A 40,736-nucleotide genomic window follows, 5' to 3' on the forward strand; every position below is an offset into this window, starting at 1 on the left:
CGCAAGAAGACAAGTTCCCCAAGAGCCACAAAGAAGGTAGGACACCGTGAACCCGGTTATCAAAAAATTCCAGTTCGGTCAGTCGACCGTTACCCTCGAGACAGGCCGTATCGCCCGTCAAGCCTCCGGCGCAGTGCTGGTCACCGTTGACGACGACGTCACCGTATTGGTGACCGTTGTAGGTGCCAAGCACGCGGACCCAAGCAAGGGCTTCTTCCCTCTTTCTGTTCACTACCAGGAAAAGACTTACGCTGCCGGTAAGATCCCTGGTGGTTTTTTCAAGCGTGAAGGCCGTCCTTCCGAGAAAGAAACCCTGACTTCCCGACTGATCGACCGTCCGATCCGTCCTCTGTTCCCAGAAGGTTTCATGAACGAAGTGCAGGTTGTCTGCACCGTCGTTTCCACCAGCAAGAAGACCGATCCGGACATCGCTGCGATGATCGGCACCTCGGCTGCCCTGGCTATCTCCGGTATTCCTTTCGATGGCCCGATCGGCGCAGCTCGCGTTGCATTCCACGAAAGCACTGGCTACTTGCTGAACCCTACTTACGAACAACAGAAAGCTTCGAGCCTGGACATGGTCGTTGCGGGTACTTCGGAAGCCGTGTTGATGGTTGAATCGGAAGCCAAAGAGCTGACCGAAGACCAGATGTTGGGTGCCGTACTGTTTGCTCACGACGAGTTCCAGGTTGTGATCAACGCCGTTAAAGAACTGGCCGCCGAAGCTGCCAAGCCAACCTGGACCTGGGCTCCACAGCCTGAAGCCACTGCTCTGCTGGGCGCTATCCGTGCCGAGTTCGGCGACGCGATCTCCCAGGCTTACACCATCACCATCAAGGCTGACCGTTACGCTCGCCTGGGTGAGTTGAAAGACCAGGTTGTTGCCAAACTGTCCGGTGAAGAAGGCCAGCCTTCGTCCAGCGAAGTCAAAGCAGCTTTCGGCGAAATCGAATACCGCACCGTTCGCGAAAACATCGTAAACGGCAAGCCACGTATCGACGGCCGCGACACCAAGACCGTACGTCCTCTGAACATCGAAGTCGGTGTTCTGCCTAAGACTCACGGTTCGGCTCTGTTCACCCGTGGCGAAACTCAGGCTCTGGTAGTCGCGACGCTGGGCACCGCCCGTGACGCACAACTGCTGGACACCCTGGAAGGCGAGAAAAAAGACCCGTTCATGCTGCACTACAACTTCCCTCCGTTCTCGGTAGGTGAGTGTGGTCGCATGGGTGGCGCTGGTCGTCGCGAAATCGGTCACGGCCGTCTGGCTCGTCGTTCGATTGCAGCCATGCTGCCTGCCGCTGACGTGTTCCCGTACACCATTCGTGTTGTGTCGGAAATCACCGAGTCCAACGGCTCCAGCTCCATGGCTTCGGTCTGCGGTGCTTCCCTGGCTCTGATGGACGCCGGTGTACCGATGAAGGCGCCGGTTGCCGGTATCGCCATGGGTCTGGTTAAAGAAGGCGAGAAGTTCGCCATCCTGACCGACATCCTGGGTGACGAAGACCACCTGGGCGACATGGACTTCAAGGTAGCCGGTACCGCCAAAGGTGTTACCGCGCTGCAGATGGACATCAAGATCAAAGGCATCACCGAAGAAATCATGGAGATCGCTCTGGGCCAAGCCCTGGACGCTCGCCTGAACATCCTCGGTCAGATGAACCAGATCATTGGTCAGTCCCGTACCGAACTGTCGGAAAATGCTCCGACCATGATCGCGATGAAAATCGACACCGATAAAATCCGTGATGTTATCGGTAAAGGCGGTGCGACCATTCGTGCGATCTGTGAAGAGACCAAGGCTTCGATCGATATCGAAGACGACGGTTCGATCAAGATCTTCGGCGAAACCAAGGAAGCAGCAGAAGCCGCACGTCAGCGCGTTCTGGGCATCACCGCTGAAGCCGAGATCGGCAAGATCTACGTCGGTAAAGTTGAGCGCATCGTCGACTTCGGCGCATTCGTCAACATCCTGCCGGGCAAAGACGGTCTGGTTCACATCTCCATGCTGAGCGACGCTCGCGTTGAGAAAGTGACCGACATTCTGAAAGAAGGCCAGGAAGTGGAAGTGTTGGTACTGGACGTGGACAACCGCGGCCGTATCAAGCTGTCCATCAAGGACGTAGCAGCAGCCAAGGCTTCGGGCGTTTAATTACCCCATCGCTTCACGCTGAAAAAAGGACTCTTCGGAGTCCTTTTTTTATGCGCGCTGGAAAGTGTCCTGAAATCAGCTGTTTAGCCGGGCGAAAAAGCCGCAACTTGCATGCAGGCACGATCAGCTTCATGCAAGTTGCACGATTCCGAAAATTGACTATTTTGTTAAAGTATTGATTTATAAATGTTTTTTATAATTCCAAAACTTGGCACAGCGTCTGCACTAGTACTGGTACCCCTGCAGCATCAACGTTTACGCGCTGCAGACTTTCGATAAAACAGGAGTTACTCGTATGAAGAAGTTCGCTATCGCTGCTGCAACTGCCACCGCTCTGACCCTGACCATGGCCAACGTGGCCTTTGCACAAACTTCCCAGGCGCCAATGGTTGTAGCGGCCGGTGAAGTGACCAAAGCCAAAGAAGCGACCTCCGACACCTGGATCACCACCAAAGTGAAAAGTGACCTGGTGACCGAGAAAGGCATTCCTGGCACTGATATCAAAGTCGAAACCAACAAGGGCGTAGTTTCCCTGTCTTCGACCGTTGCTATCACTGAGGCGCAGAAAGCTACGGCTGTCGCCATCACCCAGAAAATCAAAGGCGTTAAAGCTGTTTCGGCCGATGGCCTGAAAGCAGAGTAACGCTGAGAGGTTCATGCGACCGATCACACGGATGTGATCATTACAGGCCCCGGCACTTGTGTCGGGGCCTGTTCTATTGGGGGAAGGGAAAACTGCAGGAGCAAGCAAGCTCGCTCCTGCAAGAGGCTGTCAGGGTTTGAGTTATTCGGCTTCCAGATGCATGGGTGTCACCACCCGACCATCGTTCTCCGCCTGGCCCAAGTTAGCATCAATGAAGTAAACCCGGTCATCCTCCATCTGCGCCTTGTCTACCAGGTAATCCTTGATAGCGCTGGCGCGGTCCTGGCCCAGTTGCCGCAACAGCACGTCGCTGGAGCTCCAGAACGTGATCACGCCGTCCCGTAGCTTCGCTGTGCGGTCGGCGGTGCCCAGGTCCTTCCATTCGGCCGGTGGTTGTTGCTTCAGTCGGGTGCGGTAGATGCCTTCGAGCAGCGGGCCCTTTGCGCTTTCCGGTACGTCCAATAGCGAAGCCTGGGCCGGAACCTTGTCGCCTCGGCGCTGGAGCATTTTGTAGTAGTTGTACTGATACTCACGCTCCAGCCGCTGGCCGGCCAGGAGCGGGCCGTCACTGCTGGCGGCGGCGGTCCCTTCAATCTCCAGACGCAGGGCAGGACGCTCCTTGAGCGCCTTGGAGAGGCTGTTCAGTGCCGACTCGGCATCCTTGCTCAACTCGCTGGAGCCTGCCGCAAATGACACGCTACCAAGGTCTTCCGGACCGCCACTAACCAGCCCGCCAATAAACTTGAAGGGCGCCGTGGCTGCACGCACGACCAGGTTGCGCAGGGTCTGCCAGACAATCGGCATCACGCTGAACTGCGGGTTGTTCAAGTCGCCGCTCACAGGCAGTTCAATGGAGATCTTGCCGTCGGAGTCCTTGAGCAGGGCAATCGCCAGGCGAATCGGCAGGTCCACGGCGTCGGCACTGTCGACCTTCTCACCCAGTTGCAGTTGTTCGACCACCACTTTGTTCTCGGCTTTCAACTGGCCCTTGGTGATGACGTAGTGCAGGTCCAGGTTTAGCCGGCCCTTGCGGATACGGAACCCGGCAAACTTGCCGGAGTAAGGGGTCATGTTGGTAAGTTCGACGCGCTTGAAGCTGGTGGCGATGTCCAGGGCTGCCATCGGATCAAACGGATTCACGCTGCCCTTGATGGTCACTGGCGCGTAGCGGTCGACCTTGCCCTTGATGTCGACGCTGGCCGGTTTGGCGGCGCGACTGTCAATGGTGCCGATCTGTCCGTTGAGTTGTTGGATAGCCGTGGCAAAGTTTGGAGTCAGGCTGAAGTCGGCAAAGTTGGCCGAGCCATCATTGATCGCAATTTGACCAATATGGATACCCAAGGGCTTCTCCTTGCTGGCCGCAGGCTTAGCCGCCGATTTGGCGCCGCCGTCGGCAGGCTGAGGAATCAGCAGGTCGTCGATGTTGGTAGTGCGATCATCATTGATCATGAAGCGTGCGTAGGGCTGCAACAGGTTGACCTTGTCGATGGACAGGCTGTTGCCGTGTTGATAGTTCACCCCCTCCAGCACCAGACGCTGCCATTTCAGGAAGTCGCGGGTCTTGAGGGTGTCCAGGGTATGCAGCTGGTCAACCTGAGCACGGCCGGTGACCTGGAAGGCCAGGGGCTCGGTGCTCTTGAGGTTCACGTCCAGGTTACTGCCGAGCATGCCGCTGCGCAGTTCCAGGCGGATGAACGGGCTGATATAGGACTGGGCGACCCGCAGGTCGATGTCCTTGGTATCGACTTTCAGCTTGGCACTGACGGGGTTCAGGTTGACCTCGCCGGTTGCCTGGATCTTGCCCTGTTTGCCCAGGCCGGTGTCGAGCTTGAGGGTGAAGGGGCTCTGGTTGAGGCTGTCGAAATTCTGCAGGTCGAGATTCAGCGGGCCCAACTCCAGGGCTACTGCAGGTTTTACCTGGCGGTCAGCCAGATGCACCTGGTAGTTGCGCAACTGGACGTCCTTGATCAGCACTTGCCAGGGTTTGTCAGGGGCTGCCGGCGCAGGTTTTGGTGAGTCAGCGGTGGCCGGCGCGGTAGCGGGTTCAGGCGCTGCGGCAGGCTTGCTCGGCTGGCTGGCGAACAGCTTCTGCCAGTCCAGTTGGCCGTCGGCTTCACGGGCGGCCCAGGTTTCGAGCTTGTTGCTACGGATCTTGCCGACGATGACTTGCTGCTTGGCCAGGTCTACAGTGGTTTCACTGACGTCCAGTCGCTCCAGGCGGGCCAGTGGCCGGCCATCTGGCGCCTTGATGGCAAACGGCGCGATGCTCGCGGAGACGTTGGTCAGGTTCAGTTCGGTTTCTTTGGCCAGGTTCAGCTTGTAGTCGGTGCTGAAGTTGAGGATGCCGTCCTCCAGAACCAACGGCAGCGCGTCACGGACATAAGGCCACCAGACTTTCATCTTGCCATCAGTCACCTTCAGTTTGCCCTCGGAGGCAATCGGCACCAGGCTGAAGTTACCGCTCCAGTCGATCTGGCCGCCTTCGGGGCCGGCCGCGACCAGGGTCATATCGGCGTTGTCGTCGGGCAGGGTGCTGAGGTTTTTCAGCTCGAAGTCGAGTTTGTCGTAGAGAAACTCAATCGGTTCGCTGGGGCGCAAGTCTTCGAAATGCACGTAGCCACCGGCCAGCTTGATGCTTTCGATGCGCAACGGAAACGGCTTGCTGTTGGGATCAGCCGGTGTCGGCTCGCTGGGCGGCAGCTTGAACAATTGCGCCAGATTGAGCGTACCGGACTTATCGAACAGGATCTCGGTCTTGGGCTTGTCCAGTTGCACGTCGGCCAGGTGCAGGGCGCGAGTCCAGAGGCTGTCGATCTGCAGGTTGGCGTACAGACGTTCAAAACCCACTTGTTCCTTGCCAGGTTCGCCGATTTTCAGGCCCCACAAGGTCAGTTCAAGGCTGAACGGGTTGAGCTCAATGCGCTCAATGTGCGCCGGCACCGTAGCGTAATTGGCCAACTGTTGGTTGGCCACGCGAAGGGCTATGCCGGGGAGAATCAGGAAGCCCAGCAAGCTATACAGTGCAAGGGCGGTCAGCAAGGCGCCAGCGGCGCGTATCAATCCTTTGGGCATGTGAGGCGCCATCTTTGTCGATCAGAAGTGCCTTGGAGTATGGCACGGGTTTACGGTTCCGAAGAACAGTGCCTTTATTCCTGTGAGTCGACTCTTTCAGGACAAGTCTTACAGTTGCAGTATCAGCGTCTTCAGTGGTGGTTGCTGGTCCTGGGATGGAAAGTCCGCACCAGGCGTCATGATTTTCCAGTCGCGGACCGGCCGCCCGGCCTTTTCGGCGCAACGCAGCACTTGGTCGCGCCAGTCATCCATGCTGACTTTTGCCAGGTTGTTGCAGCAGATCAGCACGCCGTTATCGGCGGTGGTCAGCAGCGCCGGCTTGAGCAGGCTTTGGTAGTCGCGCAACAGGTCGACCGTGCCGAAGGCGCTTTTGGCCCAGGCTGGGGGGTCGAGCAGTACCAAATCATATTGGCGTTGTTCCAGGCGCGGGTAACTCGGCAGTTTCTGTCCGCGACGCTGGGTGATCGGTAAACCGGCCAACTGGCGAATCGCCGGAAAGTAGTCGGATTGCACAAACCCCATTTCCGGCAACTGTGGGTTGAGATGGCCATTTTCCCGGCCAACCGCCAGATTGCCCTCGGCGAAATCCAGGTTGCACACTTCACGGGCACCGCCGGCGGCGGCACTCAAGCCTACGCCACCGGTATAGGCAAACAGGTTCAGCACGCTTTTGCCGGCGCTGTGGTCTTTGACCCACCCGCGGGTGTTGCGCAGGTCGAGGAACAGCAGCGGGTCTTGCCCGGCATGGCGGCCGCGCACCCGGTAATTGAGGCCCCATTCGTGGCCGATCAGGTCTTCCAGGGCGGCGGGTTCGGCACGGTAGACTGTGTCTTCGCGGTCGATACGCGAGTTGCCGCGGGAGCGGTCGTTGTAGACCAGCAACAATTCCAGGCCCAGGTACTGATTGATGATTTGATGCAGTTCCAGCAAGGTCTCGCTGTCCAGCGATTGGTGGAAGCTTTGCACCAGCAATTGCGGGCCATAACGGTCGACCGTCAGGCCGCCGGCGCCTTCCTGGCTGCCATGGAACAGCCGATAGCAGTCGGTGCCTTGCTGATGCAGCTCGGCAAGCAAGTCTTGGCGATGATCGAGGGCGGCGCGCAGCGCCTGATTCAAGGAAGACATGGAGCGCGCCTTGCTGGGTGATTGGGGCGCGGGAGTTTAACAGTTATGGCTACAGGAGGCCCATTCGCCTGTGGGCCCGCTGCACCGAACCGTTGCGCATTGCCCAGCGCAACATGGGTGCGCTGCGCTTGACGCCGACCCGGATCAGTTGGCGCTGCAACGGGCTCTGTTTTTGTCCAAGCATGTCGCTGGCCCAGTCCGGCAGCAGGTCGATACCCGCCTGCATCATCAGCGAGCCGAATGGTTTGGCCAGGGCGCTGGGGGAGGGCGCATTGAGCAGCAGGCGCAACACCTCGTGGCTACGTTCGTCACACAGCAATTGCGGGCGAATGTGCTCAAGGTAGTCGGTGATTTCCTGGCGCGAGCGCGGTACGTGACGGGCGCCAAGCTGTTCGGCCACCAAGGCGATTTCGGTGTAGTACCGGTCCTGATCCCTTGGGGATAAATCCGGGTTGCAATAACGCAGGTGGGCGGCAAGGAAGTTGCTGACCTCTGCCACATGCACCCAGGTCAGCAACTCCGGGTCGCTGGCGGCGTAGGGGCGACCATCTGGGGCGTGCCCGACCACTTGCAAGTGAATGGTGCGCACTTTCTCGATCAACCATTCGGCATCGCGACGGCAGCCGAAGGTGGTGCCGGAGATGAACTGCGAGGTACGCCGCAAGCGCCCGAGCATGTCCTCGCGAAAGTTCGAATGGTCCCAGACGCCCGCCAGCGCCAGCGGGTGCAATGCCTGCAGCATCAGGGCGCTGATGCCGCCGATCAGCATACTGCTGAAGTCACCGTGGACTTTCCAGCTCACCGAGTCTGGTCCAAACAGGCCTGGGTCGCCTTTGGGGTTTTCCAGGTCGAACTGGCCCAGGGACAGGCCGGTCAGGCTCATGAGCTGGGTTTCGATGCGGCTGCGAATAAATTCCATGATGACGCGGGGTTTCCTATCGGTTCAGGCGTTTGTCGATCAAGCCATCGACGACGCTGGGGTCCGCCAGGGTCGAGGTATCTCCCAGGCTGTCCAGCTCGTTGCAGGCGATCTTGCGCAGAATGCGCCGCATGATCTTGCCGGAGCGGGTTTTCGGCAAGGCCGGCGCCCATTGGATCAGTTCCGGCTTGGCGAAGCTGCCGATTTCCTTGCTCACCAGCTCCAGCAGGTGTTTTTTCAAGTCATCGCTCGGCTCCACGCCGTTCATGGGGGTGACGAAGGCGTAAATGCCCTGGCCTTTGACGTCATGGGGGTAACCGACCACGGCGGCCTCTGCCACGCTGTCGTGCAACACCAGAGCGCTCTCCACCTCTGCGGTGCCAATACGATGGCCGGAGACGTTGATCACATCATCGATGCGCCCGGTGATCCAGTAGTCACCGTCCTCGTCCCGCCGCGCACCGTCGCCGGTGAAGTAATAGCCGGGATAGGGTTTGAAGTAGGTGTCGATCATCCGTTGCGGATCGCCATAGATACTGCGGATCTGTCCCGGCCAGCTGGACTTGATGGCCAGCACGCCACTGCCGGCGCCGCTGATTTCCTTGCCTTGCTCATCGAGCAGCACCGGCTGCACACCAAACATCGGCTGGGTGGCACAGCCCGGTTTAATGCGCTGAGCGCTGACCAGCGGGCTGAGCATGATGCCGCCGGTTTCGGTCTGCCACCAGGTGTCGACAATCGGGCAGCGTTGCTCACCCACTGCATTGAAGTACCAATCCCAGGCTTCCGGATTGATCGGTTCACCGACACTGCCCAGCAGCCTCAGGCTGGCGCGGGAAGTATTCTCCAGCGGGCCTGGCCCCTCACGCATCAAGGCGCGCAAGGCGGTCGGTGCGGTGTAGAAGATATTGACCTGATGTTTGTCGATCACTTGCCAGAACCGCGAACTGTCCGGGTAGCTCGGCACGCCCTCAAACATCAGTGAGGTGGCGCCATTCGCCAGCGGCCCGTAGACGATATAGCTGTGGCCTGTGACCCAGCCGACATCGGCGGTACACCAGAATACTTCGCCGTCGCGGTAGTCGAGCACGTACTTGAAGGTCATCGCCGCTTGCAGCAGGTAACCGCCCGTGGTGTGCAGCACGCCTTTGGGTTTGCCGGTGCTGCCGGATGTGTAGAGGATAAACAGCGGGTCTTCGGCATCCACGGGCTCGGGCGGGCAGTCATCGCTCACCGCCTCCAACGCCAGTTGATACTTCAGGTCGCGCCCTTCAACCCAGTCGATTGCCGCCCCAGTGCGTTGCACCACCAGTACGGTGCTGACATCCGGGCAACTGGCCAAGGCCTTGTCGACATTCTTTTTCAATGCCACGGCCTTGCCACCGCGCATGCCTTCGTCGGCGGTAATCACCGTGCGGCAGTCAGCGTCGAGAATTCGATCACGCAGGGCATCCGGTGAGAAACCACCAAACACCACCGAATGCACGGCGCCAATGCGCGTACAAGCCAGCATCGCGTAGGCCGCTTCGGGGATCATTGGCATATAGATACACACGCGGTCGCCTTTTTTAACGCCACGGCTTTTCAGCACATTGGCTAGGCGGCAAACGTTTTGATGCAGTTGGCGGTAGGTGATTTTGGAGGATTTTGTAGGATCATCACCTTCCCAGATGAAAGCCGGCTGCTCGGCGCGCGTGGCCAAGTGGCGGTCGATGCAGTTGTAACTGACGTTCAGTTGAGCGCCGGCAAACCATTGAGCGGCACCGGTCTTGATGTCTGATTGCTGGACGCTGTGCCAGGGCGTAATCCAGTCGAGAAAACGCCTGGCCTGTTCGGCCCAGAACGTGTCGGGTTGCTCGATGGATTGGCGATAGAGGCGCTGGTAGTCCTCTTGGCTGAGTTGCGCAGCCCGGCGGACGGCATCGGCGGTGGGAAACGTGCTGATATCGAACATGGGGGATCCTTATTCTTGTTTTTGCGACAAGCAATAAAGATGCACCCAGTGGCGGGTGGGTTCAAGGCCAACGTCCAAACGGACGTTGGCCTCTCGGGATCAGATCAACCGCGGTGACGACCGCGGAAGTAGTTGATCAAACCCTGGGTCGAGGCATCGTCGGCCGGCTCTTCTTCAGTGCCGGTCAAGCGGTTGTAGACACCCTTGCCCAGTTCCTTGCCCAGCTCCACGCCCCATTGGTCGAAGGCGTTGATGCCCCAGATGACGCTCTGTACGAACACTTTGTGTTCATACATGGCTACCAGTGCGCCCAAACGACGGGGGCTGATGCGTTCCACCACAATGGTGTTACTCGGACGGTTGCCCGGGATCACCTTATGTGGCGCCAGTTTCTCTACCTCAGCCTCTGGCAGGCCCTTTTCACGCAGCTCGGCTTCGGCTTCGCTGAGGGTCTTGCCGAGCATCAGTGCCTGGCTCTGGGACAGGCAGTTGGCGTACAGCCACTGATGGTGATCGGATACAGGGTTGAAGCTGACGATCGGCACGATGAAGTCGGCCGGGATCAGTTGGGTGCCCTGGTGCAGCAACTGGTGGTAAGCATGCTGGCCGTTGCAACCTACGCCACCCCAGATAACCGGGCCGGTATCGGTGGAAACCGGCGTACCGTCCTGGCGCACGCTTTTGCCGTTGGATTCCATGTCCAACTGCTGCAAATGCTTGGTGATGTTACGCAGATAGTGGTCATACGGCAGGATCGCGTGGCTTTGCGCACCCCAGAAATTGCCGTACCACACCCCCAGCAAGGCCAGCAGCACGGGCATGTTCTGTTCGAACGGCGCGTTCTGGAAATGCTGGTCCATGGTGTAGGCACCGGACAACAGTTCCTTGAAGTTGGACATGCCGATGGCCAGCGCGATAGGCAAGCCGATGGCGGACCACAACGAGTAACGACCACCAACCCAGTCCCACATCGGGAAGATGTTTTCTTCGCGGATCCCGAAAGCCACAGCTGCCGCGTTATTGCTCGAAACAGCAATGAAGTGACGATACAGCTCGGCTTCCGAGCCACCCTGGGCCAGGTACCAGGCGCGGGCGGCCTGGGCGTTTTTCAGTGTTTCGAGGGTGTTGAAGGATTTCGACGAGACGATGAATAGCGTGGTCTCGGCGCGCAGCTTCATGGTCAGTTCGTGGAACTCACTGCCGTCGATGTTCGCCAGGTAATGGCAGCGAACGCCTTTATGGGCGTAGGACAGCAGTGCTTCAGACACCAGCTCGGGGCCGAGGAACGAACCACCAATACCAATGTTCACCACGTCAGTGATCGGCTTTTCGGTGTAACCGCGCCACAGACCGTCGTGGATGCGGCCCACCAGGTCGGTGATCTGATTCAGCACCTTGTGCACGTCGGGCATGATGCTCACGCCGTTGACCGACAGCTTGTCGCCCACCGGGCGGCGCAAGGCGGTGTGCAGTGCCGGGCGACCTTCAGAAGAGTTGACCGGTTCGCCGTTGAACAGCGCCTTGATCGCGCCTTGAAGATCGACTTCGTTGGCCAGGCCCACCAGCAGGTCGCGGGTTTCGCGGGTGATCAGGTTTTTCGAGTAGTCGAGGAACAGCCCGCAGCTGCTCAGGGTGAACTGGTTAAAGCGCTGAGGATCGGCATTAAAGGCTTCGCGCATGCTGAAATCCTGCATGGCTTGGCGATGTTGATTGAGCGCTTGCCAGGCGGGCAGAGCGGTAACGTCATGAGGGGTGCGGTAATACGCCATCGCTGCGGGTTTCCTTTCTATTACGGGGACTGCCTTTAGGACACTGGAAAGTCCGGAACGTCCTGTTTTTATCGGATGACAGGGGTCGGACGGGGTGCCAACGCCAACAAATAGCGTAGGGCGATTACATTAAACCTAGCGTGTCGATCTGTCTTGGCTTTGTCTGCGCTGTGGCCGGTACTTTTTTATACCGGCGCATCAGACAGTGCAACAGGCGGGGGCTTACGGGTTCAAACTCAGATGTAGATTGTCGATCAATCGGGTGGCGCCCAGATAGGCTGCTACCAGGATCACCACGTCGCGATCCTCGGCCGTGGCGGGGCGCAAATGCTGGCCCTGACGGACCTCCAAGTAATCCATGCGCATTCCAGTCGCTTCGATCTGTTGGATCTGTTCGGCGCGCAGCTTGTCGAAATCCCGGTCTCCGGCTTCGATGGCTGCTGCGATCTGGCTCAGGCTGCGGTAGAGCACTGGCGCGATCGCCCGCTGTTCCTCGGTGAGGTAGCCGTTGCGGGATGACAGTGCGAGCCCGTCATCAGCGCGCACGGTAGGCTCGCCGATAATCTGGATCGGCATGTTCAGGTCATGGGCCATGGCGCGAATGACGGCCAGTTGCTGGTAGTCCTTCTGGCCAAACACGGCCAGGTCTGGTTGAACCATGTTGAACAGTTTGCTGACCACGGTCGCCACACCTTCGAAATGCCCCGGACGGCTGGCGCCGCACAGTCCTTCGGACAGGTGTGGGACGCTGACGCGCGTTTGGCCGGCCATACCGTCGGGATACATTTCTTCGACGGTGGGCGTGAATAGCAGGTTGCAGCCGGCCTGGAGCAGTTTTTCCTGATCAGCCGCCAGGGTGCGTGGGTATTTGTCGAGGTCTTCTCCGGCGCCAAATTGCAGCGGATTGACAAAAATGCTCGCCACCACGAAGTCCACCCGCTGCGTTGCCTTGCTTACCAGGGCGGCGTGACCGCTGTGCAGGTTGCCCATGGTCGGCACAAAACCAATGCGTTTGCCCTCGCTGCGCGCGCGGGCGACGGCGGCCCGCAGTTCGCGTACGGTTTTAACAGTGTTCATGCAGAGAACCCGTGTTCGATGCCCGGAAAGGTGACGGCTTTGACTTCGGTGACGTAGGCGCTCAGCGCGGCCTGAACGCTGTCATGGCCGGCCATGAAGTTTTTCACGAACTTCGGTACGTGGCCGGTAATGGAGAGGCCCAACATGTCGTGCAGCACCAGGACCTGGCCGTCGGTGGCGGAGCCAGCGCCAATGCCGATCACCGGTACCTTGACGGCCTGGGTAATTTCCTCCGCCAGTTCGCTGGGCACGCACTCCAACAGGATCATGGCCGCGCCCGCCTGCTCCAGGGCGATGGCATCGGCGCGCATCTGGCGTGCCTGGGCCTCATTGCGGCCTTGTACCTTATAGCCGCCGAGGATGTTCACCGACTGAGGTGTCAGGCCCATGTGCGCGCATACGGGAACGCCACGTTCGGCTAGCAGGCGAATCGATTCGGCGAGCCAGGCCGCCCCTTCCACTTTGATCATGTGCGCACCGGCTTGCATCAGTTTTCCGGCGTTGTGCAGGGTCTGTTCGACGGTGGCGTAACCCATGAACGGCAGGTCGGCGATGATAAATGCCCCGTCGTTACCGCGTTTGACGCTGGCCGTGTGGTAGGCGAGTTCATCGGTGGTGACGGGCAAGGTGCTGTCATTCCCTTGAAGAACCATGCCCAGGGAATCTCCCACCAGTAACACCTCAACTCCAGCCTGGCAGCTAGCCTGGGCGAAGGTGGCGTCATAGCAGGTCAGCATGGTGATTTTTTCACCTTTGAGTTTGAGGCTCTGCAAGGTGGTCAGGGTAATGTTTGGCATGAAAAGGGTCCTCGTTCAGGCGCTTGGAAACAGCGAGTAACGCGCGTGAGTCTTCGTTTATACAGGCGCACTTTCTTAAGAATCAGTGCTTATAAGGCCTGGATTGCGCCCTTTAGCGCCGGGTTGGCGGCAGCGGGACGCCTATAGTCGTGAGGAGAACTCTGGAAGTCAATTGGATGTGTTACCGCATTGTTACGGTGGGGGTGTTACCCCTGTTACTGATGCGATTCAGCAGGAAGTCTCAGGCTTCAGGCTGGCGCTCGAGACCGACAAACGGGCAGGCGGCGAGCAGTTCACTGAGGCGGCGGCCATCGGCCAATTGCAGGCTGGCTGGGGCCAGTTCGGCGAGGGGGTAGAGTACGAATGCCCGTAGATGGATCTGGTAGTGCGGCACCTTGAGTCGGGGCTCGTCAATCAGTCGATCACCGAACAGTAGGATGTCCAGGTCCAGCGTTCGTGGGCCCCAGCGTTCGAGGCGTTCACGGCCCTGATCGTGTTCGATGGCTTGCAGCGCATCCAGCAATGCCAGCGGCGCGAGGTCGCTGTCCAAGGCCGCAACCGCGTTGGTGTAACGCGGTTGGCCAGGGGACAAGGAATCACTTTGATAAAAGGCAGAGACGCCCGCCAGCGTGGTGTTCGGCAATTGCGCCAAGGCCTCGATAGCGCTGCGCAATTGTTGTTCCGGGGCAGCCAGGTTGCTGCCCATACCGATATAGATGCGCTCCATCGTGCTTACTCGCCAGACGCGCTCGGCGCATCAGCAGCGCTACGTTTGCGCTTGCTACCGCTGCTGCGTCGACGTTTTTTCGGCGCATCACCGGTGCCATCGCCTTTGCCGCTCAGGTCACGAATCATCTCGCGACGTTCGCTGTCGTTGGCGTCCTGATAATCCGTCCACCATTCACCCAGCCCGTCGGTCTGCTCGCCAGCGCTTTCACGCAGCAGCAGGAAGTCGTAGCCGGCGCGAAAGCGCGGGTTGTCCAGCAGCATATCGGCGCGTTTGCCGCTGCGACGTGGCAGGCGCTCCTGCATATCCCAGATCTCGCGGATCGGCATGGTGAAACGCTTAGGGATGGCGATGCGCTGGCACTGTTCGGCGATCAGTTCGTGAGCAGCCTCCTGCATGGCCGGAATCGGCGGCATGCCACGGTCCTGCAAGCGCAATACCCGTGCAGGCAGCGCAGGCCACAGCAGGGCGGCAAACAGGAAGGCCGGGGTCACCGGCTTGTTCTGCTTGATTCGCAGGTCGGTGTTGATCAGGGCTTCGCTGATCAGGGTGTGGGTATACGTCGGGTTGTGCTCCAGTGCTTCGGCGCTGGCCGGGAACAATGGATCGAACAACTGTAGGTCCACGAGCATTTCAAAGGTGTCGGCGGCGTAGCCGGAGAGGAACAGCTTGAGCACCTCTTCGAACAGGCGAGCCGAGGGGATTTCCCGCAGCATCGGTGCCAGTTCGCGAATCGGCGCGGCGGTGTGTTTCTCGATACCGAAGTTCAGCTTCGCGGCAAAACGCACAGCCCGCAGCATCCGCACCGGGTCTTCCTGGTAGCGTTGCGTCGGGTCGCCGATCAGGCGCAGCAGGTTGTTGCGGATATCGTGTACGCCATTGGCGTAATCGAGGATGCGCTCGCTGACCGGGTCGTAGTACAGAGCGTTGATGGTGAAGTCGCGGCGCTGCGCGTCTTCTTCCAGGGTGCCGTAGACATTGTCCCGCAGGATGCGCCCGCTTTCGTTGCGGGAAGACTGGTTACTGTCTTCCTCTTCATCGTTTTGCGGGTGATTGGCGCGGAAGGTCGCTACTTCGATGATTTCGCGACCGAAGTGGATATGCACCAATTTGAAGCGCCGACCGATGATTCGCGCATTGCGAAATTCGGCCCGCACTTGTTCCGGCGTGGCGCTGGTGGCGACGTCGAAATCCTTGGGCGTGATATTGAGCAGCATGTCGCGCACGCAACCACCGACCAGGTAAGCCTGGTAGCCGGCGTTCTGCAGGCGTTCGACGATGTTCACCGCATAACGGCTGAACTGGGCGCGTTGCAGCGAATGCTGGCTGCTGTTGAGCACTTCAGGCGTGCTGCGTTTGTGTTGCGTACGACGCAAAGGCGAACGGAATGACTGGAACAACTTCTTCAGCATGGGATGCACTGTTTGAAGGAATGTTCGGCCATAACGAAGAATGACCGCATGATGGGCCGGGATTCTAGCATTTAGTCAGGGGATGGTGTAGGAACTAGCTGCAAGCCTTGAGCCAGAAGCTTAAAGAAGGGGGAAACGGTCACATTCCAGAAGCCAAATTGTAGAAACTACAAGGGGAGCCGAAGCTCCCCCAGAAGTAGTTGCGTGCTCTATTTTTATTATTGATTTCGGGCTTCTTGTTTTTGTTGATCGCCCTTGCCATGAAGCTTCACCTTCATGACCCTCCCAATCGGGAGCCAAGAGCAAACGGATTGCTTTGGTCGCTGTGTTGCTGATCTACGATCCAACCAGTTCAGGCTCTGCCTTAGGGCAGTTTTTGTTGTTCTCGGCCTGGTTGCGGGGCAAGCCCCAAATGCAACGCCTCTCCAAAAGAATCAGTTAGCTGCGCCTCCGCCGTGTTGTTTTTATTATGCGTGAGTCGATACGTCTTATTTTTATTGTCTTGTACATTTGCTTGTTATTGTTTTTGTACTAAGCATATAGCAGGGTGCGTGCCAACTTTTACGAGGCCCAGCAAAATAAGGGGTCAAAGGCGGTTTCTGGTTTTTTGAGGGTCAAAAAAAGCCGGGGCTTCGTTACCGTAAGCCCCGGCTTTTGTTACGTGAATTGTCTGCGGTAACAGTTTTTTCACATCTGAGGGTGTTACCTGTGGGGGAACCCCTCTCAGCTTTCGCTGGCTACCCCGGTCTTGCGCCGTGGAATGCCCAGGCGCTGGCGCCGTTCCCACAGGCATTTGCGGCTGACGCCTAACTTGCGGGCCAGTTCGGTCTCGGTCATATGGTCCTGATGCTCCAGGACGAAATGCTGGAAGTAATCTTCCAGTGACAAATCTTCGGTAGGTTCGTGGCTGGTGTTGCTGCCTGCGCCCTGTTGTGGGGCCAAGCCAATGAAGTCGTCATCGTCCAGGTCGCTGAGCTCGATATCGATGCCCAGCAGCTCAGCGGAGATTTCCGGGCTCTCCGAGAGAATCACCGCGCGTTCTACCGCGTTCTCCAGTTCCCGCACGTTACCCGGCCAGGAGTAATGCCGAATCGCCTGCTCGGCGTCGGTGGCGAACTTCAGGTCGGTCCGGTTGACCCGGGCACTCTGGCGCACCAGGAACGCATTGGCGATTTCGTTGACGTCGGCGCCACGCTCACGCAGAGCTGGCAGTTTGAGGGCGATCACGTGCAGGCGGTAATAAAGGTCTTCACGGAACTGGCCGATCTTCGCCAGGCTTTTCAGGTCCCGGTGAGTGGCCGCGATCAGTCGTACGTCGACCTTCTGCGATTGCACCGAGCCTACGCGGCGAATTTCGCCTTCTTGCAGTACCCGCAGCAGTCGTGCCTGGGCTTCCAGCGGCAACTCACCGATTTCATCAAGAAACAAGGTGCCACCATCGGCTGCTTCAACCAGGCCAGCACGCCCAGCGCTGGCGCCAGTAAAGGCGCCTTTTTCATGGCCGAACAGTTCGGATTCGATCAGAGATTCGGGAATCGCCGCGCAGTTCACCGAAATCATCGGCGCCTTGGCGCGCTTGGACAGGTTGTGCAGGGCGCGTGCTACCAGTTCTTTACCGGTACCCGACTCGCCCTGAATCAATACATTGGAGTCCGTGGGCGCCACTTTGCGGATCTTGCTGTACAGGTCCTGCATCGGTGGGCAGGAACCAATAATGCCGATTTCGCCATTGCTGTTGTCGATGCCGGGCTTTTCAGCACCGTTGGCCGCTTTGCCGGCAGGGCGTTCGGCCGGTGCATTACTGCCCGACTGTCGGTCGCGCAGGATCCGGGCCACAGCCTGGAGCATTTCGTCGTGGTCGAAAGGCTTGGCGATATAGTCCACCGCGCCCATCTTCATCGAGTCCACCGCAGAGCGCAGACTGGCGTAGCTGGTCATGATCAGCACCGGCGTGCCTTGGCCGAGCTTGATCAGCTCGGTACCAGGCGCGCCCGGAAGGCGCAGGTCACTGACGATCAGGTCGAACGTGGGAATGCTGAAACGCTCTTGGGCTTCCTGCACCGAGCCGGCTTCGCTGACCTGGTACTGATTACGTTCAAGCAGGCGACGCAAGGCAGAGCGGATAATGGTTTCGTCTTCGACGATCAAAATGTGCGGCATTGATTCAATTCTCTCGACGGTCTCAGTTCACAGCGGACGTCGCTTCGACATGACGCGGCAAGGTCACCCGAATACGGGTGCCGCGTTGGCTTTCGGTGTCAGCCGGGCTGTCGATGGTGATTTGTCCATAATGCTCTTCAACGATGGAATAGACCAGTGCAAGGCCCAGACCGGTGCCTTCACCCGGATCCTTGGTGGTGAAGAAGGGTTCGAACAATCGGTCCATGATGTTCTGTGGAATGCCGCTGCCTTCGTCCTCGACGATCAGGTCGATGGTGTGCTCGAAAGCCTCGCTCTTGACGCGTACCGCACTGCCGGCCGGTGACGCGTCGCGGGCGTTGGACAGCAAATTGATCAGTACCTGCGCCAAACGCTGGGAGTCGCCGTCGACCCAGTGTTCCGGGTCGCACAGGTTGAAGAACTGTACTTCGAAATTGCGTCGGTTCAAGGCCAGCAGCCCAATAGCGTCCTGGGCGACTTGGGCAATGCACACCGCCTCGTCGTGATTCTGATGGGCGCCAGCGTGGGCGAAGCTCATTAGCGACTGCACGATGCGCGAAACGCGTTTGGTCTGTTCGAGGATTTGCCCGCTGATTTCGGTGATTTCACCGTCCTCTTCACGCTCTTCCCGCAGGTTTTGCGCCAGGCAGGCGATGCCGGTGATCGGATTGCCGATTTCATGGGCGACACCGGCGGCCAGGCGACCGATGCTGGCCAGCCGCTCGGAGTGCACCAGTTTGTCTTCGAGCATCTGGGTTTCGGTCAAGTCTTCCACCAGCAGCACTAAACCGCTGTTGCCGGGTGCCAGGGGCTCATCGATGGCCGCTTTGTGTAGATTGAGCCAGCGAGTCTGGCCGTCGAGGGCCAGGTGCTGTTTGTGCAAGTGCTCATCCGGCAGGTTGATAAAGCCCTGGAGCAGTTCTTTCCATGGATCGCCGATGGTGTTCAGGCGTGAGCCCACCACACGCTGGGCAGCAATGCCGGTGAGCTCTTCCATGGCCTTGTTCCACATCAGGATCTCTTGATCCTTGGCCAGTGAGCACACGCCCATGGGCAGCTCCTGCAGGGTCTGGCGGTGATAGCGGCGCAGGGCGTCGAGTTCGGCGGCAAGGCCGGTGAGGCGTGAGTGATAATCCTCCAGCCGGCTTTCGATGAAGTGGATGTCCTCAGTCACGTAGTTCTCGCCACCCGCTTTGTAGGGCAGGAAGGTCTCGACCATATCCTGCGACACGCTGGGGCCCATCAGCCCGGACAGGTTGGCTTCGATACGATCGCGCAGGCGACGCAAGGCATAAGGGCGGCGTTCGTCGAAGGGCAGGTAGAGGTCGCGCAATGCCTGCTCGACCTCCTTTTGCGCAGCCTTGGCGCCCAGAGGCTTGGCCAGTTGTGTCGCGAACTCCTGAGGAGACGCCGCGTGCAATTCCCGGCGCTGCGGACGACGCACGTTGTCCACCGCGCACGCCTCGGCGGCGCTGGTTTCTTCAGGGCTGGCGTTGGTGAACAGCGAGATCAGGGTGAACATCAGTACGTTGGCCGCCAGCGAGGCAATGGCCGCCATGTGCCAACTGGTGTCGTCCAGCACGTAGATCATGTTCAACAACGGAATGTAGAAGCCCTGCAGATTGCCGACCAGCGGCAACAGCATGGTCACCAGCCACACCAGGATCCCTGCCAGAAGCCCGGCGATAAAGCCACGGCGGTTGGCGGTCGGCCAATACAGGACCGAAAGCACGCCCGGCAGGAACTGCAAGGTGGCCACGAAAGCGACGATGCCGAGGTTGGCAAGGTCTTGCTCGGCGCCCAGCAACAGGTAGAAGCCGTAACCGGCCATGATGATCGCGACGATCAGCGCTCGTCGTGTCCATTTCAGCCAGCGGTAGATATTGCCCTCTGCGGGCGGCTGATACAGCGGCAGCACCAAGTGATTGAGCGCCATGCCCGACAACGCCAGGGTCGTGACGATGATCAGCCCGCTGGCAGCCGACAAGCCGCCAACATAGGCCAGCAGTGCCAGTGACTTGCTGTTGGCGGCAATCCCGACACCCAGGGTGAAATATTCCGGATTGGTGGTTGCGCCCAGTTTCAGGCCGGCCCAGAGGATCAGCGGCACCGCCAGGCTCATCAACAGCAAAAACAGCGGCAGCCCCCAGCTCGCGCTGACCAGCGAGCGCGGGTTGAGGTTTTCGGTGAAAGTCATGTGATACATGTGCGGCATGACGATGGCTGAGGCAAAGAACACCAGCAGCAGCGTGCGCCATGGGCCTTCTTGTAGCGGTGTGTGCAGCGCGGCGAGCGCGGTCTGGTTTTGCAGCAGCCACAACTCCAGCTGTTGCGGGCCATCAAACACGCCGTACAGCGCATAGAGGCCGACGCCACCGATGGCGATGAGCTTGATCACCGACTCAAAAGCAATCGCGAACACCAGGCCTTCGTGTTTTTCCCGGGTTGCGATATGCCGTGAGCCGAAGAAAATCGTGAACAGGGTAATCAGCGCGCAGAAGCTCAGGGCAACCCGGTGCTGTACTGGCTCGCGGGTGAGGATGCCGATGGAGTCGGCGACCGCCTGGATCTGCAATGCCAGTAGCGGCAGAACGCCGATCAACATGAAAATCGTGGTCAGTGCCCCCGCCCAGGTGCTGCGAAAGCGGAAGGCAAACAGGTCTGCGAGGGATGACAGTTGATAGGTGCGGGTGATTTTCAGGATCGGGTATAGCAGCACTGGGGCGAGCAAAAATGCCCCGGACACCCCGAGATAACTGGAGAGAAAGCCATAACCGTACTGGTAGGCCAGGCCCACCGTGCCATAAAACGCCCAGGCGCTGGCATAGACGCCCAGCGACAAGGTGTAGGTCAACGGATGGCGAATGATCGCCCGCGGAATCATTCCACGCTCACTGATCCAGGCCACCCCGAACAGCGCGGCCAGGTAGGCGGCGCTGATCAGCAGCATTTGGGTCAGGCTAAAGCTCATCGGCATCTTTTTGGCTCTGCAGGATGAAAGTCACAACGATCAGAATCAGCCAAAGCAGATAAGGCCGGTACCACGCGCCTGTGGCGTCGATCCACCAATCCATGATGGCGGGAGAAAACAGATAGATCCCGACGACCAGCAGAAGGACCAATCGATAGATATACATACTGGCCTCTGAGTAAAAAACTGCGGCGATGGTAACGGATGGGCGCCAAGCTGCAAGAGCCCTTAATGCAATTGCGCTTCCGCCAGGGTCAGTGTGCGCGGGATCTGCATGGCATCCCAGTGGCGAATGCCCCAATCCAGCAGTTCCCTCGGGCTGGCGTGATGCAATTCGTCTTTCGGCTGCTGGCCAAGGGCGCGCAGTGCCCTGAGCAGCAAAGGTGTGGCCTGGTCCGTGGTCAAGGGCGGTGAGCGGTAGGATTTACCCAGTTTGTTGCCGTCCGGCTGGATGATCAGTGGTACATGCAAATAGCGCGGTTGGGACAGGCCCAGCAGTTCCTGCAGGTACAACTGACGAGGGGTTGAGTCGAGCAAGTCGGCGCCGCGCACGATATCGGTAACACCTTGCCAGGCATCGTCGAGCACCACGGCCAGTTGATAAGCGTAGAGACCGTCACGGCGACGAATCACGAAGTCGCCGACATCGCGACCCAAGTGCTGTCGGAATTGGCCCTGCACCCGGTCAGTAAAGTGGTATTCCAGCTCCGGAACCCGTAGGCGGATGGCAGAATCTTGCTGGCCATGGCCTGCGTTGCGACAAAGGCCGGGATAAATCCCGTTATAGGGCTCCAGTTGCTTGCGCGAGCATGTGCAGGCGTAGGCCAACCCATGGTTGAACAGGCCATTGAGCACTTCGGCATAGGCCTCGTGCCGCTCACTTTGTAGGACCAGTTCGCCGTCCCACTCAAAACCGTAGCTTTCCAGGGCATTGAGGATGGCTGTCTGGGCGCCCGGCTCTTCCCGTGGCGGGTCAAGGTCTTCCATGCGCATCAGCCAGCGGCCACTGTTTGCGCGGGCGTCGAGGTACGAGGCGAGGGCTGCGACCAGGGAACCGAAGTGCAAGTGTCCGCTGGGAGTAGGGGCGAAGCGCCCGATGTAAGAAGAGGCTGTCATGGGCCAGATATTACTGGAAAAGACACAAATGACAGAAACAAAAATGGGGCGTTCGCACGCCCCATTTGTTCAGCTCGGCGGTAATTACTTGCCGACCTGTTTTTCCTTGATTTCCGCCAAGGTCTTGCAGTCCACGCACATGTCAGCGGTAGGACGCGCTTCCAGACGACGAATACCAATCTCGACGCCGCAGGATTCGCACCAGCCATACTCTTCGTCTTCGATGAGTTGCAGAGTCTTGTCGATTTTCTTGATCAGCTTGCGCTCGCGATCACGGGCACGCAGTTCAAGGCTGAACTCTTCTTCCTGGCTGGCACGATCTGCCGGGTCAGGAAAGTTGGCCGCTTCGTCCTTCATATGGTCAACGGTACGGTCGACCTCCTGCATCAAGTCTTGTTTCCACTTTTGCAGGATCTTTGTGAAGTGCTTGCGCATGGGCTCGCCCATGTACTCCTCGCCCTTCTTTTCCACGTAGGGTTCGAAGCCACTGAGGCCTTGAGTTTGCTGTTGCTTTGCTTGGGTGGGCATGAATGGACCGCCTCTCACTCTTCTAATCCATTGCGCAGGATTGCAACATCACCGACACCTGCCGGCCCTGCGGCTGCAAGCGGGCGAACTTACCAGATAGATTCGGGGTGCGCCACTCCCGGTTGTCGAGGCCCTGCTTTGTGGGGCTTGCAAACAGCCGCAGGCCGTAGCAGGGCGGGGCTTGTACTGTCTGGAAGGTTAATTTTAGCCGGTTTGCTGGCACTTGCCCGAAACGTCTGGCGCGGGCGTCAGGGCAATAGAGCGTGTTTTGCGCCGCCGGTTGGGTAGAATCGAAGTTTGTCCTCATCAGTAAGGAAGGCTAATGGCTCAGCCCTACAGTGCGCGCAGTCGCGCTATCGAACCTTTTCATGTCATGGCGTTACTGGCGCGGGCCAACGAATTGCAGGCCGTCGGCCATGATGTGATCCACCTGGAGATCGGCGAGCCGGATTTCACGACGGCCGCGCCCATCATCCAGGCCGGACAAGAGGCGCTGGCCAATGGCAAGACCCGCTACACCGCGGCCCGTGGCCTGCCGGAGTTGCGCGAAGCCATCAGTGGTTTCTACCAGCAGCGTTATGCCCTGGACATCGACCCCGAGCGTATTCTGATCACCCCGGGCGGCTCGGGCGCCTTGCTCCTGGCCAGCAGCCTGCTGGTTGATCCAGGCAAGCATTGGTTGCTGGCAGACCCGGGTTACCCGTGCAACCGGCATTTCCTGCGGCTGGTAGAAGGGGCGGCGCAACTGGTTCCGGTGGGCCCCGAAGTGCGTTATCAATTGACCGCCGACCTAGTGGCCCGTCACTGGGATCAGGACAGCGTGGGCGCGCTGGTCGCCTCACCTGCCAACCCTACCGGCACCCTTCTGACGCGTGACGAGCTGGCCGGGCTGTCGAGCGCGATCAAGGCGCGTAATGGGCATTTGGTGGTGGACGAGATCTATCACGGGCTGACGTACGGCACCGATGCCGCCAGCGTGTTGGAAGTGGACGATGAAGCCCTCGTCTTAAATAGCTTTTCTAAGTATTTCGGAATGACCGGCTGGCGCCTGGGATGGTTGGTGGCGCCGCCTGAGGCGGTCGGTGAATTGGAGAAGTTGGCGCAGAACCTCTACATCAGCGCGCCGAGCATGGCGCAGCACGCGGCTTTGGCCTGCTTTACCCCGCAAACGTTGAGCATTCTTGAAGAGCGTCGCGCTGAGTTTGGCCGTCGGCGGGACTTCCTGCTGCCGGCGCTGCGAGAACTGGGGTTCGGCATCGCCGTCGAGCCGGAAGGTGCGTTCTACCTGTATGCCGATATCAGCGCATTTGGCGGCGATGCCTTCGCGTTCTGCCGGCATTTCCTGGAAACAGAGTATGTGGCTTTCACGCCGGGGCTGGATTTCGGTCGTTATCAGGCCGGTCACCATGTGCGATTTGCCTACACGCAAAACCTTGATCGGCTACAGGAAGCCGTGGAGCGGATTGCCCGTGGCTTGCGGAGTTGGCAAGGCTGATGCGCTTTCATCCTCCTCTCGAAGAAGGGCGGTTGATTCGCCGCTATAAGCGCTTTCTTGCCGATATCGAAACCGTTACCGGCGAATTGCTGACCATTCACTGCCCAAACACCGGTTCGATGTTCAACTGCATGGTCGAAGGCGGTCAAGTCTGGTTCAGCCGGTCCAACGACCCCAAGCGCAAGTTGCCCGGTACCTGGGAAATCAGCGAGACCCCCCAGGGGCGCCTGGCCTGCGTTAACACGGCGCGTGCCAATCAGTTGGTCGAAGAAGCGCTACGGGCCGGCGTGATCGCTGAACTCAGTGGCTTTACCGGGCTGAAGCGTGAAGTGGCCTACGGTCAGGAGAACAGCCGAATCGACTTTCGCCTGGATTACCCGGCAGGTGCGGCCTATGTCGAAGTCAAAAGCGTCACCCTCGGCTTTGACGGCTCCTCGATAGCGGCGTTTCCCGATGCGGTGACTCAGCGTGGGGCCAAGCATTTGCGAGAACTGGCACACCTGGCCCGTAATGGCGTGCGGGCGGTGCAGCTATATTGCGTCAACCTGTCCGGTATCGACGCGGTGCGTCCGGCTGAAGAGATTGATGCGGGTTACGCTGCGGCGTTGCGGGAAGCCAAGGTTGCTGGCGTAGAAGTGTTGGCGTATGGCGTGCGAGTGACTTCAGAGGAAATCTGTATCGACCGGCGCCTGGGTGTGATTCTGGACGACTAGAGCTGCACCCACAGGCCCTGCTCGTCTTCGCGGCCGGGCAGGGCCGTCAGGCTTTGGCCGGCACACGGGCCTGCGACGCACTCACCGCTTTCGATCAGGAACAGTGCGCCGTGGGTCGCGCACTGGATCAAGCTGGCGCTGGGATCGAGGAATTGGTCTGGCTGCCATTCCAGCGGTACGCCGCGATGGGGGCATCGGTTGACATAAAAGTAGGCCATGCCCTCCCTGCGAACGGCAAACAGCTTGCGGCCATCGACATCGAAGCCACGGCTGCTGTCTTGGGCAAGTGCCTGGGAAGGGCAAAGAAACTTCATATCTATCCTCAAGGACCGTCGTTTGCGGGCTGCAGGGCTATCCTGATTTTACGGATGAGCCCGGTGCTTGACGTGCAAATGCAAACAATTATCAAATGCCCGCTTCGCCCGTTAGGTAACTGCTCGCTCAGTACGATGCCAGACAGTGTTGATCTGTCACATGGCCGAGTGATTCAGTGGGTCAACCCCTTGGAAGGAAACCCTTTTATGCGCCTGAGTGCCAGCGCTATTGCGCTTGTTGTCGGACTGCTGGTCAATCATGGGGCTCAGGCCTCTGAACCGCCGCAACGTTGGGTCAGCGCTGGCGGGGCGTTGTCGGAGTGGGTGACAGCTTTGGGCGCGGAATCGAAATTGGTGGGTGTCGACACCACCAGCCAGCACCCTGCATCGCTCAAGGCATTGCCGAGCATCGGTTACCAACGCCAGCTTTCGGCCGAAGGCATTCTCAGTTTGCGTCCGCAAATCCTGGTAGGCACCGAAGAAATGGGGCCACCACCGGTATTGGCGCAGATTCGCAGCGCGGGCGTGCAGGTCGAGATGTTTTCGGCCCAGCCTGACCTGCCGACCTTGAAGGGCAATCTTCAGCATTTGGGCCAGTTGCTGGGCAACGAAGCAAAGGCCGCTGAGTTGTTTACCGATTATCAGCAGCAGCTTGAGCAGCAAAAGAGCTGGCTCACCAAGGCCCAAACCACGCAAAAGGCGCCAGGAGTCCTGTTACTGCTGGGGCATGCCGGTGGCAAACCACTGATTGCCGGTAAAGATACCGCTGCCGATTGGATATTGCGGCAGGCGGGCGGGCATAACCTGGCGACTCACAGTGGTTATAAGCCGTTTTCCGTCGAGTCCCTGGCGGGCTTGAGTCCTGACGTATTGGTGTTCGCTGATCGCGCTCTGACGGGGGAGGCTGCGCGTGCCGCGTTGTTCAAGGAGAATCCGATCCTGGCTTCAACGCCAGCAGCCAAAAATGATCGCGTCTTTGAGCTGGATCCCACGCTGCTGGTGGGCGGCCTGGGACCGCGCCTTCCACAAAGCCTGGTGAAGCTGTCCGCCGGCTTCTATCCGTCTCAGGCTAAAACTGCCCCATGACCCCTCTGGTTAAACCACGAACGCTATTTATTGGCTTGAGTCTGCTGTGTGTATTGGCTATCTGGCTGTCGTTGGCCCTTGGGCCAGTCAGCCTGCCGCTGCTGGATACGTTGCGGGCGGCCTTGCGCTTGCTCGGCGTGCCGATTGAAGCCCGCGGGCTGGAGCAGGCGGAGTTGATCCTGGGGCAGATTCGCCTGCCGCGTACCTTGCTGGGGCTGGCGGTTGGCGGTGTGCTGGCGCTGTCGGGCGTCGCCATGCAGGGACTGTTTCGCAACCCGTTGGCTGACCCAGGCCTGGTGGGTGTTTCCAGCGGTGCGGCATTGGGGGCTGCGATTGCGATTGTCGGCGGCGCGTTCTTTGGCGGGCTGCCGGATGCCCTTGGGCCGTATTTGCTTTCATTGTGTGCGTTTCTCGGGGGCTTGGGTGTGACGGCGCTGGTCTACCGCCTGGGACGGCGCAACGGCCAGACGAATGTCGCCACCATGCTGCTTGCCGGGATCGCGCTGACAGCCCTGGCCAGCTCTGCGGTCGGGCTGTTTACCTACCTGGCGGATGACGCCACCTTGCGCACCCTGACCTTCTGGAACCTGGGCAGTCTCAACGGCGCCAGCTACTCACGGTTGTGGCCGCTGCTGTTGGTGAGTGGGGGTGTTGCGCTATGGCTGCCGCGCCGGGCCAAGGCGTTGAATGCGCTGTTGCTGGGAGAGTCGGAAGCCAGTCACTTGGGGATCGATGTCGAAGGGCTGAAGCGTGAGTTGGTGTTTTGCACAGCACTGGGGGTGGGTGCTGCGGTGGCCGCTGCCGGGATGATTGGCTTTGTCGGTCTGGTGGTGCCTCATTTGGTACGCCTGCTGGCCGGACCCGATCATCGAGTGTTGCTGCCCGCCTCGGTGCTGGCGGGGGCGAGCTTGCTGCTGTTTGCCGATCTGGTGGCCCGCCTGGCCCTGGCGCCGGCGGAACTGCCGATCGGCATAGTCACGGCGTTTATCGGCGCACCATTTTTTCTCTACTTGTTGTTACGAGGACGCGCCTGATGCTGCGAGTGCAAGAACTGCAGATCCGTCGCGGCAAGAAAACCGTGTTGACGGACATCACCCTCGATTTGCGTCCAGGCGAAGTGCTCGGTGTTTTGGGGCCTAATGGCGCGGGCAAAAGTACTTTGTTGGGTGCCTTGTGCGGTGAGTTGCAACCGGACCACGGGCAGGTCTGGCTGGATCAGCGGGAGTTGAAGGATTGGAGTGACGCGCAACGGGCCCAGCGCCTGGCGGTGTTGCCGCAGACGTCGACCCTGGATTTCGCCTTCCGTGTTGAAGAAGTTGTCGGCATGGGCCGCTTGCCTCATCAGACCGGTCGGGTGCGCGACGACGAGATTATCAGCGCCGCCTTGCACGCCGCCGACGTCGGCCACCTGAGTGGGCGCAGTTACCTGGCCTTGTCGGGTGGCGAGCGCCAGCGTGTGCACTTGGCACGGGTACTGGCGCAACTCTGGCCGGGTGAGGCCGGGCAGACCTTGTTGCTGGATGAGCCGACATCGATGCTCGACCCACTGCACCAGCACACGACCCTGCAGGCCATTCGCACTTTTGCCGACCGTGGCGCCGCCGTGCTGGTCATCCTGCATGATCTCAACCTGGCCGCCCGCTACTGTGATCGCATCCTGCTGCTGGAGGACGGCCGTCCGCATGCCTTGGATACACCAGCGCAGGTCATGCAGCCCGGACCTCTGAAAGCGGTGTTTGGCCTAGACGTGTTGGTGCAAGCGCATCCCGAACGGGGTCATCCGCTGATTATCGCGCGCTGATACGTTGAGCTGTTTAACCGTCTGCCGCCGCTCACTTTTCCCCAGGCAAAAAAAGACCCGGCAAGAGCCGGGTCAAATAACCGTGATTAGCCTGATGAGGAGATAATCTGAGAGTCCGAACCAATGGTCTTCCAGTTATCGGCTGATCTCGCGATCAGTTGTGATAATCATAACGATTCTCATTTGAGAGTCAAGATTTGTTTTTGAAGTCGTTTCGACTTTCCTCGAATATTCGTTTGGAGTCCCCGTAAACGCTAGGCCAGTTGGCCAGTTCAATTCTTGTGACGGGCTGAAAGGGCATCCAGTTGGCGATTCAACGCCTCCTTACGCTCGGCGGGAAGGTCGTTCCAGTGCATATCCATCAGCGCTCCTTCGATGGCATACAGCAACACTTTGGAGGCTCTGAACCCTCGAGTTCGTACGGCCCTGTAAGCGTCTACCGCCCCCAGACGGCGAAGATCCGATGCGCTGTGGATGCCCACCGCATGCAGCCACTGCGCCGATGTCTTGCCAAGGTTCTTCAGGTGTTGCAACTCATCATTCATCAAGCCTCCTTGCGACGGCCGAATGGTGCGGTGGGTATCGTGACCAGGCGAGCCTGAAAGGAGTGTAGCGCTCAGTAGGAAAAACGTAGTTGTTTGGTCGGTAACGACGCAAAAGCTTCTAAGGCAGATGTCGGGATTTTGTTCGCAGGCAAGCGAAGGGAGCCCGGTACACCGGGCGCGCCACTTGAGATGTCAGCGGCCGTGCTACTTGGTGCGGTAGCGCAGGCGAGTGCCGAAATTGACCGACATGAGGATCTCGTCGGCAGTCAGCTCCGGTGGGAAGTAGGTGCCCGAGATCTGTGCATGGGCCAGGCTGGCGCCTTCCAGGGAGCAGTCGCGCAAGTCCAGGCCGCGCAGGTCGGCGGAGCGGAAGTAAGCGTCGGTGAAATCCACGCCCTCGGCGTTCAGGTCCCGCAGGTCCAGGCCACGAAAGTCACCGCTGCGCATGTCGATGGTGCCGTCTTTCGGACGTTCCTGGTTAAAACCGCGGATATCATCTTTATGCAGAAGCGCGTACAGCGAGGAATCAAGAAGCTTCGGCTGGCTCACAACGGCGTCTCCTGTTGGAATTATGGCGCCATTATAGTGCCACTATTTCCTGGTCGTGGGCCAATGAGGGCTTCACGACCAAGAAATTTTTCTTACAGGCCGGGCAGACGCTGACGAATGTGCGCGACCAATGCGTCAAGCGTCCCGCTTTCATTGGTCTCGACCCGCTTGCTGAGCAGCAATTCTTCGGCATTGAGTGGGTCGCGGTTAGCCTGTTGCTCTTCGATGATAGCCAGCGTTGCGTCGGAAGGATCGTTCTTGTCCGCCTGACGTTGTGCCAGCCAGCTGGTGATAACGGCTTGCGGCGCGTTGCAGTCCAGGATCAGGAACGGTGCACCCGTGGCTTCGGCGATCTTCGCCGCTGCATCGCGTTGTTCACGTTTGAGGAAGGTGGCATCCAGCACCACCGGGAAGCCCGCGCGCAGCACGGTATCGGCGATCGAGTTCAATCGCTCATAAGTGGTGGCGCTGGCATCGGTCGCATAAATTCCGGCCTGCGGTGTGTTTTCGACGTTCTGTTCACCAAACAGGCGTTTGCGCTCGACGTCCGAACGCAGGCGAACAGCTCCCAATGCTTCCACCAAGCGCATGGCCACATGGCTTTTGCCGGTTGCCGACACACCATGGGTAATGGCCAGGAAGCGCGATGGGATGGTGCTATAGCTTTCCGCCAGGTTGGCGTAGTTGCGGTACTGGCGCAACGTGGTTGCGCGCTGCACGGCGTCGGCTTCGGCCGGCATGCTGAACAGGGCGATCTTGGCCCGCACGAGGGCGCGATAGGCTTTATAGAAGTTGAGCAGTTCCAGGCCTTGATAGTCGCCGGTCAACTCAAGGTATTGGCTGATAAAACGCCGGGCCAGGGACTTGAGACCGCGATCTTCGAGGTCCATGGCCAGGAAGCCGGTGTCGGCGTAGACGTCGGTGAAGCGAAACGGCTCGTTGAACTCGATACAGTCGAAGATCACCACGTGGCCATCGATGAGGGTCGCGTTGCCCAAGTGGATATCACCGTGGCATTCGCGAATGAAACCATTGAGCTTGCGCTGTTCGAACAGCGGCTTGAGGCGCTCGAAGCTGCTTTCGGCCCAGGCCTGGAGGGCTTCCAGTTGCAGCAGGTCGGCCTTGTCACTCAAGAATGGACGGATTTGCTCGAAGTTCTGCCGCACAGGAGCCATCACCTCTTCCGGGGTGCCGGCGATGTGGTCTTGCGCAACCTTGGGCGCATTGAGGTGAAAGTGCGCGATCTGCTTGGCCATCTCGTCGATGTGGGCCGTGGTCAGCTCGCCGTTTTTTTGCAGGGTGCTAAGCAGCTGGCTTTGCGGGAACTGGCGCATTTTCAGGGCGTAGTCGATGACCGGGCCATCGCCAGCCAATTGCGGCGCTTCGACGCTGCCGGTGATAGGCAACACTTCAAGATACAAATCTTCGGTCAGGCGCTGGTTGAGGCGCAGCTCTTCGTTGCAGAAGTGGCCGCGGGCGTCCACGTTGGTGAAGTCGAGGAAGCCGAAGTTGACTGGTTTTTTTACTTTATAGGCGTAGGGACCCGTGAGCACGACCCAGGAAATGTGGGTTTCGATAACTTGAAACTCATCCACCGGATGAGGGTACAGGGCCGGGTTTTGCAGGGCTGTGATCAAAGACTGGCTCACGGGCGATCCTTCAGAGTCTGGAAAAATTCATGGCGGGCATTATGGCTGCTGTGGCAGGTAGTGCAAACCGCTGTCCGGCTCATGTTGGTCATCAATAAAGTGCGTATAATCCGCCGCCATGACTCGTACCCGATCTCCCCGTTCCCGTAAAAAACCTCCTTCCAGCGGCCTGCGCCCCTGGCTGGGCTGGGCGCTCAAGCTCGGCCTGGTCGGTCTCGTGGTGATCGCAGGCTTCGCGGTTTACCTCGATGCTGTGGTCCAGGAGAAGTTCTCCGGCAAGCGCTGGACCATCCCGGCCAAGGTTTACGCGCGCCCTCTGGAGCTGTTCACCGGCCAGAAGCTGAGCAAGGATGACTTCCTTACAGAGCTCGACGCCCTTGGCTATCGCCGGGAGAACGTGAGCAATGGTCCCGGCGCCGCCTCGGTCAGCGGCAATACCGTTGATTTGAACACCCGTGGCTTCCAGTTCTACGAAGGGTTGGAGAAACCCCAGCCGGTACGTGTGCGTTTCTCTGGCGACTACGTGGCCGAACTGTCTTCGCTCAACGGCTCGAAGCTGCCGGTAGTGCGTCTGGAACCGCTGTTGATCGGTGGGATTTATCCGAAAAACCTGGAAGATCGCATCCTGATCAAGATCGATCAGGTTCCGCCTTACCTGCTGGACACCCTGATTGCCGTGGAAGATCGGGATTTCTACAGCCACTGGGGCGTGTCACCCAAGTCGATTGCCCGAGCCATCTGGGTCAATACCTCTGGCGGCAAGATGACCCAGGGCGGCAGTACCCTGACGCAACAGTTGGTCAAGAACTTCTACCTGACCAGCGAGCGCAGCCTGACCCGTAAGCTCACCGAAGCCATGATGGCGATGCTGCTGGAGCTGCATTACAGCAAGCAGGAGATCCTTGAGGCCTACCTCAACGAGGTGTTCGTGGGCCAGGACGGTCAACGTGCGGTCCACGGCTTTGGCCTGGCGAGTCAGTTCTTCTTTGGCCAGCCATTGTCCGAGCTGAAATTGCATCAAGTTGCGTTGCTGGTGGGCATGGTCAAGGGGCCGTCCTACTACAACCCGCGCCGTAACCCTGAGCGTGCACTGGAGCGGCGTAATCTGGTGCTGGATGTGCTTGAACAACAAGGCGTCGCAACACCTGAACAAGTGGCGGCTGCGAAGAAAATGCCACTGGGTGTGACCACTCGCGGCAAGCTGGCCGACAGCTCGTTCCCAGGCTTTATTGACCTGGTCAAACGCCAACTGCGTGAAGACTATCGCGACGAAGACTTGACCGAAGAAGGCCTACGGATCTTTACCAGCTTCGACCCGATCCTGCAGATGAAGGCCGAAGCCTCGGTCAATGACACCTTCAAGCGTCTGGCGGGCCGTAAAGGCTCCGATGAAGTCGAAGCGGCAATGGTGGTGACCAACCCGGAAACCGGTGAGGTCCAGGCCATGATCGGCAGTCGCCAGGCCAGCTTTGCCGGGTTCAACCGGGCATTGGATGCCGTGCGGCCGATTGGCTCACTGGTCAAGCCCGCGGTGTACCTGACGGCCTTGGAGAAACCGAGCAAATACACCCTGACCAGTTGGCTGTCCGATGACCCGCTGGCAGTCAAGGGCGCCGATGGCCAGGTGTGGAAACCGCAGAATTATGACCGTCGCTCCCACGGTACGGTGTTCCTGTATCAGGGGCTGGCGCATTCCTACAACCTGTCGACCTCGCGCCTTGGCCTAGAAGTGGGGGTTCCCAATGTCCTGAAAACTTTGGCACGCCTGGGCGTCAACCGTGAATTCCCGGCGTATCCGTCGATGTTGCTGGGTGCCGGTGGGATGACCCCAATTGAAGTGGCGACCATGTATCAGACCCTCGCCAACGGTGGTTTCAACACGCCGATGCGCGGGATTCGCAGCGTCTTGACTGCCGAAGGTGAGCCGCTCAAACGTTATCCGTTCCAGATTCAGCAGCGCTTCGATCCGGCTTCTATTTATCTGATCCAGAACGCAATGCAGCGGGTTATGCGTGAGGGTACGGGGCGTTCGGTTTACAGCGTGCTGCCATCAAACCTGACGCTGGCCGGCAAGACCGGCACCAGTAACGATTCGCGAGACAGCTGGTTTGCCGGTTTCAGCCAGGACTTGCTGGCCGTGGTCTGGCTGGGCCGCGATGACAACGGCAAAACCCCCTTTACCGGGGCCACCGGTGCATTGCAGGTCTGGACCAGTTTTATGCGCAAGGCCGACCCGTTACCACTGAACATGCCGCAGCCGGACAATATCGTCCAGGCCTGGATTGATTCCCGTACCGGGCAGGGTTCCGATGCCAACTGTCCGGGCGCTGTGCAGATGCCGTATATTCGCGGCAGCGAACCGCCTCCCGGTGCGGCATGCGGTGGCAGTGCTCCCGCTGATGCTGAATCGGTGATGGATTGGGTCAAGGGCTGGATGAATTAAGCAAAGAGGGTTTCAAGTGAACAAGTGGTGGATTCCAGCTATTACAGCTCTGGCTTTGCTCAATGGTTGCGCCAGCGTGCAGCGCGGCTCTATTCCGGTGGTGGATGCCGGAACCGCAGTGTCCAACAACGACCGTCTCTCGGCCAATGGTGGCTTCCGTCAGACCGTGGTTACACGTCCGACACAGGCCAAGGCTCAATCCATACCGCAGGATTCCGGCGTGGTGGTGATGGTTCCTGGCGGTGGCGCGGCAACCTCCGCGCCGATCAGCACTCAGCCGTTCACGGTGGGACCGATCACGCCTGGCCCGGTGGACTCGACGCCGATTCAAACGGCGCCGGTCAATCAAGGCACCTACAACATGCCTTCGACGCCGAGCGGGATTCCGTCTGCCGGCGGCGGTGGTTTGTCGGCTGATGAACAGCTCGACGGCCCGGTACTGGCCTTGCTCACCACCGCTCAGCAACAACAGGCTGGTGGCGACCTGAACGGTGCGTCATCCAGTCTCGAGCGCGCCCAACGTGTAGCGCCTCGGGAGCCGCAAGTGCTCTATCGTCTGGCGCAGGTACGCATGGCCCAGGGCGATGCACCGCAAGCGGAGCAATTTGCTCGTCGTGGCCTGACTCTGGCCAACGGTCGTCCTGACCTGCAAGCCAGTCTGTGGGGCTTGATTGGTGACGCCCGCGAGAAGCAGGGCGATGCTGCCGGTGCTGCTCAGGCTCGGCAAAAAGCCAAGGTTCGCCTCTGATGGATGCACGTTTTCCGGCGATTGCCGAACAGCTGTTGCTGATTGAGCGTGAGCTGCGATTGCAGGGCTGGTGGGACGAAGTGTCCCCCAGCAACGAAGCGCTGAGCAGTGTCGAGCCTTTTTCCGTTGATACCCTGGACTTCCATCAATGGCTGCAATGGATTTTCCTGGTGCGGATGAAGCAAATTCTTGAGCAGGACCTGCCGCTGCCGAATGCGTCGGGAATTCTGGAGATGGCCGAGATGGTCTATGCCGACCGTCCTCTGGAAAGCCTTGGTCTGCGGAATGCGCTGAAAAAGTTCGATCAACTCATCGCTGACGCTCGTTAATTGCCTGACTGCCGGGTTTTCCGGCAGTCTTGCGCACATTTCTACCGCTTGACGACATTCAGGCGAGTTTTATCCCTCCTCACGCCCCTTTCTTCTACGTTCTCATGCGCTTAGTTGGAAAAAAGCGCAATTATTGCTTGACTTGAAGGGGCTGAAACAGAAGAATCCAAAGTCCGCTGTAGAGGGACTGCCAGAAGCAGGCCCACTCAGCAGATCATGAGGCGCACATCCGCGCCGACCTGTTACACCCGCAACGCGTTACCTCGCGCTGGGTGGGAAAATCCCGCAACACTTGGGACGCTCCCAATACTTGCTCAGTCAGTGCTGACGTAGTCGGCGACCACCGTCGCTCATGCTCTGCTGAGAAGTAAACCTATTAAGACCCGTCGGTTTTCAACGGACGGTATTCTGGCGTTTTAGAGGTGAACAACGTGGAGCTTTTATCTGGTGGTGAGATGCTCGTCCGCTTTTTGCGTGACGAAGGCGTCGACTATATCTACGGGTACCCAGGTGGTGCTCTGCTGCATGTCTACGACGCACTGTTCAAGGAACCGGCTGTTACCCACATCCTGGTTCGCCATGAACAAGCCGCGACCCATATGGCTGACGGTTATGCCCGTGCCACCGGTAAAGCCGGCGTGGTACTGGTAACGTCCGGCCCTGGCGCGACCAATGCCATTACTGGCATCGCGACTGCTTATATGGACTCCATCCCGATGGTGATCATTTCTGGCCAGGTGGCGAGCACCATGGTCGGTACCGACGCATTCCAGGAAACCGACATGATCGGTATCTCCCGGCCGATCGTGAAGCACAGCTTCATGATCAAACATGCGTCGGAAATCCCGGAAGTCATGAAAAAGGCCTTCTACCTCGCGCAATCCGGTCGCCCGGGTCCAGTGGTGGTCGATATTCCGAAAGACATGACCAACCCCGCGGAGAAATTCGAATACATCTTCCCGAAGAAAGCCAAGCTGCGTTCCTACAGCCCGGCTGTTCGTGGGCACTCGGGGCAAATCCGCAAGGCAGTAGAAATGCTCCTGGCGGCCAAGCGTCCGGTGCTTTACTCGGGTGGTGGCGTGATTCTGGGTGGCGGTTCCGCACCGCTGACCGAGTTGGCCAAGATGCTCAACCTCCCGGTGACCAATACCCTGATGGGGCTGGGCGCATTCCCGGGTACGGACCGTCAGTTCGTCGGCATGCTCGGCATGCACGGCAGCTACACGGCCAACCTGACGATGCACCATGCCGACGTGATTCTTGCGGTGGGCGCACGTTTCGATGACCGGGTAATCAATGGCGCGAGCAAGTTCTGCCCGAATGCCAAGATCATCCACATCGACATCGATCCGGCGTCGATCTCTAAGACCATCAAGGCAGACGTGCCTATCGTCGGTCCGGTGGAAAGCGTATTGACCGAAATGGTTGCAACGCTCAAGGAGATCGGCGAAACCCCGAACAAGGATTCCGTTGCCAGTTGGTGGAAGCAGATTGACGAATGGCGCGGTGATCGCGGCCTATTCCCTTACGACAAGGGCGACGGCAGCATCATCAAGCCGCAGACCGTGATCGAAACCCTGTGCGAAGTGACCAAAGGCGATGCCTTTGTGACCTCGGACGTGGGCCAGCACCAAATGTTCGCGGCGCAGTACTACACGTTCGACAAGCCTAACCGCTGGATCAACTCCGGTGGCCTGGGCACGATGGGCTTTGGTTTCCCTGCCGCCATGGGTGTGAAGCTGAGCTTCCCGGATGCAGACGTCGCTTGTGTCACCGGCGAGGGCAGTATCCAGATGAACATCCAGGAACTGTCGACCTGCCTGCAATATGGGTTGCCGGTGAAAATCATCTGCCTGAACAACGGTGTGCTGGGCATGGTTCGCCAATGGCAAGACATGAGCTACGGCAGTCGTCACTCCCACTCGTACATGGAATCTCTGCCTGATTTCGTCAAGTTGGTTGAAGCCTATGGCCACGTCGGCATGCGCATCACCGATTTGAAGGACTTGAAGCCGAAGATGGCAGAAGCGTTCGCCATGAAGGATCGCCTGGTGTTCATCGATATTCAGGTCGATACCAGCGAGCACGTCTACCCGATGCAGATCAAAGACGGCTCTATGCGCGACATGTGGCTGAACAAGACGGAGCGTACCTAATCATGCGGCACATTATCTCCCTGCTTCTGGAGAACGAACCGGGCGCTTTGTCTCGTGTGGTCGGCCTGTTTTCGCAACGCAACTACAACATCGAAAGCCTGACTGTGGCGCCAACCGAAGACCCGACCCTGTCGCGTCTGACGTTGACCACCGTCGGCCATGATGAGGTGATCGAGCAGATCACCAAGAACCTCAACAAGCTGATCGAAGTGGTCAAGCTGGTCGATTTGTCGGAAAGTGCCCACATCGAGCGTGAACTGATGCTGGTCAAGGTCAAGGCCACGGGTGCCCAACGTGCCGAGATCAAACGTACTACCGATATTTATCGCGGGCAGATCGTTGATGTGAGCGCCAGCGTTTATACCGTTCAACTGACCGGTACAAGCGACAAGCTGGACAGCTTCATCCAGTCGATCGGGACGGCCTCGATTTTGGAAACCGTACGCAGTGGTGTCACCGGGATTGCCCGTGGCGACAAAGTACTCAGCATCTAACTCAATTAGTGAATGGCCTAACGGCCTGGATATATAGAGGAACCTCATGAAAGTTTATTACGAAAAAGATTGTGACCTGTCGATCATCCAGGGCAAAAAAGTCGCCATCATCGGTTACGGCTCCCAGGGTCACGCTCAAGCTTGCAACCTGAAAGATTCCGGCGTCGACGTAACTGTCGGTCTGCGCAAAGGCTCGGCCACTGTGGCCAAGGCTGAAGCTCATGGCTTGAAAGTGACTGACGTTGCTTCTGCTGTTGCTGCTGCCGACCTGGTCATGATCCTGACCCCGGACGAGTTCCAGTCCGCGCTGTACAAGAACGAAATCGAGCCGAACATCAAGAAGGGCGCCACTCTGGCCTTCTCCCATGGCTTCGCAATTCACTACAATCAGGTTGTGCCGCGCGCTGACCTCGACGTGATCATGATTGCGCCGAAAGCACCGGGTCACACCGTGCGTTCCGAGTTCGTCAAAGGCGGCGGTATTCCTGACCTGATCGCGATCTACCAGGACGCGTCGGGCAACGCCAAAAACGTTGCACTGTCCTACGCTGCCGGCGTCGGTGGTGGTCGTACCGGCATCATCGAAACCACGTTCAAGGACGAGACTGAAACCGACCTGTTCGGCGAACAAGCCGTTCTGTGCGGTGGTACCGTCGAGCTGGTCAAGGCCGGTTTCGAAACGCTGGTTGAAGCTGGCTACGCGCCAGAAATGGCCTACTTCGAATGCCTGCACGAACTGAAGCTGATCGTTGACCTCATGTACGAAGGCGGTATCGCCAACATGAACTACTCGATCTCCAACAACGCCGAGTATGGCGAGTACGTGACTGGCCCGGAAGTGATCAACGCCGAGTCCCGTCAGGCCATGCGCAACGCCCTGAAACGTATTCAGGACGGCGAATACGCCAAAATGTTCATCAGCGAAGGTGCAACCGGCTACCCTTCGATGACCGCCAAGCGTCGTAACAACGCCGCTCACGGTATCGAAATCATCGGCGAGCAACTGCGCTCCATGATGCCGTGGATCGGTGCCAACAAGATCGTCGACAAAGCCAAGAACTAAGTCGTACGCATCAAGGAAAAACGCGGCTTCGGCCGCGTTTTTTCGTTTGGAGGCTGGTTCTGGTATAAAGCTGCATCGTTTGCGGGCGAACACTCGCCGCAAGTTTCTGTCGAAATTTTTCACACCGTTGCAAGGTAAAGTCCATGAGCGAACGTCCCGAAGAGCCAAACCAGGCCTCTGACGCCGAAAGCCTGCTACCAATCGATGAACATATCGAAGAAGGGCATGATGCTGAAGGTCGTAAAGTCCGGCATCGTGGTATCTATCTTCTGCCCAATCTGTTCACCACTGCGAACCTGTTCGCAGGGTTTTACTCCATCATCAATTCCATGAGTGCTCAGAGCGCATTGGCGGCCGGTGATGCTGCCAGCGCCAGTAAGTACTTTGGCTTCGCAGCGATTGCGATTTTCGTCGCTATGGTTCTTGACGGTCTTGATGGCCGTGTTGCGCGAATGACCAATACCCAGAGTGCCTTCGGCGCCGAGTATGATTCGCTGTCCGATATGGTGGCTTTTGGGGTGGCGCCCGCATTGCTGGCGTTCGCTTGGGCGCTGGGTGACATGGGCAAGGTCGGCTGGATGGTCGCCTTCATCTATGTGGCGGGTGCGGCGTTACGTCTGGCACGTTTCAATACTCAGGTAGGTACTGCCGACAAGCGCTACTTCATTGGCTTGGCCAGTCCGGCGGCGGCAGGTGTGGTGGCCGGTATTGTCTGGGCGTTCAGTGACTATGGGATCCAGGGGTCGAAGATGTCGTTCCTGGTCGCCTTGATGGTTGCCGCGGCCGGTATGCTGATGGTCAGCAACATCAAATACAACAGCTTCAAGGAGCTGGACCTCAAGGGGCGTGTGCCATTTGTGGCCATCCTGGCCGTGGTGCTGGTGTTCGCGGTGGTCTTCAGTGATCCGCCGCGAATCCTGCTGCTGGTGTTCCTTGCCTATGCTGCGTCCGGTCCGGTGCAGTATCTGTTGCATCTTCGTCGACGCAAAACGTTGCCTTAATGTAATTTCCCCCATACTCCGCAGTCTATTGGTGCAGAAGTCCTCCAAAGCTGCGGAGTTGCCATGTTAATCAAGTTGCCCAAAGCGTCCGATTGCCAAGAATCGGACGTCACACCTGAATCACTCTATTTCTCTCGTCGCAGCTTGCTCGGTGGTGCGCTTGCTGGCATCGCTGCCAGCAGTTTGCCGCGCTGGGCCAGTGCCGATGATGCGGCGCGCTACGCCGGCGTTGAGCCGGGCAAGGCGCCAAGCTGGTTTGCCGAAAAGCTTCCCGGTACGAAATGGCAGGCGGTTACCGTCAAGGACGAGACCATCACGCCATTCAAGGACGCGACCCACTACAACAACTTTTATGAGTTCGGTACCGACAAAGGGGATCCAGCGGCTAAAGCCGGGTCACTCAAGACCGAGCCGTGGAGTGTTGTGATTGATGGTGAAGTCGCCAAGCCTGGGCGCTATGCTCTGGAAGACTTCATGAAGCCGTACCAGTTGGAAGAGCGTATCTATCGTCTGCGTTGCGTAGAGGCGTGGTCGATGGTTATTCCCTGGATTGGATTCCCGATTTCTGCGCTGCTCAAGCAGGTCGAGCCTACCTCCAAAGCCAAGTACATTCGTTTCGAAACCCTGCAGGATCCCAAGAGTATGCCCGGGCAGCGCTCCAGCTTCGCCTTGATTGATTGGCCTTATGTAGAAGGGCTGCGGCTGGATGAGGCGATGAATCCCCTGGCTATCCTGGCGGTAGGGATGTATGGCCGGGAGTTACCGAATCAGAATGGGGCCCCGTTGCGGTTGGTGGTGCCGTGGAAGTATGGCTTCAAGAGCGTTAAGTCCATCGTGCGAATTAGTCTGGTCAGCGAGCAGCCGAAAACGACGTGGCAAAGCATTGCGGCGGATGAGTACGGTTTTTATGCGAACGTGAACCCTACGGTCGACCATCCGCGGTGGACCCAGGCGCGGGAGCGGCGTCTGCCGAGCGGGCTGTTTAGTCCCAATGTGCGCGAGACGCAAATGTTCAACGGCTACTCCGATGAGGTCGCTTCTTTATATAGTGGCCTCGATCTGCGGAAGAACTACTGATGCGTTACCCGGTCTGGCGTATTGGCGTCTTTATAGCAGCGGCGGTATGGCCGCTGTTCTGGCTGTATGAGGCTTGGAGTTTTGCCCTTGGGCCTGATCCGGGGAAAGTCCTGATGGATCGGTTGGGGTTAGGGACTTTGATTTTGCTGTTGATCACCCTGAGCATGACGCCATTGCAGAAATTGAGCGGTTGGGCAGGGTGGATTGCTGTCCGGCGGCAGCTGGGGCTTTGGTGCTTTGCCTATGTGGTGTTGCACCTGGTGGCCTACTGCGTGTTTATCCTGGGGCTTGATTGGTCGCAACTGGGTGTCGAGTTACGCAAGCGTCCCTACATTATAGTGGGCGCCCTTGGTTTCCTTTGTTTGTTGGTGTTGGCGGTGACGTCCAATCGTTACAGTCAGCGCCGGTTGGGCGCACGCTGGAAGAAGCTGCATCGTCTGGTCTACATAATTCTGGGGCTTGGTCTGCTGCATATGTTGTGGATCGTCCGTGCTGATCTGAAGGAGTGGGCTATCTATGCATCTATAGGTGCATTGCTTTTGGTCCTGCGTATACCGCCTGTGAGCCGTCGAATTCCGCGTCTTATAGCGAAAAAAGCACTTTCTACAACAAAAGCGTAATTAACCCTTGACGGCAGATTCTGGAAGTCTATAATTCGCCCCACTTCCGGCGCAGTCGAAACGGAAAACTCCTTGGTAAACAAAGAGTTATGCAGGTTTCGACAGCGAGCTGCTTCAGATCATCGAAGCCCAGAAGGAGTTGATAAGGCGGTGTTGTTTAGCCCTATCAACGGTTCGATCTTCTCGGTCGAACTCACATATATAGTGATATGGACAGCATTATGCAATGCT

General features: G+C 58.7%; 34 protein-coding genes. 16 read left to right on the forward strand and 18 right to left on the reverse strand.

Going from position 1 to position 40,736, the window contains the following annotated elements; genetic code table 11:
- The first annotated feature begins 46 nt into the window (after positions 1-46).
- Positions 47-2,152 carry a polyribonucleotide nucleotidyltransferase gene (pnp, locus tag J7E41_RS23345; RefSeq protein ID WP_214996609.1) on the forward strand — a complete coding sequence of 702 codons (2,106 nt, stop codon included), beginning with the start codon at positions 47-49 and terminating at the stop codon, positions 2,150-2,152.
- A 295-nt stretch (positions 2,153-2,447) separates the two neighbouring features.
- Complete coding sequence (locus J7E41_RS23350) at positions 2,448-2,795, forward strand: BON domain-containing protein (RefSeq protein ID WP_214996611.1); 348 nt, start codon at positions 2,448-2,450, stop codon at positions 2,793-2,795.
- Positions 2,796-2,936: 141 nt separating this feature from the next.
- Here J7E41_RS23350 and J7E41_RS23355 read toward each other — a convergent pair whose 3' ends face one another.
- From J7E41_RS23355 to dksA, 14 genes are all read right to left on the reverse strand, one after another.
- Positions 2,937-5,867: a DUF748 domain-containing protein gene (locus J7E41_RS23355; RefSeq protein WP_214996613.1), complete on the reverse strand. Its 2,931-nt coding sequence runs from the start codon at positions 5,865-5,867 to the stop codon at positions 2,937-2,939.
- Positions 5,868-5,975: 108 nt separating this feature from the next.
- Complete coding sequence (locus J7E41_RS23360; protein WP_214996615.1) at positions 5,976-6,992, reverse strand: class I SAM-dependent rRNA methyltransferase; 1,017 nt, start codon at positions 6,990-6,992, stop codon at positions 5,976-5,978.
- A gap of 49 nt (positions 6,993-7,041) precedes the next feature.
- Positions 7,042-7,911, reverse strand: a complete 870-nt coding sequence (locus J7E41_RS23365; RefSeq protein WP_214996617.1) for an oxygenase MpaB family protein — start codon at positions 7,909-7,911, stop codon at positions 7,042-7,044.
- Positions 7,912-7,927: 16 nt separating this feature from the next.
- Positions 7,928-9,865 carry an acetate--CoA ligase gene (gene acs, locus J7E41_RS23370; protein ID WP_214996619.1) on the reverse strand — a complete coding sequence of 646 codons (1,938 nt, stop codon included), beginning with the start codon at positions 9,863-9,865 and terminating at the stop codon, positions 7,928-7,930.
- Between the two features lie 104 nt (positions 9,866-9,969).
- A complete protein-coding gene (pgi, locus tag J7E41_RS23375; RefSeq protein WP_214996621.1) occupies positions 9,970-11,634 on the reverse strand; it encodes a glucose-6-phosphate isomerase in 1,665 nt (554 codons plus the stop codon).
- A 222-nt stretch (positions 11,635-11,856) separates the two neighbouring features.
- Complete coding sequence (gene panC / locus J7E41_RS23380) at positions 11,857-12,711, reverse strand: pantoate--beta-alanine ligase (protein WP_214996622.1); 855 nt, start codon at positions 12,709-12,711, stop codon at positions 11,857-11,859.
- Positions 12,708-13,508, reverse strand: coding sequence for a 3-methyl-2-oxobutanoate hydroxymethyltransferase (gene panB / locus J7E41_RS23385; RefSeq protein WP_214996624.1), 801 nt, complete (start codon positions 13,506-13,508; stop codon positions 12,708-12,710). The genes panC and panB overlap by 4 nt, the downstream gene beginning before the upstream one ends.
- 241 nt (positions 13,509-13,749) lie before the next feature.
- Positions 13,750-14,235 carry a 2-amino-4-hydroxy-6-hydroxymethyldihydropteridine diphosphokinase gene (gene folK / locus J7E41_RS23390; protein ID WP_214996626.1) on the reverse strand — a complete coding sequence of 162 codons (486 nt, stop codon included), beginning with the start codon at positions 14,233-14,235 and terminating at the stop codon, positions 13,750-13,752.
- Between the two features lie 5 nt (positions 14,236-14,240).
- Complete coding sequence (locus J7E41_RS23395) at positions 14,241-15,647, reverse strand: polynucleotide adenylyltransferase PcnB (protein ID WP_214996628.1); 1,407 nt, start codon at positions 15,645-15,647, stop codon at positions 14,241-14,243.
- Between the two features lie 723 nt (positions 15,648-16,370).
- Positions 16,371-17,807: a sigma-54-dependent transcriptional regulator gene (locus J7E41_RS23400; protein ID WP_169352892.1), complete on the reverse strand. Its 1,437-nt coding sequence runs from the start codon at positions 17,805-17,807 to the stop codon at positions 16,371-16,373.
- A gap of 22 nt (positions 17,808-17,829) precedes the next feature.
- Positions 17,830-20,784 (reverse strand): sensor histidine kinase, encoded by a 2,955-nt coding sequence (locus J7E41_RS23405; RefSeq protein ID WP_169352893.1) that lies wholly within the window; start codon positions 20,782-20,784, stop codon positions 17,830-17,832.
- Positions 20,768-20,944 (reverse strand): hypothetical protein, encoded by a 177-nt coding sequence (locus J7E41_RS23410; protein WP_003176118.1) that lies wholly within the window; start codon positions 20,942-20,944, stop codon positions 20,768-20,770. Before J7E41_RS23410 ends, J7E41_RS23405 begins: the two co-directional genes overlap by 17 nt.
- Positions 20,945-21,006: 62 nt before the next feature.
- Complete coding sequence (gene gluQRS / locus J7E41_RS23415; protein WP_214996630.1) at positions 21,007-21,894, reverse strand: tRNA glutamyl-Q(34) synthetase GluQRS; 888 nt, start codon at positions 21,892-21,894, stop codon at positions 21,007-21,009.
- An 84-nt stretch (positions 21,895-21,978) separates the two neighbouring features.
- Positions 21,979-22,422 carry an RNA polymerase-binding protein DksA gene (gene dksA / locus J7E41_RS23420; protein ID WP_155584246.1) on the reverse strand — a complete coding sequence of 148 codons (444 nt, stop codon included), beginning with the start codon at positions 22,420-22,422 and terminating at the stop codon, positions 21,979-21,981.
- A 322-nt stretch (positions 22,423-22,744) separates the two neighbouring features.
- Here dksA and J7E41_RS23425 point away from each other — a divergent pair, with 322 nt between their 5' ends.
- Together J7E41_RS23425 and sfsA are read left to right on the forward strand one after the other, a co-directional pair.
- On the forward strand, positions 22,745-23,917 hold the full coding sequence (locus J7E41_RS23425) for a pyridoxal phosphate-dependent aminotransferase (protein WP_214996632.1): 1,173 nt from the start codon (positions 22,745-22,747) through the stop codon (positions 23,915-23,917).
- Positions 23,917-24,630 carry a DNA/RNA nuclease SfsA gene (gene sfsA / locus J7E41_RS23430; protein ID WP_214996634.1) on the forward strand — a complete coding sequence of 238 codons (714 nt, stop codon included), beginning with the start codon at positions 23,917-23,919 and terminating at the stop codon, positions 24,628-24,630. Before J7E41_RS23425 ends, sfsA begins: the two co-directional genes overlap by 1 nt.
- Here the strand turns inward: sfsA and J7E41_RS23435 are convergent.
- Entirely contained in the window at positions 24,627-24,944 is a 318-nt protein-coding gene (locus tag J7E41_RS23435; RefSeq protein WP_214996636.1) for a Rieske (2Fe-2S) protein, read from the reverse strand. The genes sfsA and J7E41_RS23435 overlap by 4 nt on opposite strands.
- 207 nt (positions 24,945-25,151) lie before the next feature.
- On the opposite strand from J7E41_RS23435, the gene J7E41_RS23440 reads away from it, so the two are divergent.
- From J7E41_RS23440 to J7E41_RS23450, 3 genes are read left to right on the forward strand one after another with little or no spacing between them, the layout of a single operon-like run.
- Entirely contained in the window at positions 25,152-26,030 is an 879-nt protein-coding gene (locus J7E41_RS23440; protein WP_214996638.1) for a heme/hemin ABC transporter substrate-binding protein, read from the forward strand.
- Positions 26,027-27,064, forward strand: coding sequence for a FecCD family ABC transporter permease (locus tag J7E41_RS23445; RefSeq protein ID WP_214996640.1), 1,038 nt, complete (start codon positions 26,027-26,029; stop codon positions 27,062-27,064). The genes J7E41_RS23440 and J7E41_RS23445 overlap by 4 nt, the downstream gene beginning before the upstream one ends.
- Before the next feature lie 44 nt (positions 27,065-27,108).
- On the forward strand, positions 27,109-27,831 hold the full coding sequence (locus tag J7E41_RS23450) for a heme ABC transporter ATP-binding protein (protein ID WP_435304139.1): 723 nt from the start codon (positions 27,109-27,111) through the stop codon (positions 27,829-27,831).
- A 272-nt stretch (positions 27,832-28,103) separates the two neighbouring features.
- On the opposite strand, the gene J7E41_RS23455 is transcribed toward J7E41_RS23450, so the two are convergent.
- The 3 genes from J7E41_RS23455 to J7E41_RS23465 all read right to left on the reverse strand — a co-directional run bounded on the left by J7E41_RS23455 (position 28,104) and on the right by J7E41_RS23465 (position 30,574).
- Positions 28,104-28,376, reverse strand: a complete 273-nt coding sequence (locus tag J7E41_RS23455) for a TfoX/Sxy family protein (protein WP_155584253.1) — start codon at positions 28,374-28,376, stop codon at positions 28,104-28,106.
- Positions 28,377-28,580: 204 nt separating this feature from the next.
- Complete coding sequence (locus J7E41_RS23460; protein WP_214996645.1) at positions 28,581-28,925, reverse strand: pentapeptide repeat-containing protein; 345 nt, start codon at positions 28,923-28,925, stop codon at positions 28,581-28,583.
- 92 nt (positions 28,926-29,017) lie between these two features.
- Positions 29,018-30,574: an AAA family ATPase gene (locus J7E41_RS23465; RefSeq protein WP_214996647.1), complete on the reverse strand. Its 1,557-nt coding sequence runs from the start codon at positions 30,572-30,574 to the stop codon at positions 29,018-29,020.
- A gap of 118 nt (positions 30,575-30,692) precedes the next feature.
- Between J7E41_RS23465 and mrcB the strand changes: the two genes are divergently transcribed.
- The 9 genes from mrcB to msrQ all read left to right on the forward strand — a co-directional run bounded on the left by mrcB (position 30,693) and on the right by msrQ (position 40,505).
- Positions 30,693-33,017: a penicillin-binding protein 1B gene (gene mrcB, locus J7E41_RS23470; protein ID WP_214996649.1), complete on the forward strand. Its 2,325-nt coding sequence runs from the start codon at positions 30,693-30,695 to the stop codon at positions 33,015-33,017.
- 16 nt (positions 33,018-33,033) lie between these two features.
- Entirely contained in the window at positions 33,034-33,765 is a 732-nt protein-coding gene (locus J7E41_RS23475; protein ID WP_214996651.1) for a tetratricopeptide repeat protein, read from the forward strand.
- The gene (locus J7E41_RS23480; RefSeq protein WP_214996653.1) at positions 33,765-34,094 is read left to right on the forward strand and encodes a YqcC family protein; all 330 of its coding nucleotides are present in this window, start codon (positions 33,765-33,767) and stop codon (positions 34,092-34,094) included. The genes J7E41_RS23475 and J7E41_RS23480 overlap by 1 nt, the downstream gene beginning before the upstream one ends.
- Before the next feature lie 431 nt (positions 34,095-34,525).
- A complete protein-coding gene (locus J7E41_RS23485; protein WP_214996654.1) occupies positions 34,526-36,250 on the forward strand; it encodes an acetolactate synthase 3 large subunit in 1,725 nt (574 codons plus the stop codon).
- 2 nt (positions 36,251-36,252) lie between these two features.
- Positions 36,253-36,744: an acetolactate synthase small subunit gene (ilvN, locus tag J7E41_RS23490; RefSeq protein ID WP_003176102.1), complete on the forward strand. Its 492-nt coding sequence runs from the start codon at positions 36,253-36,255 to the stop codon at positions 36,742-36,744.
- A 46-nt stretch (positions 36,745-36,790) separates the two neighbouring features.
- Positions 36,791-37,807 (forward strand): ketol-acid reductoisomerase, encoded by a 1,017-nt coding sequence (ilvC, locus tag J7E41_RS23495; protein WP_007948647.1) that lies wholly within the window; start codon positions 36,791-36,793, stop codon positions 37,805-37,807.
- 143 nt (positions 37,808-37,950) lie between these two features.
- A complete protein-coding gene (gene pssA / locus J7E41_RS23500; protein ID WP_214996656.1) occupies positions 37,951-38,808 on the forward strand; it encodes a CDP-diacylglycerol--serine O-phosphatidyltransferase in 858 nt (285 codons plus the stop codon).
- Positions 38,809-38,871: 63 nt separating this feature from the next.
- Positions 38,872-39,885, forward strand: coding sequence for a protein-methionine-sulfoxide reductase catalytic subunit MsrP (gene msrP / locus J7E41_RS23505; RefSeq protein WP_214996658.1), 1,014 nt, complete (start codon positions 38,872-38,874; stop codon positions 39,883-39,885).
- Positions 39,885-40,505: a protein-methionine-sulfoxide reductase heme-binding subunit MsrQ gene (msrQ, locus tag J7E41_RS23510; protein WP_214996660.1), complete on the forward strand. Its 621-nt coding sequence runs from the start codon at positions 39,885-39,887 to the stop codon at positions 40,503-40,505. The genes msrP and msrQ overlap by 1 nt, the downstream gene beginning before the upstream one ends.
- The last annotated feature ends 231 nt before the right edge of the window (positions 40,506-40,736 follow it).

Origin of the sequence: Pseudomonas fluorescens, assembly GCF_018614655.1 — a bacterium.
GTDB classification, from domain to species: domain Bacteria; phylum Pseudomonadota; class Gammaproteobacteria; order Pseudomonadales; family Pseudomonadaceae; genus Aquipseudomonas; species Aquipseudomonas fluorescens_BX.

Bases quoted from the DNA above. Each gene is read 5' to 3' on its own strand.
- J7E41_RS23350 (WP_214996611.1), top strand. From the start codon at position 2,448: ATGAAGAAGTTCGCTATCGCTGCTGCAACTGCCACCGCTCTGACCCTG.
- J7E41_RS23355 (WP_214996613.1), bottom strand. From the start codon at position 5,867: ATGCCCAAAGGATTGATACGCGCCGCTGGCGCCTTGCTGACCGCCCTT.
- J7E41_RS23360 (WP_214996615.1), bottom strand. From the start codon at position 6,992: ATGTCTTCCTTGAATCAGGCGCTGCGCGCCGCCCTCGATCATCGCCAA.
- J7E41_RS23365 (WP_214996617.1), bottom strand. From the start codon at position 7,911: ATGGAATTTATTCGCAGCCGCATCGAAACCCAGCTCATGAGCCTGACC.
- acs (WP_214996619.1), bottom strand. From the start codon at position 9,865: ATGTTCGATATCAGCACGTTTCCCACCGCCGATGCCGTCCGCCGGGCT.
- pgi (WP_214996621.1), bottom strand. From the start codon at position 11,634: ATGGCGTATTACCGCACCCCTCATGACGTTACCGCTCTGCCCGCCTGG.
- panC (WP_214996622.1), bottom strand. From the start codon at position 12,711: ATGAACACTGTTAAAACCGTACGCGAACTGCGGGCCGCCGTCGCCCGC.
- panB (WP_214996624.1), bottom strand. From the start codon at position 13,508: ATGCCAAACATTACCCTGACCACCTTGCAGAGCCTCAAACTCAAAGGT.
- folK (WP_214996626.1), bottom strand. From the start codon at position 14,235: ATGGAGCGCATCTATATCGGTATGGGCAGCAACCTGGCTGCCCCGGAA.
- J7E41_RS23395 (WP_214996628.1), bottom strand. From the start codon at position 15,647: ATGCTGAAGAAGTTGTTCCAGTCATTCCGTTCGCCTTTGCGTCGTACG.
- J7E41_RS23400 (WP_169352892.1), bottom strand. From the start codon at position 17,807: ATGCCGCACATTTTGATCGTCGAAGACGAAACCATTATCCGCTCTGCC.
- J7E41_RS23405 (WP_169352893.1), bottom strand. From the start codon at position 20,784: ATGCCGATGAGCTTTAGCCTGACCCAAATGCTGCTGATCAGCGCCGCC.
- J7E41_RS23410 (WP_003176118.1), bottom strand. From the start codon at position 20,944: ATGTATATCTATCGATTGGTCCTTCTGCTGGTCGTCGGGATCTATCTG.
- gluQRS (WP_214996630.1), bottom strand. From the start codon at position 21,894: ATGACAGCCTCTTCTTACATCGGGCGCTTCGCCCCTACTCCCAGCGGA.
- dksA (WP_155584246.1), bottom strand. From the start codon at position 22,422: ATGCCCACCCAAGCAAAGCAACAGCAAACTCAAGGCCTCAGTGGCTTC.
- J7E41_RS23425 (WP_214996632.1), top strand. From the start codon at position 22,745: ATGGCTCAGCCCTACAGTGCGCGCAGTCGCGCTATCGAACCTTTTCAT.
- sfsA (WP_214996634.1), top strand. From the start codon at position 23,917: ATGCGCTTTCATCCTCCTCTCGAAGAAGGGCGGTTGATTCGCCGCTAT.
- J7E41_RS23435 (WP_214996636.1), bottom strand. From the start codon at position 24,944: ATGAAGTTTCTTTGCCCTTCCCAGGCACTTGCCCAAGACAGCAGCCGT.
- J7E41_RS23440 (WP_214996638.1), top strand. From the start codon at position 25,152: ATGCGCCTGAGTGCCAGCGCTATTGCGCTTGTTGTCGGACTGCTGGTC.
- J7E41_RS23445 (WP_214996640.1), top strand. From the start codon at position 26,027: ATGACCCCTCTGGTTAAACCACGAACGCTATTTATTGGCTTGAGTCTG.
- J7E41_RS23455 (WP_155584253.1), bottom strand. From the start codon at position 28,376: ATGAATGATGAGTTGCAACACCTGAAGAACCTTGGCAAGACATCGGCG.
- mrcB (WP_214996649.1), top strand. From the start codon at position 30,693: ATGACTCGTACCCGATCTCCCCGTTCCCGTAAAAAACCTCCTTCCAGC.
- J7E41_RS23480 (WP_214996653.1), top strand. From the start codon at position 33,765: ATGGATGCACGTTTTCCGGCGATTGCCGAACAGCTGTTGCTGATTGAG.
- ilvN (WP_003176102.1), top strand. From the start codon at position 36,253: ATGCGGCACATTATCTCCCTGCTTCTGGAGAACGAACCGGGCGCTTTG.
- ilvC (WP_007948647.1), top strand. From the start codon at position 36,791: ATGAAAGTTTATTACGAAAAAGATTGTGACCTGTCGATCATCCAGGGC.
- pssA (WP_214996656.1), top strand. From the start codon at position 37,951: ATGAGCGAACGTCCCGAAGAGCCAAACCAGGCCTCTGACGCCGAAAGC.
- msrP (WP_214996658.1), top strand. From the start codon at position 38,872: ATGTTAATCAAGTTGCCCAAAGCGTCCGATTGCCAAGAATCGGACGTC.
- msrQ (WP_214996660.1), top strand. From the start codon at position 39,885: ATGCGTTACCCGGTCTGGCGTATTGGCGTCTTTATAGCAGCGGCGGTA.